General features: G+C 44.0%; 54 protein-coding genes (1 of these 54 only partly in view). 29 read left to right on the plus strand and 25 right to left on the minus strand.

All coding sequences use genetic code 11. From position 1 onward, the window contains the following. The first annotated feature begins 161 nt into the window (after positions 1–161). The 3 genes from BCT11_RS06065 to BCT11_RS06075 all read left to right on the plus strand — a co-directional run bounded on the left by BCT11_RS06065 (position 162) and on the right by BCT11_RS06075 (position 2,218). Entirely contained in the window at positions 162–983 is an 822-nt protein-coding gene (locus tag BCT11_RS06065; protein WP_102387624.1) for an alpha/beta fold hydrolase, read from the plus strand. A gap of 185 nt (positions 984–1,168) precedes the next feature. Further along, entirely contained in the window at positions 1,169–1,672 is a 504-nt protein-coding gene (locus tag BCT11_RS06070) for a YgjV family protein (RefSeq protein WP_045417948.1), read from the plus strand. A 63-nt stretch (positions 1,673–1,735) separates the two neighbouring features. Next, positions 1,736–2,218, plus strand: coding sequence for a tetratricopeptide repeat protein (locus BCT11_RS06075; protein ID WP_102387625.1), 483 nt, complete (start codon positions 1,736–1,738; stop codon positions 2,216–2,218). A 39-nt stretch (positions 2,219–2,257) separates the two neighbouring features. Here the strand turns inward: BCT11_RS06075 and BCT11_RS06080 are convergent, their stop codons facing one another. Both BCT11_RS06080 and BCT11_RS06085 read right to left on the minus strand, forming a co-directional pair. Continuing rightward, complete coding sequence (locus BCT11_RS06080) at positions 2,258–3,589, minus strand: MFS transporter (RefSeq protein WP_102387626.1); 1,332 nt, start codon at positions 3,587–3,589, stop codon at positions 2,258–2,260. A 114-nt stretch (positions 3,590–3,703) separates the two neighbouring features. Beyond that, positions 3,704–4,495, minus strand: coding sequence for a CLCA_X family protein (locus tag BCT11_RS06085; RefSeq protein ID WP_102387627.1), 792 nt, complete (start codon positions 4,493–4,495; stop codon positions 3,704–3,706). Between the two features lie 284 nt (positions 4,496–4,779). Here BCT11_RS06085 and BCT11_RS06090 point away from each other — a divergent pair, with 284 nt between their 5' ends. Next, positions 4,780–5,784, plus strand: a complete 1,005-nt coding sequence (locus BCT11_RS06090; RefSeq protein WP_102387628.1) for a metal-dependent hydrolase — start codon at positions 4,780–4,782, stop codon at positions 5,782–5,784. A gap of 17 nt (positions 5,785–5,801) precedes the next feature. On the opposite strand, the gene BCT11_RS06095 is transcribed toward BCT11_RS06090, so the two are convergent. Continuing rightward, positions 5,802–6,194: a hypothetical protein gene (locus BCT11_RS06095; protein ID WP_102387640.1), complete on the minus strand. Its 393-nt coding sequence runs from the start codon at positions 6,192–6,194 to the stop codon at positions 5,802–5,804. Between the two features lie 252 nt (positions 6,195–6,446). On the opposite strand from BCT11_RS06095, the gene BCT11_RS06100 reads away from it, so the two are divergent. The 5 genes from BCT11_RS06100 to BCT11_RS06120 all read left to right on the plus strand — a co-directional run bounded on the left by BCT11_RS06100 (position 6,447) and on the right by BCT11_RS06120 (position 10,788). Beyond that, positions 6,447–7,133 carry a glutathione S-transferase gene (locus BCT11_RS06100; RefSeq protein ID WP_102387641.1) on the plus strand — a complete coding sequence of 229 codons (687 nt, stop codon included), beginning with the start codon at positions 6,447–6,449 and terminating at the stop codon, positions 7,131–7,133. A gap of 198 nt (positions 7,134–7,331) precedes the next feature. Then, positions 7,332–7,523, plus strand: a complete 192-nt coding sequence (locus BCT11_RS06105) for a hypothetical protein (RefSeq protein WP_009704524.1) — start codon at positions 7,332–7,334, stop codon at positions 7,521–7,523. A 112-nt stretch (positions 7,524–7,635) separates the two neighbouring features. Continuing rightward, positions 7,636–8,094, plus strand: a complete 459-nt coding sequence (locus tag BCT11_RS06110) for a hypothetical protein (RefSeq protein ID WP_009704523.1) — start codon at positions 7,636–7,638, stop codon at positions 8,092–8,094. A gap of 975 nt (positions 8,095–9,069) precedes the next feature. Further along, entirely contained in the window at positions 9,070–9,621 is a 552-nt protein-coding gene (locus tag BCT11_RS06115) for a carboxypeptidase-like regulatory domain-containing protein (protein ID WP_042602833.1), read from the plus strand. A gap of 9 nt (positions 9,622–9,630) precedes the next feature. After that, on the plus strand, positions 9,631–10,788 hold the full coding sequence (locus BCT11_RS06120) for a lipase family protein (RefSeq protein ID WP_102387643.1): 1,158 nt from the start codon (positions 9,631–9,633) through the stop codon (positions 10,786–10,788). A gap of 284 nt (positions 10,789–11,072) precedes the next feature. On the opposite strand, the gene BCT11_RS06125 is transcribed toward BCT11_RS06120, so the two are convergent. Continuing rightward, positions 11,073–12,833: an ABC transporter ATP-binding protein/permease gene (locus BCT11_RS06125; RefSeq protein WP_102387644.1), complete on the minus strand. Its 1,761-nt coding sequence runs from the start codon at positions 12,831–12,833 to the stop codon at positions 11,073–11,075. Between the two features lie 295 nt (positions 12,834–13,128). Here BCT11_RS06125 and BCT11_RS06130 point away from each other — a divergent pair, with 295 nt between their 5' ends. Further along, on the plus strand, positions 13,129–13,542 hold the full coding sequence (locus BCT11_RS06130; RefSeq protein ID WP_038870903.1) for a PaaI family thioesterase: 414 nt from the start codon (positions 13,129–13,131) through the stop codon (positions 13,540–13,542). A 152-nt stretch (positions 13,543–13,694) separates the two neighbouring features. Here BCT11_RS06130 and BCT11_RS06135 read toward each other — a convergent pair whose 3' ends face one another. The 3 genes from BCT11_RS06135 to BCT11_RS06140 all read right to left on the minus strand — a co-directional run bounded on the left by BCT11_RS06135 (position 13,695) and on the right by BCT11_RS06140 (position 16,073). Continuing rightward, entirely contained in the window at positions 13,695–14,165 is a 471-nt protein-coding gene (locus BCT11_RS06135) for a hypothetical protein (protein WP_241908991.1), read from the minus strand. Between the two features lie 458 nt (positions 14,166–14,623). Beyond that, positions 14,624–14,800 carry a DUF6435 family protein gene (locus tag BCT11_RS27950; protein WP_009704518.1) on the minus strand — a complete coding sequence of 59 codons (177 nt, stop codon included), beginning with the start codon at positions 14,798–14,800 and terminating at the stop codon, positions 14,624–14,626. A 376-nt stretch (positions 14,801–15,176) separates the two neighbouring features. Next, complete coding sequence (locus BCT11_RS06140; protein ID WP_198593922.1) at positions 15,177–16,073, minus strand: LysR family transcriptional regulator; 897 nt, start codon at positions 16,071–16,073, stop codon at positions 15,177–15,179. 110 nt (positions 16,074–16,183) lie between these two features. Here BCT11_RS06140 and accD point away from each other — a divergent pair, with 110 nt between their 5' ends. From accD to BCT11_RS06155, 3 genes are all read left to right on the plus strand, one after another. Continuing rightward, on the plus strand, positions 16,184–17,053 hold the full coding sequence (gene accD, locus BCT11_RS06145; protein ID WP_061034647.1) for an acetyl-CoA carboxylase, carboxyltransferase subunit beta: 870 nt from the start codon (positions 16,184–16,186) through the stop codon (positions 17,051–17,053). Between the two features lie 246 nt (positions 17,054–17,299). Then, complete coding sequence (locus BCT11_RS06150; RefSeq protein WP_102387646.1) at positions 17,300–18,376, plus strand: beta-eliminating lyase-related protein; 1,077 nt, start codon at positions 17,300–17,302, stop codon at positions 18,374–18,376. An 83-nt stretch (positions 18,377–18,459) separates the two neighbouring features. Then, positions 18,460–18,720: a DUF5062 family protein gene (locus tag BCT11_RS06155; RefSeq protein WP_038870892.1), complete on the plus strand. Its 261-nt coding sequence runs from the start codon at positions 18,460–18,462 to the stop codon at positions 18,718–18,720. 74 nt (positions 18,721–18,794) lie between these two features. Here BCT11_RS06155 and BCT11_RS06160 read toward each other — a convergent pair whose 3' ends face one another. Next, on the minus strand, positions 18,795–19,220 hold the full coding sequence (locus BCT11_RS06160) for a nuclear transport factor 2 family protein (RefSeq protein ID WP_054755281.1): 426 nt from the start codon (positions 19,218–19,220) through the stop codon (positions 18,795–18,797). 189 nt (positions 19,221–19,409) lie between these two features. Here BCT11_RS06160 and BCT11_RS06165 point away from each other — a divergent pair, with 189 nt between their 5' ends. Together BCT11_RS06165 and BCT11_RS06170 are read left to right on the plus strand one after the other, a co-directional pair. Further along, positions 19,410–19,745, plus strand: a complete 336-nt coding sequence (locus BCT11_RS06165) for a helix-turn-helix domain-containing protein (protein ID WP_038878143.1) — start codon at positions 19,410–19,412, stop codon at positions 19,743–19,745. A 156-nt stretch (positions 19,746–19,901) separates the two neighbouring features. Further along, positions 19,902–20,396: a YcxB family protein gene (locus tag BCT11_RS06170; protein WP_102387647.1), complete on the plus strand. Its 495-nt coding sequence runs from the start codon at positions 19,902–19,904 to the stop codon at positions 20,394–20,396. Between the two features lie 267 nt (positions 20,397–20,663). Here BCT11_RS06170 and BCT11_RS06175 read toward each other — a convergent pair whose 3' ends face one another. Beyond that, positions 20,664–21,233 (minus strand): DUF6795 domain-containing protein, encoded by a 570-nt coding sequence (locus BCT11_RS06175; protein ID WP_061034651.1) that lies wholly within the window; start codon positions 21,231–21,233, stop codon positions 20,664–20,666. A gap of 385 nt (positions 21,234–21,618) precedes the next feature. Here BCT11_RS06175 and BCT11_RS06180 point away from each other — a divergent pair, with 385 nt between their 5' ends. From BCT11_RS06180 to BCT11_RS06195, 4 genes are all read left to right on the plus strand, one after another. Then, entirely contained in the window at positions 21,619–21,846 is a 228-nt protein-coding gene (locus BCT11_RS06180) for a hypothetical protein (RefSeq protein WP_241908992.1), read from the plus strand. 600 nt (positions 21,847–22,446) lie between these two features. Next, positions 22,447–23,484, plus strand: a complete 1,038-nt coding sequence (locus tag BCT11_RS06185) for an MBL fold metallo-hydrolase (RefSeq protein ID WP_102387648.1) — start codon at positions 22,447–22,449, stop codon at positions 23,482–23,484. Further along, positions 23,468–24,973, plus strand: coding sequence for a Hachiman antiphage defense system protein HamA (locus BCT11_RS06190; protein ID WP_102387649.1), 1,506 nt, complete (start codon positions 23,468–23,470; stop codon positions 24,971–24,973). Before BCT11_RS06185 ends, BCT11_RS06190 begins: the two co-directional genes overlap by 17 nt. 3 nt (positions 24,974–24,976) lie before the next feature. Then, complete coding sequence (locus BCT11_RS06195; RefSeq protein ID WP_102387650.1) at positions 24,977–27,469, plus strand: DEAD/DEAH box helicase; 2,493 nt, start codon at positions 24,977–24,979, stop codon at positions 27,467–27,469. A gap of 314 nt (positions 27,470–27,783) precedes the next feature. On the opposite strand, the gene gcvP is transcribed toward BCT11_RS06195, so the two are convergent. The 3 genes from gcvP to BCT11_RS06210 form a co-directional block, all read right to left on the minus strand. Continuing rightward, positions 27,784–30,648 (minus strand): aminomethyl-transferring glycine dehydrogenase, encoded by a 2,865-nt coding sequence (gcvP, locus tag BCT11_RS06200; RefSeq protein WP_045401953.1) that lies wholly within the window; start codon positions 30,646–30,648, stop codon positions 27,784–27,786. A 125-nt stretch (positions 30,649–30,773) separates the two neighbouring features. Next, entirely contained in the window at positions 30,774–31,154 is a 381-nt protein-coding gene (gcvH, locus tag BCT11_RS06205) for a glycine cleavage system protein GcvH (protein WP_038870875.1), read from the minus strand. A gap of 51 nt (positions 31,155–31,205) precedes the next feature. Next, positions 31,206–32,501 (minus strand): serine hydroxymethyltransferase, encoded by a 1,296-nt coding sequence (locus BCT11_RS06210; RefSeq protein ID WP_005451650.1) that lies wholly within the window; start codon positions 32,499–32,501, stop codon positions 31,206–31,208. Between the two features lie 379 nt (positions 32,502–32,880). On the opposite strand from BCT11_RS06210, the gene BCT11_RS06215 reads away from it, so the two are divergent. Together BCT11_RS06215 and gcvT are read left to right on the plus strand one after the other, a co-directional pair. Beyond that, entirely contained in the window at positions 32,881–33,504 is a 624-nt protein-coding gene (locus BCT11_RS06215) for an XRE family transcriptional regulator (protein ID WP_005431308.1), read from the plus strand. Positions 33,505–33,763: 259 nt separating this feature from the next. Beyond that, positions 33,764–34,882, plus strand: coding sequence for a glycine cleavage system aminomethyltransferase GcvT (gene gcvT / locus BCT11_RS06220; protein WP_038870869.1), 1,119 nt, complete (start codon positions 33,764–33,766; stop codon positions 34,880–34,882). Between the two features lie 195 nt (positions 34,883–35,077). Here the strand turns inward: gcvT and BCT11_RS06225 are convergent, their stop codons facing one another. Further along, positions 35,078–35,803 (minus strand): TetR/AcrR family transcriptional regulator, encoded by a 726-nt coding sequence (locus BCT11_RS06225; protein ID WP_102387651.1) that lies wholly within the window; start codon positions 35,801–35,803, stop codon positions 35,078–35,080. Between the two features lie 163 nt (positions 35,804–35,966). Here BCT11_RS06225 and BCT11_RS06230 point away from each other — a divergent pair, with 163 nt between their 5' ends. The 4 genes from BCT11_RS06230 to BCT11_RS06245 all read left to right on the plus strand — a co-directional run bounded on the left by BCT11_RS06230 (position 35,967) and on the right by BCT11_RS06245 (position 42,149). Beyond that, a complete protein-coding gene (locus tag BCT11_RS06230; protein ID WP_102387652.1) occupies positions 35,967–37,040 on the plus strand; it encodes an efflux RND transporter periplasmic adaptor subunit in 1,074 nt (357 codons plus the stop codon). Then, a complete protein-coding gene (locus BCT11_RS06235; protein ID WP_102387654.1) occupies positions 37,040–38,101 on the plus strand; it encodes an efflux RND transporter periplasmic adaptor subunit in 1,062 nt (353 codons plus the stop codon). The genes BCT11_RS06230 and BCT11_RS06235 overlap by 1 nt, the downstream gene beginning before the upstream one ends. Beyond that, the gene (locus BCT11_RS06240; protein WP_102387656.1) at positions 38,101–41,160 is read left to right on the plus strand and encodes an efflux RND transporter permease subunit; all 3,060 of its coding nucleotides are present in this window, start codon (positions 38,101–38,103) and stop codon (positions 41,158–41,160) included. Before BCT11_RS06235 ends, BCT11_RS06240 begins: the two co-directional genes overlap by 1 nt. Positions 41,161–41,435: 275 nt before the next feature. Continuing rightward, positions 41,436–42,149, plus strand: a complete 714-nt coding sequence (locus BCT11_RS06245) for a hypothetical protein (RefSeq protein WP_102387658.1) — start codon at positions 41,436–41,438, stop codon at positions 42,147–42,149. A gap of 85 nt (positions 42,150–42,234) precedes the next feature. Here the strand turns inward: BCT11_RS06245 and BCT11_RS06250 are convergent, their stop codons facing one another. Continuing rightward, a complete protein-coding gene (locus BCT11_RS06250; protein WP_039976789.1) occupies positions 42,235–42,798 on the minus strand; it encodes a porin family protein in 564 nt (187 codons plus the stop codon). 357 nt (positions 42,799–43,155) lie between these two features. Between BCT11_RS06250 and BCT11_RS06255 the strand changes: the two genes are divergently transcribed. Continuing rightward, the gene (locus tag BCT11_RS06255) at positions 43,156–43,938 is read left to right on the plus strand and encodes a helix-turn-helix domain-containing protein (RefSeq protein ID WP_241908993.1); all 783 of its coding nucleotides are present in this window, start codon (positions 43,156–43,158) and stop codon (positions 43,936–43,938) included. Next, the gene (locus tag BCT11_RS06260) at positions 43,929–44,423 is read left to right on the plus strand and encodes a hypothetical protein (protein WP_102387661.1); all 495 of its coding nucleotides are present in this window, start codon (positions 43,929–43,931) and stop codon (positions 44,421–44,423) included. The genes BCT11_RS06255 and BCT11_RS06260 overlap by 10 nt, the downstream gene beginning before the upstream one ends. 125 nt (positions 44,424–44,548) lie before the next feature. Here the strand turns inward: BCT11_RS06260 and fruA are convergent, their stop codons facing one another. From fruA to fruB, 3 genes are read right to left on the minus strand one after another with little or no spacing between them, the layout of a single operon-like run. Beyond that, positions 44,549–46,282 carry a PTS fructose transporter subunit IIBC gene (gene fruA, locus BCT11_RS06265; RefSeq protein ID WP_102387662.1) on the minus strand — a complete coding sequence of 578 codons (1,734 nt, stop codon included), beginning with the start codon at positions 46,280–46,282 and terminating at the stop codon, positions 44,549–44,551. Between the two features lie 19 nt (positions 46,283–46,301). Next, entirely contained in the window at positions 46,302–47,276 is a 975-nt protein-coding gene (gene pfkB, locus BCT11_RS06270; RefSeq protein ID WP_045461600.1) for a 1-phosphofructokinase, read from the minus strand. 11 nt (positions 47,277–47,287) lie between these two features. Continuing rightward, a complete protein-coding gene (gene fruB, locus BCT11_RS06275) occupies positions 47,288–48,421 on the minus strand; it encodes a fused PTS fructose transporter subunit IIA/HPr protein (protein WP_102387663.1) in 1,134 nt (377 codons plus the stop codon). Between the two features lie 364 nt (positions 48,422–48,785). Here fruB and cra point away from each other — a divergent pair, with 364 nt between their 5' ends. Continuing rightward, the gene (gene cra / locus BCT11_RS06280; RefSeq protein ID WP_102387664.1) at positions 48,786–49,781 is read left to right on the plus strand and encodes a catabolite repressor/activator; all 996 of its coding nucleotides are present in this window, start codon (positions 48,786–48,788) and stop codon (positions 49,779–49,781) included. Here cra and BCT11_RS06285 read toward each other — a convergent pair. Then, entirely contained in the window at positions 49,771–50,724 is a 954-nt protein-coding gene (locus BCT11_RS06285) for an endonuclease/exonuclease/phosphatase family protein (RefSeq protein WP_102387665.1), read from the minus strand. The two genes, cra and BCT11_RS06285, sit on opposite strands and share 11 nt — an antisense overlap. Positions 50,725–50,850: 126 nt before the next feature. On the opposite strand from BCT11_RS06285, the gene BCT11_RS06290 reads away from it, so the two are divergent. Further along, entirely contained in the window at positions 50,851–51,390 is a 540-nt protein-coding gene (locus BCT11_RS06290) for an RNA-binding S4 domain-containing protein (protein WP_102387666.1), read from the plus strand. 107 nt (positions 51,391–51,497) lie between these two features. Here BCT11_RS06290 and BCT11_RS06295 read toward each other — a convergent pair whose 3' ends face one another. From BCT11_RS06295 to BCT11_RS06325, 7 genes are all read right to left on the minus strand, one after another. Further along, positions 51,498–52,316, minus strand: coding sequence for an EAL domain-containing protein (locus tag BCT11_RS06295; RefSeq protein ID WP_038870838.1), 819 nt, complete (start codon positions 52,314–52,316; stop codon positions 51,498–51,500). A gap of 93 nt (positions 52,317–52,409) precedes the next feature. After that, positions 52,410–53,330, minus strand: a complete 921-nt coding sequence (locus BCT11_RS06300; RefSeq protein WP_102387667.1) for an amino acid ABC transporter permease — start codon at positions 53,328–53,330, stop codon at positions 52,410–52,412. 76 nt (positions 53,331–53,406) lie between these two features. Next, positions 53,407–54,225 (minus strand): transporter substrate-binding domain-containing protein, encoded by an 819-nt coding sequence (locus BCT11_RS06305; protein WP_042602789.1) that lies wholly within the window; start codon positions 54,223–54,225, stop codon positions 53,407–53,409. 9 nt (positions 54,226–54,234) lie between these two features. Further along, complete coding sequence (locus BCT11_RS06310; RefSeq protein WP_038877954.1) at positions 54,235–55,032, minus strand: amino acid ABC transporter permease; 798 nt, start codon at positions 55,030–55,032, stop codon at positions 54,235–54,237. A gap of 4 nt (positions 55,033–55,036) precedes the next feature. Further along, the gene (locus tag BCT11_RS06315) at positions 55,037–55,771 is read right to left on the minus strand and encodes an amino acid ABC transporter ATP-binding protein (RefSeq protein ID WP_061034759.1); all 735 of its coding nucleotides are present in this window, start codon (positions 55,769–55,771) and stop codon (positions 55,037–55,039) included. 135 nt (positions 55,772–55,906) lie between these two features. Further along, on the minus strand, positions 55,907–56,545 hold the full coding sequence (locus BCT11_RS06320; RefSeq protein ID WP_095760369.1) for a lysoplasmalogenase: 639 nt from the start codon (positions 56,543–56,545) through the stop codon (positions 55,907–55,909). A 264-nt stretch (positions 56,546–56,809) separates the two neighbouring features. Beyond that, positions 56,810–57,671, minus strand: partial view of an iron-containing alcohol dehydrogenase gene (locus BCT11_RS06325; RefSeq protein ID WP_038870824.1) — the 3' portion only. 287 nt of this gene lie beyond the right edge of the window; 862 of the gene's 1,149 nt are visible here — the last part of the coding sequence; the start codon falls outside the window, past its right edge; the stop codon is at positions 56,810–56,812.

A 57,671-nucleotide genomic window follows, 5' to 3' on the forward strand; every position in this document is an offset into this window, starting at 1 on the left:
CGACAAATCGACAAATCGACATCACCGAGAACGCGTTCATGGGATAGATCGCCAGATAACTCTGCTTTGCAAATTTGCAGGTTTTTATAAAACACACCTTTCGTTGCTAGGTCAATTCGTTATGATGAATCCTAGTTCAGTAGTCGAAACGCGAGGGTTGTGTGTTAGTAGAACAGTGGATAGACATCGAAGGTGACGAGCTGTATTGCTTGTCTACTCCAATTATAGAATCTCAAGAAACATTAGTGCTTATCCATGGTTTGGGGGAATCACATTTGTGCTTCGCCGATGCTCTGGATTGGCTACCTAATTACAACCTAGTCATGTTTGATTTATGTGGTTATGGTTATTCTCCAGCTTCCAATATATCTCATGCAACGGATGTTCAAGCCAAACGAATTTTAAAGGCTTTAGAGGAGTTAGATATAAAACAATGCTTCCTTCTGGGGCATTCTTGGGGTGGTGATACATCTACTTTAGTGTGTCACTACGACAGTAAAGGCGTCATACGCGGCTTCATTAATGCTGAAGGTGGATTGCATGAGGAGAGTATTATCTTATCCCAAATCATCGCTGAGCATTACGTGAAACTAAATAAGCCTGAATTCCAAGAGTGGGTCAAAGGAGAAGGTTTTGCAAAGCGTTTTGCGATGTCTTGGAAGCATGGAGCAGGTATAAAATACCTTTCCTCATTGAGGCGGTGTGAACCAATAGTATTGGGTGAAACGGCCAGTGAGATTTATGCGCAACACAATACAAAGGATGGAAGAGGTGTTGTGGAGTGGGGGCAAATCTATGAGAACTTATCGATTCCAAAAGTTTATTTTTGGGGAACACAGAGTTTAGCGGGATGCCATCGTGCAATCGATTTTATCTCTTCGATTAACAATGTTGCATTCGAAGGTGCTAACCATTGGGTTCAGAACGACCCTAAGACTTTTTATGCCGAGATCGATAAGTTTATTACTGCGACTGTGAGCTAGTATTATTTACAAGGTCGTGAAGCCTTGAAAGAGGCTTCTCTTCGTCCGCTCTTTTCGAATTTAGCACGCCATACTTGTGAACGACATTCACATTTAATGATCTTGTAGCACGAAGATAGTGGTATCAGTTTTAAGTCGATCATACGCTGCGCCAGTTGTAACAATTTGTAACTGTAGGTGTATGTATGGATGCGTTTTTCTTGTCACAGGTACTCGTAGCAATTGCTATTTGTTTCGATTTGTTGTCGTTTCAATTTAAAGAGAGAAAGAAGATTGTTGCCAGCTTATTCTGTGCAGGCGTTTTAATATCAAGTCACTTTGCATTATTAGAACAATGGACAGGGGCTTCTTTAATGGGTATCGCTACTTTGCGTTATCTGACCAGCATCTTCTCAACATCCTCAAAGTTAAAGTACTTCTTCTGCGGAGCGTCTGTTATTGCGACGGGAATGACATTTACGGGTGTGACAAGCATCGTGAGTTGTTTTGGTTCTGTCTTTCAAACAGTGGCGGCATTTCAAGAGGATGATCGTCGCTTGCGTCAGCTGATGATTGTCGGCACATCCTTCTGGTTGCTTCACAACTACCTTATTGGCTCACCAACAGCCGTACTAATGGAAGTTCTGTTTATCTCCAGTAATCTTGTGGGTTATTACCGCTACTATGTTAAGAAACCTCAACTGGCATGATGATGTGATTTAATGTTATCTATGTCATAAACACGAGATATATAAACGCCAAGGGAGAAGGTGATGGAATCGGTCATCAAGCAGGCAATCGAGTTACGTAAAGCATCAAAGTTTCAGGAATCTAGATCGTTACTCACTCCGTTATTTAGTGATGAAAACTACGCTGCAAAAGCACACCTGCATATTGCTTGGTCATACGACAATGAAGGCAAAGAGCAAGAGGCTATTGAGCACTATACGGCGTCTGTTGCGGGGATACTTACTGTCGATGAAAGGTTTGATGCCTTATTTGGTTTAGCGAGTACCTACCGTAGTCTTGGAAAATACCAAGAAGCACTGAGTTACTTTGAGCAAACCATAAATGAGTACCCAAATGCGCTCGAAGTTCAACCGTTTTACGCGATGTGCTTATACAACCTCGGTCGCCATAAAGAAGCGACTTCGTTGTTATTAGAGTTGCTGCTTTCAACCACGAACAGTGAGGCGATTAAAGAGTATCAGCGTGCGATATCTCTTTATGCAAAAGACTTAGACAGAACATGGTAAAAGTAGATAGTTAGTGAAACAGACAATGGCACAGGCGATCTAAAAGATCTCCTGCTTTTTATCTTTGATATAGAAATAGACGCTGATAGCGATGAACAAGAACGTGAAATAGTAGAAGAACGAAGACAGCGATGCGATAAAGTCGATGTGTTGTTCTATCTGTGCTTCGGTGTAGTTTTGCGAGAGCAGTTTGTAGTAGTAGGCATAGAGCATACCTATCAAGCCGTAACCCAAGTTAAACATCAAACCTTTGAAGCTTAATACTGTTGCTCGGTTGTGAGATTCTGTTTTCTTGTTCAAGTGATAGCTGATGAAAATGTTCATCGTCATGATAATAAAGATCAGAATCAGCGCAGGAATCACCCCGTATATAGACCAGCCTAAGCTTATCCAGTAATAGGTGGCCATCGTTGCGATGCCCATGACTAAAATGAACGTCTTCGGTGCCATGCTCTCTGCCAAACGGCGGCTTTGGCCAGCTAAGATAATCTGCAAGAGGCTAATGCCAGCGCCGATTAAACCAAAGTAAATAATTGGAATATCAATCGCACGGTAGTACTGACTGTTCATGGTCAAAAACATTCGTGAAGTGTGCTCGAACAAACTGTAGTAGAGCAGAATGAACAGTACGTAAGGCGTAGACAATACCCACTTGGCGGTGTTGAGTGTGAGCTTCATGCTGGCCATGGTTGAAGCTAACTTGCTTTCACTGCTTGGTATTACCTTTTTCTCTTCTCTCATGCTGAATGCGGCGTAGATAGCGATCAACGCAACAAACAAAGTCGCGTAAACAGGGATGCGCATGATGTCTTGTGTGGTTTCTGGCCTGTCGAATCCAAGGAACTGATACACGTTGGCCATAAAGTTCACGTCGTACATGGCAGCACCCACAAGTGTGACCACAATACCAACGCTCGAAGCAATACGAAGTTGAATCTGCAACACTCTCGGCCACAGCTCTTCCTTGCCTTGCTCTTTCAATGTGTCGTAAGCCAGCGCTTCATCCGCACCACTTGCTAACGCCATCGCTAAGCCGCTCAGCACTCGGTTAATCAAAAACACAACGAAAACAAAAGTGGGATTCCCTGTAGGGACAAAGGCGATCATTGCGATTTCGATGAACATGACGATGGAGGACAACACCACCAGTCGTTTTCGCCCCAAGGTATCGGCAAAAGCGCCGGAAGGGACTTCCGCAAGTACAATCGTAGCTGCCCAAACAACATTGAGCATGGCGAATTGAGACAGCGTCAATCCGTAATCCAAATAGAGCAAGGTGAATACGGGGTAATAGAAGCGCGCAAAGTAACTGCTTCGGAACATGAGGAAGCAGCGAACGTTACGGATTTTAAGGATTTCTTTCAGCGTCATGAAACATTCAGCAATATGAATAACATAACGTTATGTATAAACCTTTTTTAGATTGATGGGAAAGGTTTGTGCTTTGAAATCGCGAGATTTTTCTGAATAGTCGCTATTCCTTAGTTAACGACTCAACGCGTCACCCAGTGGACGAAAATACGCTTGAAGCGCTTCATATATCGCGTCTCTGTGTGCGATATCTGGGTAAAGAGGCAGGTTGTCCGTCTTTGTTGTGCCAGAAACTAGGTATGCGTTTTCTATACCGGAACAAGACTCCACAACGGCTTCAAATGCTCGTGCCATCATCTCGGTGGGTTGCGAAAAGTAGCTCGACCCCATCGCTTGGTCTGCTTTTACACTTCGGGATACATAGTCATGTCTATCTTGTCCGTCTGGCGTGAGCAATGTGGCGTCAAAAATCTTCAGTAATCGCTCGTTGAGTGGGTGCGGGAAATGATCCGCATTTTTCAACCAGCAATCACTCGCAAATAAGACTTGGCGCTGCGGCCCTGAACGATCGCCAATGTCGAAAGCTTTCTCGGCAATGTAATGATCGAACGCGTGCCAAAACTCATGAGCAAGCGCACCAGCACCTGCATTCTTTGCTAAGGCTAATTCACGTTGATTTGGTGCGTAATGTGCTTGAACCCCTTTGCGGCCACCAGTACCAAAAGCAAGGCTCAAATTACCACGAAGTCCAATCGCCGAAGGCGGTAGCGCAAGGATGTACGCTAAGTCTGCGAGAGAATCGAATATTAAGTTTGCCGCGAGATCTTTTTCTTCTTTGTTCACCCACTTACCAATACGAATTCCGCCGATGCCAAATGTCTCTTTGATGTCGACAAACGACACTTGGTCGCCATGGCGATAATCAGGGCCTTTACGCGTTTTGTATTTAAAACTGGTTAACTGCAAGACATGCCTCGAAGTGGTGCTGAAGGAGTGGAAACTTATACTCAAAACATAAGACGACAGATTATACCGCAATAGAAGGCAGAGTCAGAGATTTCGTCATATCTCGTTTTACGCAGGCTCGCGAACTTGTCCAATCCATCTACACTAAAATTAACACTCGTTTTATTCGCTTTGATTTTCAATAGCTTTGATGTGATTCCACCCAATGGAGTCGAGTCATCGAAATACGGATATTTTATGTGGCAAACATTTCTGGTTTTTAAGCATGATTGGGAGATTTCGCTGTGGACCCGTTAACGCAAGGGTTGGTTGGGGCGTCATTGTCTCTATCAGTAAGCAAAAAACAACACTTGGTGGCGGCAGGGGGCCTTGGAATGCTTGCTGGTATGGCCCCAGATTTGGACATATTGATTCGCTCTTCCAATGATCCGCTGCTGTTTTTGCAATATCACCGACAGTTCACCCACTCGTTGCTGTTTATTCCTATTGGCAGCTTGCTCTGTGCTTTAGTTCTCTATCCACTTTTTGCTAAAAGGCTTGGTTTATCGTTCACACAAAGCTGGTGGTATTGTGCACTTGGCTACGCCACACACGGTTTATTGGATGCGTGCACTAGTTACGGAACTCAACTTTTGTGGCTGTTTACCAACGAGCGGTATGCGTGGAATACAGTTTCTGTTATTGACCCTGCATTCACGCTTCCTGTTTTAATCGGCGTCGTGTTTGTTTTGCTGAAAATTAACCCTTGGTATGCACGAATCTCGATAGTTTGGGCGTTTGCTTACCTTACGTTCGGCATGATTCAAAGAGACAGGGCAGAAGAAGCTGGATGGGAGCTTGCACAAGCAAGGCAACATGCTCCAGTGCGCTTAGAGGCCAAACCTACGTTCGCGAATAGTTTGGTTTGGAAAGTCATCTACGAAGCCGAGGGCCAGTATTACGTGGATGCCATAAGAGTAGGGACGACTACCAAAATCTATTCTGGAGAGTCGGTTGCCAAACTGGACGTCGGTAAAGACTTCCCTTGGTTAAGCTCAACATCGCAGCAGGCCTTAGATATTGAGCGATTTCGTTGGTTCTCTGATGGCTTTGTCGCGCGTGATCCAGACGATGAAAGGCGCATTATAGACGTGCGTTACTCAATGGTTCCAAACCAGATAAAAGCCTTGTGGGGCATTGAGCTTTCTCAATCCGCCGATGAAAACACCCATGTGGCCTACACGACACATCGAGACACTTCGCAAGAATCAAGACAAGCATTTATCGATATGCTGAAAGGCAACGACTAAGTGTGACTCAAGAGTAATTAAGCGCACTGAAAGTCTTTAATCAATGTTGGCTTTTTGGAGAAGAAAAGTTTGCTAAACAAGGATTTGTATTCCCAGCCAAGAGACAGCAGTCTTTTTGCTAGGTTCTTGTTTTCAATGATGGCAACTTCAACACCTTGATAGTGATACGGGTTGTTTCTTACGTAGTTGATAAACGCCGTTAAAACCCCTTGGCCACGTACCGAAGGATCAAAGTTGATCGACACAATGGAAAAGCGCTGACTCCCCACAGGACAACGGACAAAGCAGTAACCCAACGGGTGAGTAATGGTTTCTGAAAACTCAGGGAAAGGACGAGATTCGAAGTCCTTAGATAACTCATCGTATTGCTTACAGAGGTGATGAAAAAGTTGTTTTGCTTCGTTGTTCATAATGGCGTTACTTTGTATTACTGGATTTCACGGTAATTTTAACCACAGCCCGCACCACAAAATGCGGTGAACTTTTTCCAGATTGATTTCCTATTTTTGAAAGTAATGTAATTTCAAATGAAGATTCATAATTTCTATATGGAATAGAAAAAGCAGAACTTGCTACTCTGAAATTGAAAGAGCTAGACAGGAAAATAGTTAGATGAGACGGTAATAGTTAGAAGTAAAGGCAATGGCTTGATGGAATTAAATATGACGAACGGTACGGCACTCATTCTTTATTCTTTGCACAATTGCCCCTACGCGATTCGTGCAAGATTTGCGTTGCTCAAAGCCCAGCAATGCGTGCTTATTCGTTCTATCAAACTCGATAACAAGCCATCAGAAATGCTAGAGGTTTCGCCGAAAGGCAGTGTGCCTGTACTAGTCATTCCCAACCGTTCTCAAATGGACACTACACCTCAAAAACAGATACTTGAAGAAAGCTTAGACATTATGGTTTGGGCGCTTTCTGAATGTGATCCGCATGATCTTTTGAATAGCAGCCATCCAGAAGCATTGCCTAAAATGCTCGAAGTGATTGGAGAGTTTGAATCGCACTTTGTACCCGCGATGAACGCTTTTGGATGTGCGAAGCGTTACCATGAAGATAATGCAGATGAACTGCGTAAAGAGTGTGAAAGGGGACTCATCAAGCTTGAGTCTCTTTTGACGCAGCACTCCTTTTTGTTTTCAGAGCGAGAAAGCTTGGTCGATATCGCAATTCTGCCTTTCATCCGTAAGTACGCCCGCATCGATAAACAGTGGTTTAGACAAAGCCCTTACCCAAACTTAAAAGCGTGGCTGAATGGTTATATTCAAAGTCCTCAGTTCTCCAAAGTGATGAAAAACTATGACTTGTGGTTAGACACTCGGGAGGAGCAATACTTTGGCAATTAAGCGCTGTTCTTAAGGCTATTTGGGCGGAATCGTCGAGCGCATCTTCACTTTTGCAATATTAGCTTACTGCCTCATCCATTGACGATCACACCTACGACGCGCATCCTTTTACGTTCACTCAGGGCCAAGGCTCTTAATTAGCAAACAACTCGATAGCTGCGTTTAGTACGCAGTGCTTGAATTTAAAAGGTAGCGCGTATGAACAAGATTGTTATGTTGGTGATGGGGCTGCTTTTTACCAGTCGTTTGTTTGCAAGTATTGTCCCTCACGCAAGCCAACTTGAACACGATGCGCCCATTCTTCTTCGTTCTGTGTTGCTAGTCGGTGTCGCAGGCTTCCTGATCTGGAAAGTGGTTCAGTACTTTCAAAAAAGCAAATCCTCAGAGTAACGCGCTGCTACTAGGTTTTATCTGCACATCCAAACAAATAAAAAGTGGTAATTGAAATCACAGCCCTTAGAATGCGCAAACTAAAAGTTAATAACTGATGTAGAGTGATTTTATGCTTCGTGATTACACATTCGATTGTCTTGTGACTATGCCGCGCCATGAACTGGAAGAGTTTAGTGCTCGCATGATCAGTAAAATGGTGCCAGAAGATGTGATGAACGAGCTGTTTACCTTCGACCAAGAAGAAGTAGACAGTGAAGACCGCATGTTGTCAGCGCGCCTAGATGCGATGTTACGCATGACCGCAATCGCACTAAGTGAAATTCAGCAAGCGTTTGATGATTCGGACAACGCGAAGCAAAACAGCGAGCGTATGACGCGTCTTGTGCTTTGGCACTTCTACGCAATTTCATTCCGTCTAGAAGAAGCCATCACACTTGAAACGCACTGTGAGCAAGTAGAAAAGCTGCTACAAAACACACCGACAGACGTATTCGCATGGGTGAAGACGCTAACAGAGCTTCTACACACGTACGCGGAAATCAACGCGAAGGAAAACCCAGAAGGCTAAGTCTTACTGAGGATAAAAGATATAGCATGAAAGGCGAGCCAACTGGTTCGCCTTTTTCGTGGGAAAACCACATTGTTGTATCGTCAAGCATTTGAAGGAATACACTTTACTATAGAGACCTTCCGTCCGTTGGAGTGTTGCTTAGTTTGTAAAATAAATGGAACCCAATCTTTAAAGCATTCTATGGAATCTAGATCGACAGGCTGCCCCCAGGAAGTAACAAATATATTTTGTTCGATAATGGAGGATGGTTTAGATATGTTCGCTGATAATTCAGTTGTTGAGCAGCCCGATACTAGCGCAGTGCCGAAGATTACTATGTTGAGTCTTGTCATTTCTTTCTATGCTTTTGGAGCGGACGGGCATAGTACAATTTGTGTCGCTTTCTCAAGTTAGCATTTCATATTTAATACAGGTGTTAATGCTGATTCGGATCAGTAAGTTGAACTCTGAACGAAGGCTCAAAGGCTGGTGGAGTTGATAATGACAAGCCAGAATCAACGCTCTATCCATTGGTAAAACTAGGACGGCGGTTCTTGTTGTTGATGTGTTGGCGAAAAGGGATTGAAAACAAAGCCCGCTGAAATTTGCGGGCTTTATTGAAGGTTACTCTAAGTGCTTAAACTGCAACGCAACAAGGCGCTGATAGAGTTCACAGCTTTGCATTAGCGACTGGTGGTTGCAAAGGTCAATCAACTCGCCGCCGTCTAACACCGCAATTTTATCGGCGTGCTGGATTTTCGACAGACAACACTATTCCAAAGATCTATGTAGTCCAAAAATTAAGAATTATTCAAATGAAGATGCCTCTAAAGTACATCTGCATTGATAGTACAGAATGTAGTATATAGTATCATCTCAAATGCAACTGATTGGTTATGTGGTGTGATGCGTATAATTGAGAGTCCCTCATCGCAAGTGCTTGTTATTTTCCTCTTATCTTTTGCATTTGAAGCCTATGGATTGGAGAGAGAAATGTTTAAAAAGGAAACCGTCGAGCTATTTCCAGCAGTAAGTGGACGGATCACTGACAATGGCAAACCGTTGGTTGGTATTAAGCTGAAGCGAAGTTATGAGTTTATCGATATAACGGATGGTGAGATTCACGACTATACAACAACCGATAGTGAGGGGCACTTTAGCTTTCCAGAGCTAACTATGCAATCACTTCATGCTAACAACCCATTGAGAACCAATGTTATTTGGCAAGGTATTCGTATTGACGCTAATCGAAACAATACGAATAAGGATGAAACTTACCTTTGGGATGCAAACTCTCGTGGTGTAACACATAACTCTTATTTTTCTGAAATGCTCTCGGAATTAAACTGTGACTTAGCTAACGAGGAAGAAATTGTTGATATTTACAACTCTGATTTTCCAAGTGGGGTAGTTAATTACACGATCGTAAGCATCTGCAGGTGGCCTGTTCGCTCAGAAATAGAGAAAAAGAAAGCTGCTGATATTGAAGCGTTTGGTGAACTTCAAGATCTAGAAAAATACGGCAACATTAATGGACTAATTTAAGGGATTAAAATGGGAACTCTTTCTCCAAAGCTAGCCTCGGAACTTGCTTTTTTCGCATATTCTATACGAGAGCAACAGCGTAGTGTCACCCCTCCACCTTCTGTTCGTAGGTATTTTAAAAGTAAAGATAATCTGACTAGTAAAACGGGAGGCTATCTTTTCAATAAAGAGACGGGGTTTGCAGCGTTAGGTTACGGTGATGGTCCATATAGTAGAGACGCTATTATCGCTATTCGCGGAACTAAAATGACATCAGGTCATGATTGGGGAACTAACTTACAAATTGGTTTGAAAGGGAGTGCCAATGGACAAGCAGTTCATGCTGGCTTTCAGCGTACATTTTCATTGTTACGCCCACAATTACAAAAGTTTTTAGATGAATGGCGAAAAAATTCAAAGATAGGAACTGTGCATTGCATTGGACATAGTTTAGGCGGGGCTTTGGCTACGTTGACTGCCGACTGGGTCGCAACTAGCTCTTATAGCAATAACGTGAAACTGTACACGTTTGGTGCACCTAGGGTGGGCTTGTCAGGTTTTGCTAGTGCAAATACAAACAGAATCAATGATATTTATCGCTGTACGCATGGCGCGGATGTGGTGCCCAAAGTACCACTCTGGCCCTTTTTTCATTCGCCGTATAAAGGCTTTGAGTTTCGTCTCGACAGTGGGCAAGGCATTTGCACTAGCGCCCATGGCATGGATCCTGATCAAGGAGCTGTTCCAGGATATCTAGCGACAGCAAAGGGCGAAGATTGGCAGGAGTTACAAAGGGCGGCTAGTGATTTTCTTCTCCCAGTACGGCTGGATTATAATAAACGTAATCAGGCTAACTATAGTAATTTTTGGACTGACCGTTTAAGCGCTGCTTTAATCACCTTACTTAAGGATACTGGGTACTATTCGCTAGTTGCTGCTCAAGGAGCGATTAGCTCAGGTGCGACGCTGTACGACTTTATTGCACAAACGTTGGTAAAAATAGCTGAAGCAGGAAAAACAGCAGCATCCCAAGTAAAAGGATTACTTGGTCATATGTTGGTATTTTCAGGTGCGGCTAGCTCAATTGTTATAGATTTGACTTATAAAACAATTAGGCAGATTTTCAATAAGATGCTTAGACGTCTATATCGAGGTGTAAATGAGGCGATTAAGCGTTTTAATGGTTGAGCGGATTAATTTGAGATAGGGCAAACGCCTTAACAGTAACTTTTAGGACGTGCTCTTGCGATAGCGTACTTACTTTGTTTTCTAAATTAGAAGGTGCATAGATCGAGGAAGTTACGGGAGGCGATCCTCACAATAATGTTCGAAGTACTTAATTCCTTCAGCTTCCTGATTGCCGCAGGACTATACGTATTAACTTCGCACATTTGGTATTGTGAGGATTCGCTCTGTTGTTGTGGAGTGGCTTAGCAGTATTGTTTTACTTCTTAACTAATAAAAAGCCGCTGTTACTCCAAATGCTTAAACTGCAACGCGACAAGGCGCTGATAGAGTTCGCAGCTTTGCATTAACGACTGGTGGTTGCCAAGGTCAATCAACTCGCCGCCGTCTAACACCGCAATTTTATCGGCGTGTTGGATGGTTGAAAGTCGGTGAGCAATGATCAGTGTGGTACGGTCTTTCATCAATGCTTCAAGTGCTTGTTGAACATGATGTTCACTTTCACTGTCCAGCGCGCTGGTGGCCTCATCAAGCAAAAGGATTTTTGGATCTTTCAGAATCGCACGAGCAATCGCGATACGCTGTTTTTGACCGCCAGACAATCTCACGCCACGCTCACCCAAAAAGCTATGGTAACCGTCCGGTAGCTTCTCAATAAACTCATGCGCGTGTGCTTTCTTCGCCGCTTCAATCACTTGCTCGTCAGTAGCGTCTGGATTGCCGTAACGAATGTTGTGGAATACATCGTGACTAAACAAAGCGGGTTGCTGTGGAACCAATGCCATTTGACGGCGAAGATCATTCGGATCGAACTGTCGAATGTCTTCTCCACCAAACAATACTTGGCCTTGTTGTGGGTCGTAGAAGCGTTGCAGTAATTCGAATAAGGTCGTTTTACCAGCGCCAGAAGGGCCAACTAAAGCCAACACCTTACCTTTCTCGGCGGTCAGGTTTAACCCTTTGACAGCGGGTTGGTCGGGGCGAGAAGGGTAGTTGAAGTTCACTGAATCAAACGTCACTTCCGCTGGCATGTCATCGGTAATAGGAAGGTGATTGCTTGGTGCGCTGATGTTGCTTTCCACTTGAAGGATCTCAACCAGCCTTTCTGTTGCACCAGCGGCTCTTTGCAGTTCCCCCATGACTTCGGAAATCGTTGCCATGGAAGACGCAACCATGATGGCGTAGAACACAAATGCCGCTAGATCGCCGGCAGACATCTTGCCGTGAATCACATCACTTCCGCCGACCCAAAGCATGCCAGCAATGGCGCTGAACACGATAACGATAACACCAGAAATCAGAATCGCGCGCTGTTTTACTCGCTGTCTCCCAACTTCGTAAGCTTTTTCTACCTCGACAGCAAACGCCGCGCGTTCATGTTGCTCTGAGCTAAAGCTTTGAACCGTTTTGATGTGCTCAATCGCTTCGCCTGCATAGCTGCCGACGTCGGCCATGGTGTCTTGGCTTTGGCGTGATAGGGCACGTACTCGTCTTCCATAAACTAAAATCGGAACCAGTACGAATGGCACAGAAGCCAGCACAATCAAAGTGAGCTTAAAGTTGGTTGCGAACAACATGATGATCGCACCAACACACATAAGCGCGCTGCGCATCGCCATAGAAAACGACGAACCAATAATGCTTTGCAGCAACGTCGTATCTGTGGTGAGACGAGACATAATATCGCCGCTACTATTGGTCTCAAAATAACTAGGATGCAGCGTAATCACATGGTTAAACACCGCAAGACGAATGTCCGCGCTGACGCGTTCGCCCACAGAAGAAACCAGATAGAAACGGAAGAAAGTCCCCACTGCGATGCACAGTGTCACACCGACGATAAATTGAATCGCATTGGTGAGTTCTTGCAGTGATTGTTGAGCAAAGCCTTGGTCTATAAGAATGCGTACGCCGTAACCGACGGATAGCGTCAGGCTAGCTGTTGCGATGAGGGCAACTAAAGCCGCAGCAACGCGCCATTTATAAGGTGAAACGAAGGTGTTGAGTTTAAGAAGAATGCTGAGATTTTTATTATTTTTACTGCTCATGAGTGGCTCACAAAGCGTTATAGGTACTTGGCATAGTAAGCGACTTTGGTACGTGAAACCAGTGGTGAGTCAGATTCGATAAGAGAGAAATTCTTTGGCGGAGGCATTCAACCGATGAAACCTAATTTCTCACTTTTTATTATTGGCATATGCTAATTACAGGGCATAAAGTGACAGCCTAAGTAGATAAAGGAATTCACCATGTCAGTTGCTCGTCAAGTCTAACGCTTCTTTTCTTTGTTCTCTTTATTCATTCTGTTTTGTTCCACAGACAATCTCAATCGCAGAGGTACTTATGTCTATTCACGCTCCTAAAAACCACCAACATTGCGCAGTCTGCTGCCAGCCGTTTTTCAACGCACACGATACGATTCAATTTACGGCAATGCCGAGTGGTGGCGTGCAAGGGCAAATCGTGCCGACAGAAAAGGTTCAAGGTTATGAAGGCGTGATGCAAGGCGGTGCCATCAGTGCGCTGCACGATACTGCTATGACACACTGCCTTTTCGCACAAGATATCTGCGCTATGACGGCTAAGTTGGAGGTGCGCTTTATCAAACCTATCCCTCTCAATAGTTCTATCCGAGTGGAAGCACATTGCATCAAGAGTAAGCGAGGCATGTATTTGCTAGAAAGCGAAATCTATGTTGGTGAGCAGTGCTACTCAAAGGCAGAAGCCAAGTTTATGCGGCAGGCTGTTGATGTCTAATATTGCTAACTTTTTGAGTACAGCAGTAAGTCATGAGAAGAGTTTAAAAGGTGCGGTCGTAACGAAGGGATAGGGAGGTGAGTCAACCTATTTGGTCAACTCACACTCTTTACTTGTGTGGCAGTGAGTGAAGAACCTAAACAGCGATGAAGTTAATCCACATACGCCACAGAGCTTGGTTCTTTATAAATGCAGTCTACTTTTGTCACACTGCCACTCGAGTCTTGATATTGAGCATAGACGACCCATAGGCCGTTGGTTCGCGCGCCCATAACCGTAACCCGAGTATTTTCACCATAAGTTGAATTGTCCGTGCCAGACCCTCTACCAAAAGAGACTTGGAACTCCTTCTGGACAGCACGTTGTACTTCCATGCCGTTAAAGTCCCCCTTTGGTTGAACATGCAAAAACTCAAGCCCGCCTCCTTTTCCTTTACGGATTGCAAAGGTACAGCCGGTCAATTGAGTGGTTACCAAGTAGTCAGCAGCATCATAGTGGGTGACTTTAGAAATGGAGTCGGGTTTAAGTTGTTCAAACGGAGAAACGGGGATATGAATACATTGAAGTGCTTTCGCGTTTTTAACTAACGATTTTGGGCCAAGGCGGAAACGCATCTCCTTCATCTTAACCCCCTGATTTATCCCGAAAGCGGTATCGCCATGGCTATACAAGTAAAACCTCATAGCACCTTTCGTTTGGCCCGCGCTGGTAATGGATAGTGGGAAACGAAGTAAAAACTCCTCTAAATCTCGGTCTAAAACCTGAACAGCCTGATCTAACGTTTGTGGCATAACACAGTCCTTTGTTGTTATTTATAGATTGCGTGAAATCTTATTGATTATAGTTCACAGACATAAGCATATATGAACATATCGAATCCAATGAAATTTCTTCTTCTTTCATCGGTAGAACATGATATTGCTCGTAAGCAGGCACTGGTTATGTTGATGAAGTCGTCCGCTAGCAAAAAGATAATGTCGTTTCGCCATTTAAAAACATAAAGGTGAACCAAACCGTTCACCTTCATACTTTTATTGGTTGCTGATCCAACCTTAATCGATCATCGAGCTTAACGTAGGACTCAACTCTGGGGCTTGTGAGCGGTTTTTATTTGCTCGAAAAGCTCTTCGGCCTCCGCCGTCAACAATGAGTAGGTACGTATATCACCACGTCTTTGCGCTTGCATCGCTTGTTCAAGTAGCATTGAGTGGCGCTTTTTGAGTTTCTTGACAGAATTGTTTTTGAAGAAAGAAAACATAAATAAATCCTTTACTTAGAACCTTCCTTTAATACGCGTTTTGTCTGCGTTTGGTTCAAACCATAAACACCGTACTATTGTTTTGTTACGTCTTTCTTTTGTTCAATCTGCCGCCAAAGATGACAGTTTTTGACTGTTCTATGAGAGGGCTCTTGGGAAAATTTAGACTTACTTTGCCGATATGATTGCACCGTGGATCTCGACTAACGTCCCTGAACTGGCGAAATACAGCCTGACTTCGGGCTTGTTCTGGCTAATCGTATTGCTGGATGCAGTTGGCTGCAGGTCAATAATTCAACCTCGCAATTCAATCTAACGATGCCTACAGAAAAGTCCGGTATAGAAGCAACCATGCCGGACTTTTTGTATTCACCTTTTAAGCTTCATGTGCTTGGCGTTGCAGGTGTTCGATAAATACTGGTATCTTTTTCGCTAAATGCTTCCTCGACGCATAAAACGCATACAACACCAAATCTTCCGGTGTGTATTCCAATTCAATCACTTCCAAGCAGCCTGAATTTAAATCCTCTCGGCAAAACTCAGCAGGCAGAATCGCAAAGCCCAACCCAGCCAATGCACCGGACTTGGCAAGTTGTCCGCTGTTTACCTTAAATGAAGACTTCACTCTTTGAGTTATCATCTCTCCCTCTGGACTTTTGAAAACCCAGGGTGTTCCTTTTAAGGCAGTAAAGCTACTCACGCACGGAACGTGCCTCAAATCTGTGATTTGGTAAGGTTTTTGGCACGCTTTCAACAGGTTAGGTGAGGCGACGACAACACTCGGCCAGCGCTTAATCTCTTTGGCAATCCAATTGCTGTCTTCCAACTTCCCACGATGAAAGCTTAAGATGACGTCAAACCCATCTAGTAAGTCTTCTTTTGGGCTCAAGTTTGTTTCGCAGTTCAATGAAATTGAAGGGTGTTGAACACAAAAAGAGACGACTGCCTTTGCTAGCTCTGGAGAATCTGGCATCAGAACGTTGAGCTGGCCTATGACCGTTCTGGAATGTTGAGTTATGTCTTGAAGCGCATCATTCAGTGTGTCCAGTAGCGGCTGTGTACGTAAATAAAGGTGTTCACCGGCGTCTGTCGCGCAAATTCTTCGGGTTGTTCTATCAAACAATCGCACATCAAGTTGTTCTTCCAGTAAAGCAATATGCCGACTGACATTTGATGTGGGTAGGGACAAAAACTCAGCAGCTCTCTTAAAGCTATTGTTCTCATAGACGCAGTGGAAACTCTTTAGCCATTGTGGATCAATTTTATCGAGCATCCTAGTTAATCCCATTTTGTTGGATTATAAAGCCTATAAATCACACTTTATTACTGAAAATAGGTTTATACAATGCTTGCTAACGTGATTTTTGGATAAAGGTTCCCCCTATGAGTTGGTTAGAAAAGCTATTAGATAACAAGAGCATCATCAGTACGCGGAAAGTGTCAATTCCAGAAGGGGTATGGACCAAGTGTCCGTCTTGCGATCAAGTATTATATCGGCTTGCCCTCAAGGAGAACTTAGAAGTTTGCCCGAAATGCCAACATCATATGCGGATGTCTGCTCGACATCGTTTGGATAGCTTCTTGGATAAGGGAGAGTGGATAGAAATCGGCAGTGAATATGAGCCAAAAGATCTGCTCAATTTTAAGGATAAAAAGCGCTACAAAGAACGTATTGTCCTCGCTCAAAAGAATACCGGAGAGAAAGATGCGTTGATCACGATGAAAGGTGAGCTACTCGGTTTACCCATTGTCGCCTGTGCATTCGAGTTTTCTTTTATGGCGGGGTCGATGGGGTCAGTCGTAGGTGCTCGTTTTGTTGATGCCGTCGATACGGCAGTAAGAGATAATTGTGCACTAGTTTGTTTTTCAGCTTGTGGTGGTGCTCGTATGCAAGAGTCTTTAATGGCGTTAATGCAGATGGCAAAAACCAGCGCAGCATTGGCGCGGCTATCTCACGCACGCTTACCTTATATTTCGGTATTGACCGATCAAACGTTCGGCGGCGTCTCTGCAAGTTTAGCTATGCTGGGGGACATCAATATCGGTGAGCCAGAAGCAAGGATCGGGTTTGCTGGACGCCGTGTGATTGAACAAACCGTACGAGAAAAGCTACCGGATGGCTTTCAACAAAGTGAGTTCCTTCTGGAGCATGGCGCTTTAGACATGATTGTCGAGAGAAGTGATATGCGAAGGAGGATAGGTGGGTTAATCGCAAAACTGACCAATAAAAATATTCAACCTGAAGCGGAGTAAGTTTCTGTAGCGTATTTCGTCAGCGAAAGGCCAAGACAAAGAATTTTCGCCAATTTATAACTGGGTTTCTTTTCGTGTTTACGGTGAGCATGATCTTTGTTCTGCATAAATCATTCTTGAGCTGAATCTATGTCCAGTCGGAGGTTCCGCACGGAGGCATACGCAGAAAAGACATCGCGAAAATGCAGTTTACGCCTCCGTATTAACAAGTTACATTGTTGAAACTTTGATTCAAAGGACAGAACAATGAGTGCCCACCTAAAACAGCTTTGTCATACCCATCTCCCTGGTAATAAAGAAGATTCTCCAGCCGAACACTTTGCGAAAATGGCAAAGTGGTGCGAAGAAAACAACGTGAATCACGATGTCTACGGCGAGGGAGAAACGATTCAAGCGTTCGAGCAAAAGGTTGCTGATCTGTTGGGTTACGAGGCAGGGCTTTTTGTTGTAACAGGGACGATGACACAGCCAACGGTGCTTGAAATTGTCACAAGACAAAAGCGTAATCCTATTGTCGCCATGCACGCATCTAGCCATATTCCAGTGCATGAAAAACAAGGTTATCAGCTTCAACATCGCTTTAATATTCTGCCAGTAGGGAACCCTTACCAAACATGGAAGCTTGAAGATCTCACTGCGTGGCCGGATGAAATCGCAGCCGTTCTTTATGAACTCCCGATGCGTGAAATTGGTGGTCAGCTACCTTCATGGCAAGAACTGGAAGAAATCAAAGCGTACTGCGCCGAAAATGACATTCATCTCCACATGGATGGAGCAAGACTATGGGAAACCGCAGCGTACTATCAGAAAGAATACAGTGAGATCGCCGCTGGTTTTGATACGACCTATGTTTCACTCTACAAAGGCATCAACGGCATGGGCGGATCTATGTTGCTTGGCTCAAAGTCGTTCATTGAACTGGCTTCAATGTGGATGAAGCGACAAGGTGGCAACCTGTATCACAGAACACCTTATGTGGTGTCTGCGGCAATGCAGTTTGATGAAAGGTTGTCCCAAATGCCGGCTCTGTTTGAGCGAACAAAACAGCTCTACAAAATCATTGAAGAGTTCCCGTCTTTGGCGGTAAGACCGACTCAGCCTCAAGCAAACATGTTGCACCTTATCCTGCCATTTAGCTGCGAAGAGTTGAAAGAACTCCAGCACACGTTTGCCACGGAAAAGGGCATTTGGTTTGGTAACCCGCAAGTCACGGCACATCCAAATCAATCCATTGTTGAATGGTATGTTGGCGACTACCTGCTCAACCTTGATGATGACGAATTAAGGTCATTTTTCAATCAGTTACTCGGTAATAAGGCATAAACTTATCAATATGCGAGCTTATTAACACGTCACTGGCGTTACTTCATGTATTCTGAGGTCAAGCGAACAAGAGGATTTTATCAATGTCAAAAAGCTCCAAGCTTCACAATGAAGATAAACTGGTTAAAAAGGCACTAGAGATTGCCGGAAAGATGGCAAAGATGCAGGGCTTTGACCTTCCTCAGTCACCACAACCAGTAAGAGTAAAAGCGATTTACCTGTTCTTGGTTGATGCTAAACAGATCACGCCACTACCGGATAGCAAATTAGATGGCGCAAACATTAAACACAGACTGGCACTTTGGATTCACAGTGCGTTGCCAGACAACGACCCTCTAAAATAGAAAACCTGAAGAAATAACAACGATTATTAATTAAACAAGGCGAGTCAAATGGTTCGCCTTGTTTGATCTAGGCGTCAATAGCCGTTGGGATTGTCAATCACATAGACCCAACCACCATCCACATAGTGCATCACCTCTAATGCTGTTCCTTGAATGTTGTTACCTTGCGAAGCGTTCAATATTTCCCAATCAGATCGCACCATGGCAATGTCGTCATTAATGTGGATAGAAACGTTTTTGGTAAGCATGTCTACATCGCCATTCATGTAGCCTTTCAATACCTGCTTAATTTCTTCTCTACCTATGGCTTGATTACCTTCTTTATCTAAAACAAATACTGCGTCTGGGTGAAAAAGCGTACCTAATCCATCCAAATCTTTCTTTGCAAAATACTGCCCAAATAACGCATGTAACTCTGAGGGTGTTTGTGGTTTTGAATAAAGATCTTCAGCGTGTAAGCCAAGGGAGAGAAAAGAGATAAACAGTAAAACGTAACGCATAACTTCATCCTTTTGATATTGGCTTAGGCCGCAGTTGTGCCTCCGCCTTGTTGTGTTTTCACAATAGATAAGTCGGTTACAATTTAAAATTAGCTTCCTAAAGGTAACTAGTTACGCCTAGGTAACTATTGGTCTGCTAGGTCGCGTTTGATTACACTTACTTAGCAAAGAATGAATTGGGAAAAGACGATGCCGACGAAAGTAAACCATCGAGTACAGCCAGATGGCTATTGCAGTGTCGATAAATATTTAACGTTGATATCGACAAAGTGGACAGCGCACATCGTATGGTTGCTCGGGCAACAAGAAGAGATGCGATTCGGTCAAATTCGCAAACAGTTAGCACTGGTCTCAAGCAAAGTGCTTACTGAGCGTTTGAAGCTGTTGTCTGAGCATGGATTTGTGTGGCGAAAACAACAAGACACCATTCCTGTTACCGTGAATTATGGGCTAACCCAAAAAGGTAAAGAGCTTGCTGGCGTCGTTGAACTCATTGTCCAAAAAGCCGATGACTGGGACGCCTAGTAGGCGGTTTATCGTACCGTCGTCGTCTTTCGGTATCATTGATTTACAAAACAGAATCAAAAGGACTAAAGATAAGTCCCGAGAAGCGCTACAATGCACGCGTTGCGAGAGTGCAACCAAGATTACTCATTTACAGAAGCCTTGAAGTAACCATACATGTCTAAAGATTTCGAATTCACTACAGAATACACACTCGACAAACCTTTCTTTGCCGAGTGTTATGATCAAACTAGCCAGCCAACGAAGTTCCCACAAGCGTACCTAAAAGGGATATTGTTTCTTGTCTTTGGTGTGGTCTTATTGGAGTTTGAACTGCTACCTAACGGTTATGTGGGTTGGTTCTTTATCGTATTGAGTGTGATTGAAGCGTTCAGCGTGTACTGCAAGCGAACGTGGTGGCTGTGGCGTCAAACCATCAGCTCAAGCCGTGGCAGTAAAGTGGTGTTTGAAGTGAATGCAGACGGAGTACGCTACAAAAGCGGTAAAATCGATCGCAGCCTCGCTTGGAATGAAATCGACCAACTCGAACAAACCGATTTGGGCTTTATCCTTCACCTTGGTAAACAACGCCAATACATCAGCAAATCTTGCTTAAATGTAGAAGTCATCGCGTTTATGGTAGAGCAGCACGCGGCATCAAAAGCGAGCTAACAAATCCTTACTGACAAAAGAGGCGAGCCGTGCGGTTCGCCTTTTTTACTCTTAGGATTTGGTGTTCAGGGGGTAGCTCTGATTCAGACTCAAGGGCTGAATTACTACACTCGGCGTTTCCAATGGGGTCACTCCAGCGGTCCTGTTTGAGACTAGGAATCCCCCTAAGCGTGCTGTGGGAATCAAACCCGCATCGTCAGCTTGGAAGGAGGCGTAGTACGGTGTTTGTAAGAGCAATTGGTCATTAAATCTATTTAATATCAACTATTACGTGTCCTTGTTTAGTAGTACTCTTTCAGAAAATCCTTTCAAATCGCACCTACTAAAAACTTCAAGATCGAGACCATGCTCAACAAATTTATTTTTAAAAAAGTAATGATATTCGTCCGAATTAATCTCACAACTTAAACCAAGAAGATTATCTGAAATAAATTCATAGGGTTTCACATCAGAAAATCGAGCTTCTAGTAAGTAGTATTTTTTGCCATCTACAAAAATGTAAATGCCAATGTAGCTAGAGGATTCATGAAGGGCAGGTTCTTTAAACGTCTGATAGTGGTATGTGGGTTCGAAATCAAAATACCCCTTTTCTGACGTTATAGTTTCGGTGATATAACGGTTGTTAGAAAAAGCCGTGTGTAGATAAACTACCTCGCTAGTAAACGCTTTCCCGTTTAAGTGTAAGCTACCAGTGATCTCTGAGCTAAGTGTGTATTGAAACTTTTTTGATTTGAAGAAATTAAACATATCTGCGTTGCAACCTGTAGAGAGCAATAATATTGTGGCACTCATAAGGAAAACCAGTATTTTAGTCATTCGCTTGCCAATATCGTACATAGGTCAACCCATCCCCATGCGTGAGAAGATACTATGTTCTAATGATCTCAAGTGCTAGCCTATAACCGTCCCAGCTTTTAAATCAAGTCATGCTAAATCTTATATCTAGGCACACTTTAAAAAATAATGTAAATAATATTTCCATTACTTTCATGGTTGGCTTTGTTGTGCAATTCGTTTTCGAAGCGAGCAGCCTTATTTAGGTTGATACTAACCCAATACGGCAAGTTTTAGGCATACCAAGCCCATTTTCGCTTAAAAACTCACATCAACGTCCTTGGCTCGATGGCTGATACAACTGCAATGTGAGCAGCGAAGTTCGTCTTCAAACTAAAGCATCCTTTAAAATGAACTTATGGAATGACACCATTAGATACATGACTTATTGCTGTCTGACGACCACGATATCGAGAGTATTGAAGTCTCTTACCTTGGCGAAGGTAAATATGTCGCTGAGTTTGATGTCCGTTGGCGCGGTGATTTTAAGGATGGATCGTTTACTGATCTCACCGTAGCCCAACGTTGGGTGATGTACGAATCAGAACAGTTTGATCACCCAGTGATTGAAAACTACGTTGCGGTGGTAGAGAGCAATAACCTGACTGGTAATTAGGGGAGGTCGGAACAAGTTGCCCTTGATTGGCATGGTTTTAACACTCTAAAAGTCACAGCCGCAAGTCACTCATCTAATCCAATACTAAAAAGACGAACCACACGGTTCGCCTTTTTCGAGCTTGAAGCTTGGTGGTAGTGGATTACTCAAATTTAGACACACAAGCTGAACCACTACACTCGGTTCTTCAGGTGGGTCATTCCAGCGAGCCTAGGCGAGACTAGGAATCTTACAAAGCGCTCTGTGGAATTAGTGTTTAAAATGAACCAAAAAAAGTGACACGGAAGTATGACGAATACATCTATTCGATGTTGATGCTGTCTTACTGCCTCTCTAGCTCAGTTCTGCCCCAAAGAGTGTTCCACTTAGGCACTCCATTTTGCGCTATTTGATAGCATTTGAAATACAAAAAAACTAATAGGTAGTAAAAAGCAAGATGTAACGTGGTGGTGGTTTGTCAATTATAAATTGACAGGTCTTATGTTGAAACAGACTAAATGTGATTAGCCAAAAGTTTCGAATTGAATCAATTAGTTTAAGTGCATCCTAAGGCATATCATGTTAAAATGCGCAGCTGTGTTTATAGTTTCAGTTTAATAAATGTCCCAGCTAATAGTCCAATTTATAAATGCAGGTGTCGGTGATTGTATACTCATTACCGATCTGGCAACCGGCAAGAAAATCTTAGTAGACTCAGGTCCAAGTAAAGGGGTTGGTAGAGCAACTGTTACCAGAGTGTTAATGCAAACTTTGGGTGATAGCAACGAGATTGATTTAGCCATTCTTACGCACAACGATGATGATCATATTGGTGGGTTTGAGGGGTTAATTAAAAGCGACATCGTTTCAATCAATAAAATAATTTTTAATAGTATCGCTGAATTAGAAGATGAGCCAATAGAGAGTTCTAGTAAAGCATCGTATCGACAAGATTTAAACTTATATAAGATTATCAAAGATACCAATATTCCTATAGAGGGTGTTGTAGTTGACGAAGATGGTTCAAATGTTATCGAGTTGGGGGATGTCACCCTACGATTTATTTCTCCAAACGATATGAAAATGAATATGTTGAAAAAGTGGGCTGTTAGAGAAAAGAAACTAGCAGAAAAAAAAGAAAAAGAACGCCTTGCTAAAAGTAAAAAATCATCCAAAAATACTGCTTATGCTTCCCTCGAACAAGCACTAACTGCTATAGAGATAGAGGACAAATTTGAACCTGACAAGAGAGAACCAAACGGATCTTCTTTGGCATTTATATTAGAGTATGGCGAACATCGTTTATTGTTTCTTGGTGATTGTCATATGGATATAGTAGAGGGTTATCTAGCCTCTAAAGATCAACCACAATGTTTTGATCTTGTAAAACTTTCTCACCACGCTAGTGAGCATAACAATAGCCAAGAATTTTTCAACCAGATTGATTGTAAAAACTTTATAATTTGTAGCGATGGTGATAATAATCATGGTCATCCTTCAATGAAAACTATTGCTAGGTTGACGAAAAGATTTCCAGACTCATTTATACACTTCACATCGGATAGTGAAATAATCAATAATTTCACAAAATCATTTGCTAGTAGATGTCATTATCCAGACGATGACATAGTAGAGTTTAAATATGAATTATCAAGATAATATTGTTACTGTAAAAGTTGGGACGCTAGAGAGTAGTGGTTATGCATTTAAGAGCGTTTGTGGGAAGGGTAAATATGTTATAACTTCAAAGCATAGCGTTTGTGTAAATAAAGTTAGTTGTACTCTTATTTCTTCGGGACTTAATGCTTGTAGGAGTTGTCAATTAGATGTAGATAACTCTCACATTAAAATCAATTTCGAAAGTGATAATTCAATAGATATTTGTAATTCGTATTTATCAGATAAGTCAGATGTTGCCATCTTAGAACTGGAATCTGAAAGAAATGGTTTAGAGTTATTAAAATGTTCATTTTACGATGCTGATAAATATTATGTTTGGAAATATAATAAAGACAGTTTAATATTAGACAGTAAGAGAATGAAAGAAGAGTCATATGCGCTTTACAATTTGAAAAGCTCTACATTCTCAGAGTTTTTGCCTAAGAGTAAAGTCATACCTGGATACTCTGGAACTCCAGTTTTTTCAACGAATGAAAAGGGTGAACCATTTATTCATGCAATACTTACAGACAATGAATCAAATAATGATATCGGCGCTGAGGTAATAACTCGTGAATTGCTTCATGAATTATCTCTTAAATCATCAGTGATAATAAATAATGAATTCAGTTTATTGTCTCATAATATTAATGGTTCCTTTATTGAAGACTGCTTTGAGTTTTATTATGAGCAGGAGCTTGATAATGAGAATAAATTGAAAGTATATTCTTTGCCTTTTACAGACTCAAACAAGTTTGATTTATCTAAGGTAGTAGATTTTCTCACCAGCAACATGACTAGTAGTGTGTTCTCTCCTAGGGAGGTAGAGCTAGCGGAAGGCAATGAAATTAAAGTGTTTCAAGCTTTCAGTAAATTTCTATCAGAACCAACCGATAAGTATAGTAAACCAGCGTTATTACAAAATTTAGTTGAATCAGACTTGTCTGCTCCAACTTTGTATAAATCAACTAAAAAAGATGATTTCAGTTCAATACATGTGAGAGAGTTTTTTCCAGAACATTTTGAATTTATCATGACTAAATTTTTTAGTGATACTGATCTTGTTGAAGCAATTAGTAACTGTGTTAATTCTATAACAGAAGCTAATAACAATATAAGTGGAAGCTCTTTATTACTTGATCAACATTTTGTTAGTCAATCTGTATCAATGAAGTATGCAGACCTGATTTCAAAATTAGTCCTTCCTGATAGTAATACTCATGTTGAATATAACTTTGGTTTATTGAGTACCTATATACAGGATATTGATCCTAGTATACCTCTTGAGAGAAACTTGAATAATAAAAGAAAAGCTGTTAAGGATAAGATTATAAGACATTTAACTGATAAGTATGAAGATATTTCATCTATCTTCAATAAGAATCTTTTCATGGGAAAAACCTGTTATCTTTACTTAATTCCGATCAATGAGGTTGGAGAGTTGAAGAAATTGATGCATGCCAAAATAAATCAAGGTAATAATGGTTAATATATGAGTTGTAATATAAGTTTAATTGATAAATTAACGACAGACTCAATAGAGAGCCCTCATTTTATTCAATTATACGAAAAGCTATCTATTGCTTATTCAAACAGCAAAATTAATATCAAATCATCAATTGTATCAAAAGATACAGACTATTTGTGTCGATATGCAGATATTTTTAGTCTATCAGATAAAGCTGAATATAGAGTTTTAGCATATCGTATTATTGTTAAACTCTTAGGTGTGTCTGAAAAAAATACTGACTTAGGTAGTATCGCTCGCTCTATTTTTTCTAAGCTTGGTTTGTTTGTTTCAGAATCTCGATTTAATGAACAGGAGTTCCCTTTACCCTATGAGATGGAAGTCGGTAATATACTAAAAAAAGATCGTCAGAAACTACCTTATGGCCATGAAATATTAACAGACTCACAATACAAAGTTTTCAAGAGTCTAAATAACTTAGATAGCTTTAGTTTTTCAGGTCCAACGTCATTTGGTAAGTCATTTATAATTAGAAACTACATATTTAGTTGTATAAATGATGGTAAGAGTGTTGTTATATTAGTTCCTACTAAAGTTCTTATTGAAGAATATATGAGGGAAATTAGGAAAACAATTAAAGGCGAAGGTTGGAGTAGCGTAAATCTATCGAAAAATGCACAGTCTTATCAAGAAGGGAAAGTAAATATATTAGTATTAACTCCCGAAAGATTTAATAACTTGGTTTACAGTGAACTAGAAATAAATATAGATGTACTAATTGTAGATGAGGCCCATAAACTTGGTGATGATGATGAGCGATCAATAACATCTTTTAAGGTTATTCAAGAAGCAACGAAGAGATTTAACAACTGTAAGCTTGTCTTTAGTTCTCCTGTCATAAGTAACCCTTCTGTCTTCCTTGAGTCTTTTGGTTTTAATGGGGAAAATTCAATTGAGGCGGTTGAAGGTCCAGTAACTCAAAATTTATTTTTCGTAGATTTAATCAACAAAACCAGTCAGTTTTATAATGAAGTAAGTAAAGAGTTCTGTACACATACTAGAGAGTTGGACTCTCAAGATATGTTTAGCTTTATAAGAAGTATCACATCATCTTCTAGTTCGTCACTTATATATTGCACTTCAAAGTCAGGTTCGGTAAACGATGCTGTATCATTTTCTGAGCGCTTACCCACTTTGAGTAATGAAAAACTAGTTGTAGCTTCAAAAAATATAAAGGAGCTAATTCATGAAGAATATTTCCTTTCAGAACTATTGCTAAAGGGCGTGGCATTCCACAATGCAGATCTTCCTAAGAGTGTAAGAAGTATTATTGAATCATTATATCAATCTAGAGATATATCTTACTTGTTTTGTACATCGACTTTGCTTGAGGGCGTTAACTTACCAACGGGTAATTTGTTTTTGAGATCTTTTAAAACTAAAGGAAAAATAACTAACAAAAACAAGTTGGATTTTTGGAATCTTGCTGGACGTGCTGGAAGATATACGAAAGAATTAGATGGTAATATTTTTTGTATTCAAGATATCGAAGGTAGCTGGGGAAACATCGTAGATCTTGTGGAGAAAAAGAGTGAGGTAAAAGCTGACACATCGGCTCTAAAACGTCTCGAGCGTGGTCAGAAGATTATTAATGTACTTAAAAATGGTGCATTAAATGAGCTCAAGCAAGAGCGTATAATGGATCAGATCGCAAACATGGTTCTTTCAGACTATATGGAGCATAAAGGCAAACCTCATTCATCTAGCCTGATCAACTTAGTTCCAAAAAAGTTTCATCGTAGGTTAATGAAGGCTCTAGAAGAAAAGTTTAATAATAGTGGTATTAATGAAGTTCCACGCAATCTTTTCTCTATCGGGCATAATATATCTGTCGAGCGCCATATCAATGTATTATCTGATATCAAAGATAACCCACTAATCCTTGGTTCTTTAAATGGTAATGATACATACCCATTACTTGAGAGAATATGTAATGTCTATAAGTTGAAATTTTCAAAAGCTCAGATTGATCGACTTTATCGTATCATCCAGCAATGGATCCATGGTTTTACTTTGAAGGAAATTATTAATAATTCTTTAGAGAATAGCTCAACAGTAAAAGTTGATCACAATAACCCTGTAGAAGAATTTGATAGATCTAATAAAGCTCATGTAAACGCTATAATCAATGGTGTAATAGCCTCCATTGAGTATGATATTGGCTATACATTAGAGCTATATGTTAATCACTACTATCAGCATCTTGTTAATGCTCTAGGGGCTGAGGGCGCGGGAATTAACCTTTCGACTTATTTAGAACTTGGAACAAACGACAAGTCTGAGATCGCTTTACAAAATCATGGTTTTAGCCGCTCAGTGGCAGCCGATTTGTGTAAATTCTATAAAGATTTCATTAAGTTTGATGATAAAAATACTGTTGTGTCAATTGATACTATGGGGCTGTTATCTAAATTAGATAGAAGCAGTATTGCTTTTGCAGAAGTGAGTAATATTTAGTTTAAATAGCAAGAGAATGAACGTAGTCAGGTCTTACGTTTTGCTTTGAGTAGTCTACTTGCTATCTAGAGCAATGTTTTATGGAAATCGCTACGACTAGACTATTCGGGTTTGTGAACTTTGGTACGAGATGGGATTAATAGGTTCAGCCTTTACTTGTGTAGCTGCTTTTGCTTTAAATCAACTAATTCTTAAATTGCTATTTTAGCAAATGCTGTAACTCATTTATGTCCAAACTAAGTTTTAAAAGTCTTGTCCTAAAACAAAAAGGCGAACCAATCGGTTCGCCTTTTCCTATTTAGATTCTAAAAAAATTAATCTTCGTAGTTATCGATGCTTGGGCACGAGCAGATTAGGTTACGGTCGCCGTATACGTTATCTACGCGGTTTACTGTTGGCCAGTACTTCCAAGATTTGGTTGCTTTAGAAGGGAAGCAGCCAAGTTCACGAGAGTAAGGGCGGTCCCATTCTTCTTTCGCTAGGTCAACTTGAGTGTGTGGCGCGTTAACAAGCGGGTTGTTATCTAGCGGCCATTCACCGTTCTTAACCTTCGTCATCTCTTCACGGATTGCGATCATCGCATCACAGAAGCGGTCTAGCTCTTCTAGATCTTCCGATTCCGTTGGCTCAACCATTAGCGTGCCCGCTACAGGGAACGACATAGTTGGTGCGTGGAAACCGTAGTCCATTAGACGCTTCGCGATATCTTCTTCGCTGATGCCTGTTTCTTCTTTCAGTGGACGAATGTCGATAATACATTCGTGCGCTACGCGACCGTTTGAGCCACGGTAAAGAACAGGGTAGTGAGGGCGTAGTTGCTCCATCACGTAGTTCGCGTTCAGAATCGCTACTTTTGTTGCGTCTGTTAGGCCAGCTTCGCCCATCATCGCGATGTAAGCCCAAGAGATAGGCAGGATAGACGCGCTACCCATATCTGCTGCGGATACAGCGAAGTTTTCGCCGTCTGCACCGTTTTCAATGTGACCCGGTAGGAAAGGTGCTAGGTGCGATTTCACACCGATAGGACCCATACCCGGACCGCCACCACCGTGTGGGATACAGAAGGTTTTGTGTAGGTTCAGGTGAGAAACGTCAGAGCCAATAAAGCCCGGCGTTGTTAGACCAACCTGTGCGTTCATGTTTGCGCCGTCTAGGTAAACCTGACCGCCCGCTGCATGAACCATTTCACACACTTCTTTCACTTGCTCTTCGTATACGCCGTGCGTAGAAGGGTAAGTGATCATGATGCTTGATAGGTTGTCTTTGTGCTTCTCGATTTTCGCTGCTAGGTCGTCGATGTCGATGTTGCCTTCTTCATCACACTTAACCACAACCACTTTCATTGACACCATAGACGCTGTCGCAGGGTTAGTACCGTGCGCAGAGCTTGGGATCAAACATACGTTGCGGTGACCTTCGCCACGGCTTTCGTGGTAGCGTTGAATTGCGATAAGACCTGCGTACTCACCCGATGCACCAGAGTTTGGTTGCAGTGAGAATGCGTCGTAGCCTGTGATTTCACATAGCTTCTCTTTCAGGTCTTTTGCTAGTGCTGCATAACCGGCTGCTTGTTCTGCTGGTGCGAACGGGTGGATCGAACCAAACTCAGGCCACGTTACTGGGATCATCTCTGCTGCTGCGTTCAGCTTCATCGTACAGCTGCCCAGAGGGATCATGCCGTGCGTTAGTGAGAAGTCTTTGTTCTCTAGCTGTTTTAGGTAACGCATCATCTGTGTTTCGCTGTGGTGCGTGTTAAACACAGGGTGCGTTAGATATTCTGTTGTGCGGCGCAGTGCTTCTGGAATCGCTGCAAACTCGTTGCCTGCAATTTCCGTTGATAGTGCTGCCACTTCTTCTTTCACACCGAATACAGCGAATAGGGTTTCTACGTCTGCCACGGTTGTGGTTTCGTCGAAGCTTACACCTAGCTGAGTACCCAACTTACGTAGGTTGATGTCTGCGGCTAGTGCTTTCGCGTATAGGTCTTCAGTTTGTGCACCAGTATTGATGGTAATGGTGTCGAAGAAGCTGTTGTGAGCAAGCTCGAAGCCGCCTTTCGTTAGGCCAGCAGCTAGGATGGCTGTCATGTGGTGCGTACGACGAGCAATCGTGCGTAGGCCTTCTGCGCCGTGGTAAACCGCGTAGAAAGACGCCATGTTCGCTAGTAGTGCTTGAGCGGTACAGATGTTTGATGTCGCTTTTTCGCGACGGATGTGCTGCTCACGCGTTTGCATTGCCATGCGCAGTGCTTGGTTGCCGTTGGTATCGATAGAAACACCGATAACACGACCTGGCATTGTACGCTTGTGCTTGTCACGTGTCGCCATGAAGGCAGCGTGTGGACCGCCGTAACCCATAGGAACGCCGAAACGTTGCGCCGAGCCGATTGCTACGTCTGCGCCCATTTCACCCGCAGGTTTCAGTAGGGCAGAAGCCAATAGGTCAGTCGCTACGGTTACTAGCGTTTTGTTTGCTTGTGCTTTTGCGATGATGTCCGTTAGGTCACGAACTTCACCCGTTGTACTTGGGTATTGAACTAGCGCGCCGAATACATCTTGCTCTGGTAGTGATTCTAGAGAACCAACTAGTACTTCAAAGCCGATGAATTTCGCACGAGTTTTTACCACTTCTAGCGTTTGTGGGTGAACGTCGTCAGCAACGAAGAATACGTTGCTCTTGCTCTTACCCGCACGCTTACAAAGTGTCATCGCTTCACCGGCCGCCGTTGCTTCATCAAGCAATGACGCGTTTGCGATTTCCATACCAGTAAGATCCATCACCATTTGTTGGTAGTTTAGAAGCGCTTCTAGACGACCTTGTGAGATCTCTGGTTGGTAAGGGGTGTAAGCGGTGTACCAGCCCGGGTTTTCCATCACGTTACGTAGAATTACGTTTGGCGTGAAGGTGTTGTAGTAACCCTGACCAATGAATGTACGTTTAACTTGGTTCTGATCGGCGAACTCACGCATTGCTGCCAGCATGTCTGCTTCGCTTTTCGCTTCTGCCAAGCTCATTGGCTGCTCTAGGCGAATTTGTGCTGGTACGGTTTCGTCGATAAGCGAATCTAGGCTAACTGCGTTGATCGCTTCCAACATTTTCTGTTGGTCAGATTTGTTTGGTCCGTTGTGGCGAGCAACGAACTCGTTTTGTGTGCTGAGGCTTTGAAGTAATTCAGTCATTGTCCTTTACCTACTCCTTGGTTCGGGTAACGGATGAACGCTACTGATAATCTAAATTATACGTCCGAACCTAGAAAAAAAGCTGCCCACTTGGTGTTAAGGGGACAGCTTTCGTCTCATCCTAATTACTCTTCTTCGATAGAGCTTAGGTATTCTTCCGCATCTTTTAAGTCTTCCAACTCAGATGGGTTTGAAAGCTTCACTTTCACAATCCAACCACCTTCGTATGGTTCTTCGTTGATTAGCTCTGGGCTGTCTTCTAGCTCTTCGTTGATTTCAACTACTTCGCCCGTGATTGGTGAGTAGATGTCTGAAGCCGCTTTTACAGATTCCACCAAAGAAAAGCTTTCGCCTGCTTCGACTTCATCTTCCACGTCTGGTAGGTCAACGAATACCACGTCACCCAGCATTTCTTGAGCGTGCTCTGAAATACCGATAGTTACTGTGCCGTCACCGTTGTCACGTACCCACTCGTGGCTATCTGTAAACTTCAGTGTTTTGTCCATTGCTTAATCTCCAAATAACTTGTCAGGATAGTTTCTGATTTAATAAATCTTTTATTGGTAAAGAGGGTAACGACTGCAAAGCTCTTTCACTTGCTTGCGTACGCGTTTTTCTACTTCTGCGTCACCTTCAGGGTTGTTCACCAAACCGTCCAGTACGTCACCAATCCAATTACCGATGAGTTTGAATTCTTCAGCGCCAAAGCCGCGGCTTGTACCCGCAGGCGTTCCTAAACGGATGCCCGATGTAATCATAGGCTTCTCTGTGTCGAATGGGATGCCATTTTTGTTACACGTGATACCTGCACGCTCTAGTGCTTCTTCTGCTTTGTTACCTTTCAAGCCTTTAGGGCGAAGGTCAACAAGCATTAAGTGCGTGTCTGTACCACCGGTTACGATGTCGCAACCGCGAGTTTGCAATACTTCCGCCAGAACTTTTGCGTTGTTGATCACTGAATCAATATAAGTTTTGAATTCAGGACCAAGCGCCTCACCGAACGCTACTGCCTTAGAAGCAATAACGTGCATCAGTGGGCCGCCTTGTAGACCTGGGAATACCGCTGAGTTGATTTTCTTAATGATGTCTTCGTGGTTGGTCAGAATCATACCGCCACGTGGGCCACGCAATGTTTTGTGCGTTGTAGTTGTAACCACGTGTGCGTGAGGAAGCGGGCTAGGGTGCGCGCCTGTTGCGATAAGACCGGCGATGTGTGCCATGTCGACCATAAGAATCGCGTTTACTTCATCTGCGATTTCACGGAATTTTGCAAAGTCGATAGTACGTGGAATAGCACTACCACCTGCGATGATCATTTTAGGTTGGTGCTCAAGAGCCAGTTGGCGAACGTCTTCGTAGTTGATTTCTAGTGTTTCGCGGTCAACGCCATATTGAACTGCATTAAACCACTTACCAGAAAGTGCAGGGCGCGCACCGTGTGTTAGGTGGCCACCTGCGTCTAGAGACATACCAAGAATGGTGTCACCAGGTTGAAGTAGTGCCAATTTTACTGCGCCGTTTGCTTGGGCGCCTGAGTGTGGTTGAACGTTTGCGTATTCACAATTGAAAAGTTTTTTCGCGCGTTCGATAGCAATGGCTTCCACTGTATCTACGTGCTCACAACCACCATAGTAACGGCGACCTGGGTAACCTTCAGCGTATTTGTTTGTTAGGCAGGTGCCTTGAGCTTGCATTACCGCTTTAGACACGATGTTCTCAGAAGCGATAAGTTCGATTTGTTCGTTTTGGCGAGCGAATTCTGCCTGAATTCCAGCAAAGACAGCGTCATCTGTCGCAGAGAGGTTGGTAGAGAAAAAGTTTTCCAAGCTGTGGTTAGGGTAACTCTTGTTCATGGTAGTTGACCTTCCAAATCTTAAAATGAACCCGCACTAGAAATAGTTGTTTGATTGCGATGGTGGCTCATTTGTTCTCAAAACAGCTGAACTGCATAGCAGAACAGAGTGAACTTTCGGCCCGAATAAGTGGGCAAAACTCCGTTGGATTGTGGTTTCTCTTGTTCAATCTCTTACGGAAATGTGCATCTCTACATCTAACAAGTTGGTAACATAGCGCCTGCGGCACGAACAATCAACCAAAAATTTCCTATAGGAAACGAGATTTCTGGTTTTGTTAACAAGAGCACGCTTTAATTAACTCGGTGGACTTTTATCCACTATAGGCTTCATGCACAATGCTAATAGGAAGGAATAAAGGATATTTACAGAGGGATTTATGGCAGAAAGTATTTACGATGAATACCCGTCAATGACGTTGGCGAAAGAGCAGCAAGACCAAAATATTGAACCACTTAAGCTCGGTCAGCGCATTAAAGATATCCGCTCTAAACTTGGTATTACGCTAGAAGAGGCGAGCCAACGAACTGGCCTTGCGCGTTCTACGCTAAGTAAGATCGAGAATGAACAGATTTCTCCAACGTTTCAAGCGATGCAAAAATTAGCGCATGGCTTACAAATTGATATGCCGCAACTGTTTGAACCGCCAAGAAAAAAGGTGGCAACAGGGCGCAGGGATGTAACCAAGAAAAAAGAGGGTAAACCACACCCAACCCAAACCTACGAACACGAGCTGTTGGCGACTCAACTTTCCAATAAGAAAATGATGCCTTTTAAGAGCCAAATCCGCGCTCGTAGTTTTGACGAATACAAAGACTGGGTTCGTCATGATGGGGAAGAGTTTTTACTCATCTTATCAGGTGAGGTGATGTTTTATTCTGAGTTCTATGAGCCTGTTGTATTAAGCGAAGGCGACAGTGTGTATTACGATGCGAACATGGGTCATATGTTGACCAGTGTGAGTGAGGAAGATGCACACATTTTGTGGGTGACTGCCAAATAGTGATAAATAGTTGTAAATTTCCTATAGTGAAAGCAAACGTTTGCTATCAGTTTTGAATGCGTTATGATGGCGCTCTGTTGATGATATCTCACTCAACAGAGCGCTTTTTTGTGCGTTCTGTTGTGATTAAAATGTTAAAAGTCACACTTTTGAAAGTCGAGTGATGTCTTGTTCGTGCAAAATTGAATCAAGCGTGTTTATTATTGGAAACACAACGAATGCCGACAGCATCATCGGGTCTATCTAAATGGAGACGAAAATGACTCAAGAACTTCTGAAAACACCACTGCATGCACTTCACGTAGAAGTAGGCGCAAAGATGGTCCCGTTCGCGGGTTACGACATGCCAGTTCAATACCCACTAGGCGTAAAGAAAGAACACTTACACACTCGTGATGCAGCAGGTCTGTTCGATGTTTCTCACATGGGTCAACTCCGTTTGATTGGTGATGGCGCTGCAGCGTTCTTAGAGACACTGGTTCCGGTTGATATTGTTGACCTAGGTGCGGGTAAGCAGCGTTATGCTTTCTTTACTAATGAGCAGGGCGGCATCATGGACGACTTGATGGTGGCTAACCTTGGCGATCATCTGTTTGTTGTCGTGAACGCAGCATGTAAAGAACAAGACATTGCACACCTTCAGGCGCATCTTCCTTCTGGCATCGAGCTAGAGATCATTGATGACCGCGCACTGCTTGCGATTCAAGGCCCTAAAGCGGCAGAAGTACTAGCGCGTTTCGCACCAGAAGTAGCAGAGATGCTGTTTATGGATGTTCGCAAAGTTGAACTACTGGGCGTTGAGTGCATTGTTTCTCGTAGTGGTTACACAGGTGAAGACGGTTACGAAATCTCTGTTCCTGCGGACAAAGCAGAAGAGCTTGCTCGTAAACTCACAGGTGAAGAAGAAGTAGAGTGGATTGGCCTTGGTGCTCGTGACTCACTTCGTCTTGAATGTGGTCTGTGTCTGTACGGTCATGACTTAGACACAACAACAACGCCTGTTGAAGCAAGCCTATTATGGGGCATCCAAAAAGTACGTCGCGCTGATGGCGAACGTGCAGGTGGCTTTCCTGGTGCTGACATCATTCTTAAGCAGATCGAAACGAAAGACGTTGCACGTAAGCGTATTGGCTTGGTTGGTCAAACCAAGGCGCCAGTTCGTGAAGGCGCTGAGCTGTACGATGCAGATGGCAACAAGATTGGCGTAGTAACCAGTGGTACAGCAGGCCCTAATGCAGGTAAGCCAGTATCAATGGGTTACGTACGTGCCGATCTAGCGGCTATCGGTACAGAGCTGTTTGCAGAAGTACGTGGCAAGATGCTACCAATGACGGTAGAAAAAATGCCGTTCGTACCACAACGCTACTACCGTGGTTAATTAAAGCTCGTCATTCCAGCGAGCCAAAGCGAGACTAGGAATCTACCTCCCACGCGCTGTATAGCTACAGTGACGCGGTTAGGAATCAGCAACTATGAAGTAGGTTCCATTTCGTTTCCTCGCTGAATCGATAAACACAAACAAAAATGCCGAGCACATTGCTCGGCATTTTTTATGTTCTTTTGAAAGCTCAACTTATGCGGTGAGCTCTTCGATAGGGCAACACATTTCAATCACAACTTCACTCAGTTTGCTTGGATGAATCATGTCTTCTTTCTTAACGCTGAACTGGTTTGCCATGATGGTGTTGAACAATTCCCAATGGTTAATCAGCATCTTATCGCGGTTGCCTGCATCTTCTGGCCACGTTTCTTGCATCATAGGCGCTAAGCTAATTGCACCATGTGCAAACACCAGCATCTGCCATTTTGATTCCCATTGATCAATACGATGCTCTGGGTATTCAACGTTGTAGTCAGCAAACAAGTCGGTAAAGATCGCCGCGAACTCATCTTTGGATCTTAAGAAGTATTGCAGCAATGCATCGTCGCCTTGGCGTATCGCATCGGCAATCATTTGGACTGGGTGCGGGTTAACGAGTGCAAACGCCAGCATTCTTACCATGAACAGGTAGATTTTTTGATTAGATGGGGTGTTTGCTGGCATTTCGCTTACCAGCTGTGCCATGTAGCCTTGCATGAATTCATCCATGGTATCACTGACGGCTTGCCAGATTTTCTCTTTGCTGCCGAAGTGGTGGCGAATCAAACTATGAGACACACCAGCTTTCTCACTGATGTTTCGAAGCGAGACACGTTCGTACCCTAACTCACAGAACATATCTGCCGCGACTCTTAGAATCAGACACTTAGTTTGCTCAGCGGCTTCAGCACTTCTACGGCCTTGCTTTCTTTCTGTCATAGTTCGAATTTTCCCGAATATTAATCAACGCGCCTATTTTTACCAGAAACCGGACAGTTTGCCTAATTATTTTATTATCCACGTGGAAAATATGTTGATCATTTTTTCGTTATACATATACTGCACATCTGTGTAGTAAATGTAAAGTCGATGGAGAAAGCCAGTGCGAAAACAATACTTAAAGCGCACATTTGTGGGAGCAGCGGTGGCATTGAGCCTCGCCACGATGCTGACAGGGTGTAACAAAGCCGTATCAGAACCGTCTGAGCCATTAATCAAACCTGTAAAATTACTTGCTGTTAATGATCTGACTGTTGCCGATTCCGATGCATTCCTTGCACGAATAGATGCAACGTACAGAGCCCAACTTTCATTTCAGGTAGGTGGCGAAATTGAGAAGTTGATCGTGAGAATGGGTGAAGAAGTGAAGCAGGGCGATGTACTTGCAACGCTAGACCCAAAAGACTTGCAGTTAGCTCTTGATGCATCACAAGCGCAGTACGCATTAGCGAAAACCCAATGGGAACGCTCGAAAAGCTTGTACAACCAGAAGCTGATCAGTACAGACAGTTACGACCAACAAGAAACGCAATACAAAGCGGCACTGGCAAATCTAGAGCAAGCGAAAACCGATTTGAGCTATACAGAGATTCATGCGCCGTTTGATGGTGTGGTGTCTTATACCTATGTGAAGCCATACCAAGTGGTTGCTGCTAAGCAAGAAATCCTAAACCTAATCGACAACACCACTTTGGATGTGTCGTTTACTTTGCCTGTGACTTACGCCGAAGCGGTGTCATTGAACTCACTTAAAGACGCAGAGATGTGGGTGACGATGGACAGCGAGCCAAACAACCGTATCCAAGGCAAATTCAAAGAAATCTCTACTCAACCCAATGCTGATACCAACAGCTACGAAGCGATCGTGACGATTACTCGTCCTTCTGATCGTAACTTGCTAACGGGCATGACAGGCCAAGTACACATTGCGAAGCAAAACGTATCGAACGCGATGATGCTGCCAAATGCGGCTTGGGTGTCGAAAGACGCCGCTCATGGTGAAGTTTGGGTAATGGACAGCGATACACAGCAAGTGAATAAAGTGACCTTGTCACTAAATGCGAACGGTGCTGTTGAGTCGGGTCTAGACAAGAATGATTACGTTGTTATTGCAGGTGTTGAACGCCTAGTGGAAGGCCAAGTAGTGAAAGCTTGGGTTCGTGAGGAAGGTATCTAATGAAACGTTCATTATTAACAGTATCGGTTATCGCATTGGCCGTACTGACCGGTTGTAACAGCACAGACGAAGTGACCGCAGAGCAACCTTTGTATGTGTCTACGGTTGCTGTTGATGTTCCAGTAAAAAGCCAATACCGCACATTTAAAGGCCAAGTCGTGCCTGCGGAACAAACGCCAATTGCATTCCGTCGTGCAGGCGAAGTTCAGCATGTGCTCGTTAAAGCGGGTGACACGGTTAAAGAAGGCCAGATGATCGCCAAGCTAGACGACAGCAAAGAAAAGCAAGCGGTAAACGATGCAGAAGCACAATACACGCTTGCGATTCGTCAGCTTAAACGTGGTGAAGAACTGCATCACCGCCAAATGATTTCTAAAGCGGAGTTGGATGAGCTAACGGCAAATAAAGAGCTGGCGGAAGCAAACTTCTACAACGCGACAAATCAACTGAACTACACACGTTTATTTGCCCCGTTTGCGGGCAAGGTTTCTGATGTATTCAAAGAGCGATTTGAGCGTGTTGCGATTGGTGAGCCGGTTCTTAACCTGTACCAAAGCGACAAGGTGTACGTTCGTATCGAGCTGTCAGACAACGTGCTTGCGATGGTAAACCCAAATACACAAAGCATGAGCTACCAACCTCAAGCAACGTTCTCGGGTGATGCGAAATCCTATGCGTTGGATTACTTGGAGCACACCAGTGAGCCAAATGCTCAAACGCAAACCTACCAAATGTATTTAACCATGCCACAACCTGAGGAAGAGATTCTGCCGGGTACGAGTGTAAGCGTTGCAGTAGACATGGTGGCAGCGGGTATTACTTCCATTGATGGTTACAACATTCCAATGACTGCATTACAAGCGGGCAATCAAGATGGTGAGTTTTTCGTTTGGAAATTGAATGGTGACGCGGTCACTAAAGTGGAAGTAACCATCGACCAAGTTAATGGCGAAGGTGCGATTGTGTCATCAGGTGTTGCTCAAGGCGATGTATTAGTGAATTCCAGCTTACGCAAACTGCGAGAAGGTAAGCATGTGGATGTGGTGGAGAAACAACAATAATGAGCATTGCTGAATACTCAATTAAGAACAAAGTCATCAGCTGGCTGTTCATCGTTATTCTAGCGATCGGCGGTGTGACGTCGTTCCTAGAACTGGGTCGATTGGAAGACCCGGCATTTACCATCAAAGATGCGATGGTGATTGCGACTTATCCTGGTGCGACTTCTAAAGAAGTAGAAGAAGAGCTGACGTATCCGCTTGAGAAAGAGATTCGTAAGCTGCCTTATATCGATAAGATCACGTCGACGTCCTCAAGTGGTATGTCACAGATTATGGTGAGTATGAAGATGGACTACGGTCCGGATGAATTGCCGCAAATCTGGGATGAAATGCGCCGTAAAATCAACGATCTGCAACCAACTTTGCCGCAAGGCGTTCAATCTCTGCAAATCATTGATGACTTTGGTGACGTGTACGGCGTAATGCTGATGTTAACGGGTGACGACTACGATTACGTAGAACTTAAACGTTACGCAGACCAGCTCACGCGTGAACTCGAACTGATCGATGGCGTGGGTAAAGTTGACATCGCTGGTGACCAACAAGAGATGTTGTTTGTTGAGATTTCATTGGATCGCTTAGCGGCTTTGAACCTCGACATGAACGTGATTTCTGGCTTACTGAACCAACAGAACAATGTGGTTTCTGCGGGCGAGGTGATGGTAAACGGCGAGAGCCTTATTATTCGCCCAAGCGGTACATTAAACACCGTAGAAGCACTAGAAAACCTGATCATTCACGGTCGTGACACCGGTAATCTGATTCGCTTGAAAGACGTTGCAACCATCAGCCGTGGCATTCAAGAAAAGCCGGGCAATGTGCTGCTGTATAACGGTAAGAAAGCAATCAACATTGGTATTTCGTTTGCGTCTGGCGTAAACGTAGTAGAAGTCGGTCAACGTATTGAAGCTGAACTGGCGAATCTTGAGACCATCAAGCCGGCTGGTTTGGATATGAACTACTTCTACAACCAATCGCAAGAAGTAGACGATTCAGTAAAAGCGTTTGTTATTAGTTTGGCAGAAGCGGTTGCTATCGTAATCATCGTACTGCTGTTCACTATGGGTTTACGCAGTGGCGTGATCATCGGTTTGGTGCTGTTGTTGACGGTATTCGGTACCTTCATTTTGATGAACTACAACAATATCGAACTGCACCGCATCTCGCTTGGTGCGTTGATCATTGCGCTCGGTATGCTGGTGGATAACGCCATCGTGGTGGTCGAGGGGATATTGGTTGGCCTTAAGAAGGGGCGAACCAAAGTTCAAGCTGCAACAGATATCGTGAAACAAACTCAGTGGCCGCTGCTTGGTGCGACAGTCATTGCTATTACCGCGTTTGCGCCTATCGGTCTGTCTCAAGATGCGACTGGTGAGTTCATGGGCTCTCTGTTCTGGGTATTGTGTTTCTCACTATTTCTAAGCTGGGTAACTGCGATTACTTTGACGCCATTCCTTGCAGACCTTCTGCTAAAAGAAGAAGACAAAAATACACAAGCAGAAGACGAAGATCCGTACAAAGGTTGGTTGTTGGTCGTGTTTGGTGCGTCTCTTAAATTTGCGTTGTGTTTCCGTTGGTTAACGGTAGCAGGCATGGTCGCATTGCTCGTCGGAGCTGTGGTTGCGTTTGGTAGTGTGAAGCAACAGTTCTTCCCGCCATCAAACACGCCGATGTTCTACGTTGATATGTGGATGCCAGAAGGCACAGACATTCGCGAGACCATCAAGAAAGCGGAAGAAGTAGAAAGCTACATTCGTACACAAGATGATGTCGATTTTGTTTCAGCTTCGATTGGTCAAGGCTTGCAGCGTTTCGCTCTGACTTACCAACCAGAGAAAAGTTACGAAGCTTACGCGCAGTTCCAAGTTCGTACGACAGATCGTGAGAACATGTTTGAACTGCTGCATAAGTTGGATGACAACCTAGCGAAGACGTTCGATAAACCAACGTTCCAGTTCAAGTTGATGGAATTCGGCCCGTCGCCAGCGTCTAAGATTGAAGCGCGTATTACTGGCCCAGATCCACAAGTGCTTCGTGATCTCGCGGTGCAAGTAGAAGACATTCTTCATACTGACCCGGGTGCTCGTAACATTCGTCACGACTGGCGTGAGCGCACTAAAGAGCTCGTACCGGTATTCAACGAATCTAAAGCACGTCGCTTGGGCATCTCGAAAGAAGATCTTTCAAGCACGTTACAAATGGCGTTTGGGGGTAGCACGCTTGGTTTCCTTCGTGATGGTACAGATACACTACCTATCATGACGCGTTTACCAGAAGAAGAGCGTGTAGATTTCGAATCACTGCAAAACGTGAATATTTGGAGTCCATCGTTACAATCTTATATCCCAGTTGATCAAGTGATCGATGGTGTGAAGCTGGCTTGGGATGAGCCGTTAATTCAGCGTCGTGACCGTAAGCGTACTCTAACGGTATTGGCTGACCATGATGTGCTTAGTGACGATACACCCGCAAGTTTATTCTCTCGCATTGAGCCTAAAGTGATGGCTTTGCACCTTCCTGAAGGCTATGAAATCACTTGGGGCGGCGAATACGAATCATCGAAAGATGCACAAGAAGGTCTGTTTGGCTCATTGCCAATGGGTTATTTGTTGATGTTCATCATTACGATGCTTCTGTTTAACTCACTGAAGAAGCCATTGGTTATTTGGTTCACTGTACCGCTGTCTATCATTGGTGTGGCATTTGGTCTTCTGACGACAAACATGCCATTTAGCTTTACCGCGTTCCTTGGTCTATTGAGCTTGAGCGGTATGATTCTGAAAAACGGTATCGTACTTCTTGACCAGATTAACCTAGAGCTAGCATCAGGTAAGGATCCTTACTTAGCGATTGTCGACAGTGCGATCAGCCGTGTTCGTCCAGTGAGTATGGCGGCATTGACGACGATTCTGGGAATGATTCCTCTGGTATCAGATGCGTTCTTCGGCTCAATGGCGATTACGATTATGGCAGGCCTTGGTTTTGCTACAGTTTTGACTCTGATTGTTGTACCAGTCATGTTTGCAATTCTGTTTAAGATCAAACCAACCACTGCATAAGGGACTTCCTGGCTTTATTTATTGTCAGATTCCTGCCTAGCCCTGGGGACTTTCCCCAGGGCTTTTTTGATCGGGGAGAGTCAAGATACGAGAGGGAAAAGAGAATAGAAGTGAGAAGCAAAAGAGAGAAGAAGAGAGGCTGGAGAAAAAGATAAGGGCGAAAAGGAAGGCTGGTGGTTTGGTGTACACCTTACTGATTTTTATGATTTTCTTACAAGCGATTGATAAATCTTGCGTATACTAAGGAAACATCATCAATAAAAGAGCGAACGCAAATGAACAATCGCGGATTACATGGACTCTTCCTTTTAGGTTCACTAACGCTAATTGGCTGTTCTTCCACAGACGGCATTTCTACTGATAATACAGATTCTCAAGTCCCTGTTGAGCTAAAAAGTGCAGATGCAGCGACCATCGCAACGTGGATTGACCAAAGCATTCTGAACCCAGAAGGGCTTTCTTTAGAAACGGACAAAATTCGTTATGTTACGGGATCTGCTGATTTGAACAGTGATGGTACAGCAGAACATTTGGTGTTGTTCCAAGACCGTTTCTTCTGCGGAAGTGGTGGCTGCACGGCATATATGTTCGATAATAACGGTAAAGTGCTGAACCGCATGTCGGTAACAAGAACACCGATTGCACTAATAGACAGCTACAGCAACGGTTGGCAAGACTTTGTTGTGTGGAGTAATGGTGCTTATCGTCAGATGAGTTACAACGGTGAATCTTATCCAAGTAACCCTTCAGTAGAACCTAAAATCGACCACAACACTCAAGTTCAGACTGCGACAGCGTATGTGATGGCGACAGAGTTATACCAGCAAGATGGTTACGATATTATGCCCGTCGATGACAAAGAGATTTGGACGCCGGCCAACGTGTATCACTTCACCTTTAAACACCATGGTGATCCGCAAAATGTTTACAACGCGATGGTGAACTTGAACAGCGGTGACGTGGATATCGAATCTGAACCGATGCAATAAATCGGCACGTTATACAAGAAAGGGCGAACGCTTATCGTAAGCGTTCGCCCTTTGTACTTTCTATGTGTCCGCGTTTGTTTTTTTATTAAAACTTATAAGTTGCACCCGCATAGAAAGAGCCGACCTGAATGTTGGTGTCCCAGTTCGAGCCTTTCGAGCCGACATTGAAGTGGTCCATCTCATACGCTGCTCGGAAAGTGATGTTGTTAAACTGATGCGGCGTGTATTCAAGACCGGCCCCTACGCGAAGTAGCAGCTCGTTTTCGTCTTCACCGAGAAATTCAGGAACATCCACCGAAATGTAGCCCAAACCTAGCGTCGCGAATGGTCGTAACCCATTGTCGAATGTGTAGCCAATGTTTGCAGCAACAGACGCACTATTTACGTTGAGATCAAAAGGCGTGTTCTTTACTTTGATATCACCGTAGTCAGTGTATTGAGCTTCTATACCGACGATACGATTGAATTGATAACCGCCAATAATTTTAAAAGTTGTGCCATCAGCATCCAAATGTGTAAACGGACTATCATCACTGTATGTGGTGTTACCCATACCCCCGCCCAGATAAAACCCTGATACATCCTGTGAGCTATTTGCATGAGCCTGAATGCTAACAAGTACGGCGATAAGGGTGGCTGCTTTTTTCATTGTTATTTACCTCTGTATTACTGTCTGTATTGTTGTGTTTAAAACAGTGTTCATTATCTAAATGAGGCGCTGAAAAACTAAACAAAAAGTAAACAAAAACCAAATAATTCCTATTGATTTAGTGACTTAGGCAATTGTGTGTTTTTTGTGTGCTCGGAAGGTATGCAGAGTTAAAAATTGATGTTTGAATCCTTCATTACTAAAAACTGAGTGCTGCATTGTGGTGTGATGAAGATGACTTGGTTTTTAGAATGGTTCGGCAAACCTGACCTATAATTCAAGGAGTTGAGAAAGCAGTGAGCCTGTATGCATAGAATCTATTTCGCCAATTTGGTCCTCGATCCGACGACAAGGACATTGTCCAATTCACACGGTAATGATGTTCCTCTAAGGCCACTTCCATACCAAGTGCTGAACTTGATGCTTGAAAAGCAGGGCGTACATGTAACTCGCGAAGAGTTGTTCGAAATCTGTTGGGATGGTTCAGTCGTTACCGATCAAGCATTGACCAATGTGATTTCCGGTTTAAGAAAGAAACTGGCTCAGTTGAACGCACAAGGCGTACAGATTAAAACGGTGAGTAAAATTGGTTATTTACTGGAAGTTGATGCGGATGTGAAACCCATAAAACAGAAAGTTGAGATACCAGAACTCCAAACGCTCGAAATTGATGATGTTGAACCTCAAGTCAAAACAGCGCCCGAGCAAGAGGCTGAATCGCGAGATAAGGCATTTAGCTTAACTCCGATACTGATGACGGCTTTCCTGCTTATCGCTATTGTTTCTGTGCTTTATTTTCGTCCGTTTGCGCCGCATCCTGATTTTCTTGATGATTCGGATTACCAGCACTTTTCAGTGTCAGAAACGGACTTCTACTTTTACGATCAAAATCATGACGAATTAGATCTTTCGGCTTTGGCAAAGAGCCTCAATGATGAGGTATTTCCAGTATGTCCGGCCATCGTGTATTTGCGTGTGTCTGAATCGGCTTATCAAGAAGGGGCGCATATTCTGCGTGCGTTCGCTTTCGCCAAAAACAGCAATAAGAACGTCAACTACATTAAGTTTTCTCTCGATATCGACACCTTGAAAGAAACGGTCTTAGAGAGCATGAGTAGGGCGGATGCAATATGCAGATAAACAAACTCCTCGTACTCAATATTGCATTGGCAATTGGCCTAGTAGGTGTGGTTGTTCACCAAAAGTATTTCCAATCCGATGAAATTACTGGCTCGCGCTGGGCGTGTGCAACGTTTGAAGAAGACTTTATTACCAGAGGTTACCGACGTTATGAAAACATCAGTGACCGTTCTGTCGTGGTGTTTAGCTCGGATAGGGACATGTACATTTTCCAGAAAGGAACGTTGCTGACGAAAAAGGGCGAAAGAAAAGAATATGAACTGGTTTACAACGGTAAGTATCAAGTGGAGGGACATGCGCTGACGGTGGATTATCAGAAAGTCAGTTGGAATGAACAGCCAACGGAGAGTGAGGTTTTCGTCAGAGACATGAACTCTTACGTGGGCACAAAAACAGACTTCATCTACAAAGTGGAAGACGAACAACTGTTCTTTTTCAATCAGAGCGAAACAGAAGAGAGTAACTTTATCTGCTATCGGATTTAGCGCCCGTTAGACTCCGCTTCTTGCTCAATAAAAAACACCTCCCAATGCCGAAGCGAGAAGGAGGTGTCGAATGCCAAATCGAGGGAGGCATTGTAATTAGATACGCATACGCGTTTCAGCCATGATTAAGCGGCTGCTTGTTGTTTCGTTTCTGCTTTGTTCTTTAGGAACGCGTAAGTAAAACCTGTTACCGCTGTACCTGCTGCGATTGCTACCAAGTACATTAGCACTGGTGAGATTGCGTTAGGGATAAGCAGTACGAACAAACCACCGTGTGGTGCCATCAGTTTTGCACCGAACAGCATCGATAGAGCACCAGTTAGTGCGCCACCCGCCATACATGATGGGATAACACGCATTGGATCTTTCGCTGCGAATGGGATTGCACCTTCAGAGATAAAGCACAGACCAAGCACGAATGAGGCTTTACCTGCTTCACGCTCGCTTTGCTCGAACTTGTTCTTAGCAATGAACGTCGCAAGACCCATACCTAGTGCAGGAACCATACCCGCGGCCATGATTGCAGCCATTGGTGCGTAAGTTTGCGAAGCCAATAGACCTACACCGAATGCGTAAGCAGCTTTGTTTACTGGACCACCTAAGTCGAAACACATCATCGCGCCAAGGATAATACCCAGTAGAACTGCACTGTCTGAACCCATGTTGTTTAGGAAATCAGTTAGGCCGTTCATGATGCCAGATACTGGACCACCCACGATGTAAATCATCACAAGACCCGTGAACAATGTCGCCACGAACGGGATGATAAGGATAGGTTTAAGTGCTTCCATTGATTGTGGAAGTTTTACTTTGTCGGCAAGGAACTTAGCAGCGTAACCTGCGATGAAACCTGCTGCGATACCACCAAGGAAACCTGCACCTGTTGAACTAGCAAGCATACCGCCAACTAGACCTGGAGCCAGACCCGGACGGTCAGCAATAGAGAAAGCGATGTAACCAGCAAGAACTGGGATCATCAATGCGAATGCAGAGCCACCACCGATGTTCATTAGCGCTGCTGCTAGCGTGCCTTCTTCTTTAAACGCTTCGATACCAAATACGAAGGATAGGGCGATAATCAAACCACCGGCAACCACAACTGGAAGCATGTGAGATACACCGGTCATTAGGTGTTTGTACGCGCCTTTCTTCTCTTCTGTCGCTGATGATGCGCTAGAAGAACCAGAGTGTTGGTATACGCTTGCTTGTTCAAACGCTTTGTCCATTTCTTCCGCTGTTTTCTTCAGCGCTGGACCGGTTTTAGTGCGGTACATCTTCTTGCCGTTGAAGCGGTCAAGAGGTACTTCGATGTCTGCTGCGATGATGACCAAATCTGCGTCTGCGATTTCTTGGTCAGTCAGTTGGTTTTTCGCACCTACTGAGCCACGCGTTTCCACTTTAATTTGGTGACCGCGACGTTTGCCTTCTTCCTCTAGTGCTTCTGCTGCCATGAAGGTGTGTGCAACGCCGGTTGGACATGCAGTGATAGCAACAATCTTCTTAGTTGCAGATGCGCTTTCTGCTGGTGCCGCAACTGTGGTTGCTTGCTCTAGCGTTGCTGCACTTTCAACCGCAGTTTGTAAGAAAGCGGATGCGTCTTTCGCTACGGTGCTGATATCTGCTTGGTAGACTTTTTTACCTACGAAACGAGAAGTATCAACTGGAGTGTTAGCCGCAATTACGATCGCTTCTGCTTGTTCAATGTCAGTGTCTGTCAGCAGTGTTGGTTCAACCACGCTTGATTGGCATTCAATCTTTGCGTTCCAACCCAGCTTCGACGCTGCTTGTTCTAGTAGACCTGCCGCAATGATGCTGTTCGCAACACCACTTGGACAAGCTGTAATAATGGCAATATTCATACTGATAACCTTCTGTTCCTTAGTTTTTGTCTAAGTTCGTATTAGGGTAAAGCTCGGTTACTTGTGTTTGGAGCTTGATGTTCTCCAGTTCTTCCTGACTGGTTAGGCCAACGCCAACTTGGCTCACTGCTAGGGCAGAAAGCGCAGTAGCGAAGCGCAGTAAATCGTTTTTCGGCATCACTTGCATGTGACCCCAGCACAGGCCAGCAACAAGCGTATCGCCAGCGCCAACAGTGCTTACTACATTCATTCGTGGTGGTTGAGCACGTAGCCATTCACCTTGGTTAAGCCACATCACGCCGTCTGCTCCCATAGAAACAACGATGTTCTCAATACCTTTATCGCTTAGCGTTTGCGCTGCTTCTTGGCATTGTTCTGGCGTTGAAAGGTGCTCGCCGACAAAGTCACTTAGCTCTTCGTCGTTTGGTTTGATCAACCAAGGATGAGCGTCGATGCCTGCACGTAGTGCCGCTTTGCTGCTATCGAACAAGACTTTTTTGCCTTGCTGATGCAGTTTTTCAATCCATGCCGCGCATTGCTCTGCAGTAACACCACCCGGTAGGCTGCCTGCCAATACAAAGTAATCGTGCGTTTCTGCAAGGCGGAATAGGGTTTCTTCAAAGCGCGCGATTTCTTCTGCCGTAACTTGAACGCCAGGGAAGTTGATGTCGCTCACTTGGCCATCTGCTTCAACCAATTTCACGTTGATGCGAGTTGCGCCTTCGACTTCGACGAACTCGTTTTTAACCTTGATATCGCTAAATAGCTGGTGGAACAGCTCAGGGTTGTCTTTGCCAAGAAAGCCCGTCACTGTTACGTCTGCACCTAGGTCACTAAGCACTTTCGCTACGTTTACGCCTTTGCCGGCCGCGTGTAGGTTGCTCTTTTCAACTAGACTGACAGAACCCACTTTAATTGAGTCCAGCGAACCTGTTAGGTCAAGGGCAGGGTTAAGCGTGATGGTAACGACTTTGTTTGTTTTCAATGCTGTCATTCTCTCGCCCCTTAACCTTCGCCAAGACCAGATGCGATTGCTTTGCCGATTGACTCAAGTGCTTGTGCAGCATCTGGACCTTCAGCAGAGAATTGAAGCTGGTGGCCGTGTTTCACGCCTAGTGCGATAACTTTCATTAGGCTCTTCGCGTTCACTGCTTTGCCGTCGCCATCTAGGTTTGCCACACGAATGGTAGATTCGAACTTCTTCGCTTCAGCAACTAGCATTGCGCCAGGACGAGCGTGTAGGCCGTGGGCGTTTTTGATCTTAAAGATTGCCGTGTTGCCATCTTCAGCCGCTTCTGTTGCCATTTCTTCGCCTTTGAACAGTGCAAGGATCTGTTCAGCAGAAGCATCAAGTAATTTGCTGTGTTCGTTGTTAAACACAAGCTTTGAAATCGTGCTTAGGATAGATTGGTGAGCATTGTTGCAAGCTGCAAATGCAACTAGAGCACGCACTTTCTCGCCTTCGAATTCACAATCATTTGCTGTTGATACAAAAGAAACACCAGTGCGAGTTACTTGTTTATCACTACCAACAAGCCATAGACCTTGGCCTAGGTGCGTTGGCGTTTTCGTTACTAGATCTGCAACGAATTCTGTACCTGCACAACCTGTGTTTTTAAGTAGGCCGCCAGCAACCGCGCTCATTTGAATCATGTCGCTTGCTGGGAATAGCAATTGAATGAGAGAAGCATCGAAATCCGCTTCTAGCTGAATGTCGCCATGAAGTAGGGCAATAATGTCGTCTTCGTTTTTCGCATCACGCAGACGCTCTTCAACGCCATCCGAACCCAGTACTTTTGTTAGCTGCTTAAGAATGCCCAAGTGCTCGTCTGATTTCGCTGCAATACCGATCGCAACGTAAACTGTGTTGCCGTCGCCCCATTCAACGCCTTCTGGGAAGTGGTGAACAGCAACACCCGTGGTTTTCACCATTGAGCGCGTGTCAGTCGTGCCGTGTGGAATCGCGATACCGTTACCTAGAAACGTAGAGTTCTGGTTTTCACGGTTTAGCATGCCTTCTACATAGCCTTGTTCAACCAGACCTTTGTCTGTCAGGCTTTTCGCGATGCTTTTGATCGCTTCAAACTTATCTGTAGCGGATTGAGATAGGGTAATGTCGTTCTTACTTAGCTTAAGCATGGTGCTTCTCCAGCCTTAAGGTATCTATTTCTAATTCATCTTGGCTACGCAGAGATTGGTTTGCGTAACATCGTTTATCTGTTTTGCTTAACAAAAGAAACTGAATCGATTCAGCTTTTGGTCAAATTTTTTAAAACACTCAGCGAAACTGTTTCTAAAATCGAAACTTAACCACTCATGGCTTTATGCTTTTAAAGCCTAGCAAAGGGAGCCTGTATTGCGTGATTTTGGTGACTCTCGTCAATTTTTGAGTTTTGCTGAATCCTTTCAGCTTTTATACTGAATCGGTTCAGCATATAATTCAACTTATCGAAGGATCGTTGATGTATTAATATGATCCCGCGCACAGAACAGGGCTTAGAATATGACACTGGATGAAATAGCAAAATTAGCTGGGGTTTCGAAGACCACGGCAAGCTATGTGATTAACGGAAAAGCGCAGAAATACCGCATCAGCGAAAAGACTCAAAAGAAAGTCATGGCGGTGGTTGAGCAGTACAATTACAAACCGGATCACGCCGCATCTTCTTTAAGAGCGGGCAACTCCCGTTCGTTCGGTTTGATCATTCCAGATTTAGAGAACACCAGTTACGCGCGTTTAGCAAAACTGATTGAACAGAACTCGCGTAAAGCGGGCTACCAAATTTTGATCGGCTGTTCTGATGATGATCCGCAAACGGAGCAAAAGGTTGCGGAGGCGCTCGTGAGTCGTCGTATTGATGCGCTATTCGTGGCGAGCAGTATGCCAGCAGCTAGCGAATATTATCTTAAGCTGCAAAACTCGGGTACGCCCGTTATCGCACTTGACCGTCCTATGGATGATGAACACTTTTGTTGTGTGATCAGTGAAGATTTTGATGCGGCGTTTGAGCTTACAGAATCAGTATTGTCGCCTGAGATTGAGTCCATCGGCCTGATTGGCGCATTAGAAGAACTGCAAGTCTCTAAAGAGCGTGAACTGGGTTTCCGTTCTGCATGCCAGCAAAAAGGTAACGAGGCATTAGTAGGTTATGGTCAGCACTTCTCTCGTGAAGAAGGCAAGAAGGTGTTAGAAGGGTGGATCGAAAAGGGCAAGCTGCCAGATGCTATGGTGACCATGTCTTACACCTTATTAGAAGGCGTGTTGGATGTGATGTTGGAAAAGCCAGAGTTGATGGGCAAAGTACGTTTGGCCACCTTTGGTGATAACCGCTTGCTCGATTTTCTTCCAATCAAAATCAACTCGCTCCCACAGCAGTTTGAGCTGATCGCCGACAGCGCAATGGAGTTGGCGCTTAATGCTTCAGCTAAGCGCTATAAAGCAGGAGTGGAGTTGATTCCGCGTAAGATTGTAAAGCGCCACACCGAAACTAAAGCTTAATTTCTACCGTCAGCGCCACAAATGCGTGGTCGCTGGCGTTTTTATCCCTCTCAAAAGACGGATTGATTAGGTGCGCATCCAGCACTTGGTAATTCGTGACTTCTGCTATTGATACATCTTCATGAGAATCGAACTCTTGCGACAACAGTATGTAATCCAAAACATTACCTTTTGCGAAGTGATAATGGGTTGCAGGCCTTGAGTCCAGCAGTGGTGTTACTTGTAAATCCCAACCATCATTAAGTCGCAAATCAGTGACGCTGTCACCATGCTTTTCAACCAACGCCTTGTTCACACTGGCATCAGTGATGGGTTGGTTCATGTCACCCATTAATACCGTTGGCATCGGGCTACTCGCATAGTGCTTTTGCATGGCATCACGCAACATTGCCGCTTCCCAGCCACGTTGTTGAGTTGAGAGCCATCGGGCAATCGGTCTGCTTGCCTGTTCGGGGGCATCTGTGTCCGCAGGGCGTTGAGATTTTAAATGCGTCACATAAACCGTAATATGGCCGATAACGGGATGCACAATGCTCGCTCTAACCGGTTTTCGACTGAAAGGGGGCGCGGTGAGGTCGCCAAAGGCAGCGAGTGTTTCTTTGTCGAATGTAACTGCTTCATAATGTTCAATCGGAAAACGCGAAGCGACGGCGACAACAGGACGCGAGTAGATATAATCGCCTTCGACATGTGGCGTATCGACACAGGCAAAGTGTTCGTAACCGATCTCAGCAAAGAAGTTTTTGGTTTCTTCAATGCTGAACACTTCTTGCAAGCCGATGATGTCAGGATTGAGCTGTTCGATTTGTGATTTTGTCCAAGCGAGTTTGTCTTGCCATTGTTCTGTCGAGTAGATGTTCTCGAAATCATAATAGGCATTGGGTGGGGCGATAAAGTTAAATAGATTCGCCGTGGCGAAGGTGATTTGGCTCGTTTTAGACAAAATGACGCTCGTTCAAGGAGTTATTGGGTGAGTATATACCCAAATAGAAGAGATGAGTGAAGATCACGTTTCTATTTGTACGCATTCCGTTTAAACTCCGTGCATCAAGATTAATGAGTACCGAACATGACCCAAGATTACGAAAACGAAGAGTATTTAGAAGGCGAAGAAATTGAAATCGAAGCGATTGGCATCGACGTCGACGCGCACCCAATTGAACTGTATAAGCTTTTTAAAATCGCAAACTTGGTGAGTGGCGGTGGTGAAGCAAAACACATCATCGAAGAAGGTTACGTTGCGGTAAATGGTGAACTAGAAACGCGCAAGCGTCGCAAAATGTACGATGGTGATTTTTTCGAGTTCAACCAAGAATATTATGTTGTTGTCTGTGACGCGCCAGTAACTGAACCTGAATCTGCTGAAGAAAAAGCAGAGAAAAAGGCGAAGAAAGAAGCACAAGCGGCTCGCAAAGAAAAGTCTCGTTTGAAAAAGAACGACAAAGCGAACGTTAAAGGGCCGAAATCAACAGGCCGTAAAGCCGCGCACAAAGAGCGTAAAGCACAGAAAGAAGCCTTATCTCAATCGGCTAAGAAAGGCAAAAAAGAAGATAAGCCTAAAGCGACTCGCGATCCGAACAGCGGCCGTAACTCAATCGACTTCTTTTAATTGATGTTGGTTTGATTCGATAGATTCGAATAACTAAAAAGCGCCGACTTAGTGTGACTAAGTCGGCGCTTTTTATTTGTAGAGTGGGCGAGGATGCTCGTATGAGCTCAATGCAGAAGCTTATTACTATTAACCTGATTCGTCCAATGGTGGATTGCGTTAGGCTTGCCGAGGTAAAAACCTTGGTAATAATCTAAGTCTAATCGTTGCATGGCGGAAAGCTGAATGTTTTCCTCTACACCTTCTATTACGACTTTCGCATTCATCTCTTCAGCCAGTTCTACTGCGTTTGCAATCGCCAGCGTATCACCTGAACAATAATCGAGAAGGTAAGAACGGTCTATCTTGATGATGTCGGGGCAAAGATGTTTAACGCGAGACATGTTTGAATGGTGAGAGCCAAAGTCGTCAATAGCGAACAAGAAGCCATTCGCCCTCATCAATTGGACGGCTTCTATCAAAAGCTCAGTGTCACCACAAGATTCTTCAACTACTTCAAATACGACGTCAGAGGGGTGCATTCCAAGCTCTTCTAAGCGTTTGTACAGAAGGCCGTTATCTTTGAAACCCATATCTTTAGTTAGGGTAAGCAGCGTTTGAGGCATGACATTAAGAAATAACTTAATTGTTGAACCTGCGAAGTGCTTGGCAAAGTTACGAATATGAATAGCACGAGATAAAAACTCGATACATAGACGAAAGTAGGTATCAATACTTGCATCAGCAAAGAACAGGTCTGGCCGAATGTTAGCGCCGTCTACACCACGAATGCGGAGTAGGGCTTCCATACCTATTATGTTTCTATGCTTATCGAAGATAGGTTGATAAACACTGTAAAACGTATATTGGTTGAGCACGACATAGTATTCACCAAGACTGTCCTGTCTTATGTACTGCTCGTAGTCGGACTGCTGCTTTAACTCCATGAAAAACGCCAAAAAACTAGCATGGCAATGACTGTAACAGGATGGAGTTCCGATTTGAAGGCTTACAAAGTCTTAAATATGAGGGCTTTTAAGTTAATTTGAAATAGATTCCGATTTTTTCTCTATGTATCTAAAAATCATTGATAGACCGAAACAAATCAGAAAGTAAACGAAGCCGACGATTAACCAAATTTCGAAAATGTAGCCTGATGAATTGGCCATCTCTGTGCCGACAAAGGTCATTTCTTGAATCGAGATCAGCGAAACGATAGAAGTGTCTTTAACCAGTGAAATGGTTTGTCCTGCCAGTGCCGGTGTAATTGCTTTGAGTACTTGTGGGGCAATTACAAAACGGTATTTGACCCAGCGAGATAAGCCGAGTGAATCTGCAGCTTCCCACTGGCCTTTATCCACGCTTTGCAAACCAGCGCGAACCACTTCAGCAATATAAGCCGAAGACAGTAAGCCGACACAAAGCACACCAGAGGCCACGTTTTCCCATAGGTTTGGTGGACCAAATAAGAAGTTCTGTAGTGCATTTGTATCTCCGCGATAGTTGCGCAGAAGATCTTCTAACCCAAGTAATGGGATTAACTGGTTCGAGATGAAAAAATAGAAGATGAATACGAATACCAAAGGTGGAATGTTTCGTACCAATTGAATAAAAGCGTTGGCAGGTGTGCGTAGCCAAGCTGAGGCTGAGAATCGAGCTAAACCAAGTAGAGTGCCCAATACGAGAGCAAAGGTTATGCCCCAAAGGCTTAAGCGCAGCGTTGAGATTAGGCCTTGGAAGAAATACGGCAAGCCGCCGTCAGCTCTTGGGGTGAATAAGAGGTCAATGGCTTCTTTCCAATGCCAGATGTAGTTTACGCCAACGGTAGAACGATGATAGAGCCAAACCCCAGCCAACGCGCAGATGGCAAGCAGTACCCAATCGAGTAGGTTAAAACGACTTAAGAAAAAGCCTGATTTTGCTTTGGTTGGTGCAACGCGAGTGGTGGTTTGTCCGCTCAAAGTTTGACTCCGATAGTAGAGAAGAAAACCGACCCGAAGTACGAGTCGGTGTTGTTAATTCGTGCGATGATTAAGGTTATTGACCTTGTGCCACCTGGTCTTGCCAATCTAGCGTTGAGAACCAGTATTCGTAGCGCTCATCTAACCAACCATCTTGTGTGCGAGCTTCAATCCACTCGTTGAAGAAGGCTTTCTTATCTTCTTCGCCTAGGCGGACTGCAAATGCCTCATTACCTTTGGATAGACGCTCAGTAAATGGAATGAACAGTTTGTCAGCATGCTTGATCGCTTCATGTTCCGGTTTCGGGCTCGATGCAATAACCGCGTGTGCGTTGCCGTTCAATACCTCTTGGAATGCTTGTGCATCGTCATCAAACTGAAGGATCTTCGCTTTAGGGAAGGTTTCACGTGCCACTTGCACTGTGAATGCTCCTCGGCGAGCGGCAATTTTTATGCGGCGAGAGTCAAAGTCTGAAAACTCACTAAAGCCAGCCGCTAGCTCTTTGTTTGCTGCTACTTGAACACCTGAGTGCGAGTAAGGTTCAGTAAACAATACGCTCTTTGAACGTTCTGGCGTAATCGACATGCCACCAATGATTACATCAAACTTCTTAGCAAGAAGAGCTGGGATGATGCCGTCCCACGCTGTCGGTACGAATTCAACTTGTAAGCCTGAATCTGCGGCTAGGCGTTTCGCTACATCGATTTCAAAACCAATTAACTCACCTTGTTTGTTACGCATTGCCCAAGGCACAAATGTCGACATACCAACGCGAAGCGTGCCGCGGTCTTTGATTTGATCAACATTTGGGGTCGCGGCTTCTTCTTTTGCAAGCGAAGGCAAAGCAATCGCAAGCCCCAATAATGCAGTAATGGTCGCTTTGAATAACTTCATGTTATCTCCTTATAATTTGCGCCAACTGGCTCCTAGTTTGTGTTCTAGCCAAGCGGATAGGCCAGAAAGTGATAGTGTAAGAGCAAGGTAGATTGCTGCTACGCTAAACCAGATTTCAAACGGCATGGCCGTTTCCGATACGATGTTTCTCGCTTCGGTCGTTAAGTCAAAGATTGCCATGACGCTGACAATTGAAGAGTTTTTAATAAGAGAAACCACTTCATTCGTCAAAGGTGGCAAGGTGCGTTGCAACACTTGCGGAAGTATGACGTCTTTGTAGGCGAAGAAAGGCGATAACCCTAATGTCTTCGCCGCTTCAAACTGACCTTTTGGAATGCTGTTTAAGCCAGCACGGAAGATCTCGGCGGTATAGGCTCCTTGGAATAAGGATAACGCGAGGACTGCGGTGCTGAATCTATCCAAACCAATGACAGGACCAAAGACGAAGTAGAGTAGGTAAATCTGTACCAGTAGCGGCGTATTACGAATAAGTTCGACATACGTCGTTCCAATCGCATTACCAACTTTGGAATCGCTAAGCCTTAAAAGCGCGGTCACCAATCCAATCACTAAAGTGAAGAATAGACTAATCGCAGAAATCTTTAGCGTGACGATAAGTCCTTCGATTAATTCTGCCGGCCACCACTCACCATCTTCGTAGAAGGCAATATAGTCAGGTACACGTTCCCACTGCCATTGATATCCCATTGCTTGAGCACCAGAATCCAATACCCATGCGATAGCGATGAGAAGGACAGTGATTTGTAGTAACGCTTGAAGGACAGGTTTGAAGATTCTATAGACCATGTATTTAGTAACTCAGAATCTGATTTAAGAATGCCTGCGTCCGAGGGTGCTGCGGTGTCTCAAAAAGTGCCACAGGGGAGTTCATCTCGATGATTTCACCTTCATCCATAAAGACCACTCGATTGGCGACCTTTTTGGCGAATCCCATTTCGTGCGTTACACAAATCATGGTCATGCCACTTTGTGCTAACTCCACCATCACGTCCAACACTTCGTTGATCATTTCAGGATCGAGCGCCGAAGTCGGCTCGTCAAATAGCAGTAAATCTGGTTCCATACAGAGCGAGCGTGCGATAGCCACACGCTGCTGCTGACCACCAGACAGTTGAATTGGGTATTTGTTGGCTTGTTCTTCGATGTTAACGCGCTTGAGATAATGAATTGCACGTTTTTCCGCTTCTTGCTTAGAAAGCTTTAGCGTGCGGATAGGGGCAAGAGTGAGGTTTTCTAACACCGTGAGATGTGGAAACAGGTGAAAGTGCTGAAATACCATGCCGACTTTACCCGGTTTTTGTGCTTTAGAATTGGCAGGTTGTTCGAAGACGCTGAGCTCACCTTCTTGGATGGATTCTAAGTGGTTGATGCAACGGATTAGCGTGGATTTTCCTGAGCCAGAAGGGCCGCAAACAACAACGATTTCACCGGTATGTACTGAAAAATTAATGTCTTTGAGGGCGTGATATTCACCATACCACTTGTTTACGCCGCTGAACTCAACAACGATATTTTTCTCTTTCAAGGCTGCCAACTTTTAGAATAAATTTCTTTCTACAATAACAAGTTATTAACCGTATTGCACCTGTTAATCAAGCATAAACTGTCCAACTGGTGAGCAAATAACTCGTGATAAAACTAATCAATAATATAGTCAGTTTTAGAGAAAACGGATCACAATTGCGAAGACAGACATAGTGATAAGAAACTGTGCAGAGTAGTAGGTTGTCATCACCACTTGGCGCGAAAATACCGATGTACTGCCAAATCGTTCGAAGGCAAGGACAACTCCGGACATAGTGAAGATGAAACTGCCGAGAACCGCGAAGGCCGATGATTGGGTCTTTCCACTGGCGTAGTACTCCATCGCCATCCATAGCATTGTCATCAAAACAAAGATATAGCTAGCTACCGACCACTTTTCTTTCCCCAAATCGGGTTTAAAGAAGAAATAGGCACAGACGCCTACGCCAAATACGGCAAATGGCAACCAAGGTGTGAAGTGCCATGCTGCCATATTGATGAAGCCCAAAGCGTAACTAATTTGGGCAAGACAAAACAGTTTAATGCCCGCAACAAATTTGTCTTTTGGGTGCATCAAGATAAGGTCACCCATGAGTGACAATGAGAGACCGCCAATGATCCACTGGGTGTAGGGGAGGTGGTTTGCCGGAGACAGCATTAGCATCCCAATCATTGCTGTGATAGGTAGCGGTTTGGTCAAAAAGAATAACCACTTAGGGCCAGTCTTGATACTGATGATATGTATGAGCGCGCAAGCTACGACAATCAGCCACATACGATTAACTCTTGAATAGACGACTAAACGCTCATTTTTATGAGCAAGCAAAAAATGGACACATCGACTAGTAAGCACTTGGTTTGTTTTTGGTCATCGGCTTACATAACAACATCGAACTATCGCCTTTTGTTATTTTTTTAGCAGAAAAGTTCAATTTATATCGATTTGTCAGTGTGCGGCTAAATTACCATAAAAAAACGGTATTGTGTCTGCGGGGACACAATACCGTTAAAAAAGGCAGAAATTTGATAGATCAGGTCGTTATGCTACGGCGAGATCTAGGATCTTACGGCTGTTTTCTAGGTCAATCGCTTGGTTCTCGCCAAGAACCGTCATGCCGTGCTTTGATAGCTGTGCAATTACTGAGTCAATAGCGGCTTCACGATCATCACCGTAACCTTCAAGTTGAGTTGCTACGTCTAGCTGATGATAGAAAGCTTCGATGGCTTGAATCGTGCGTTCTGCCAAATCTTCACTTTCTGATAAGCCAAATACGTTACGACCCATTTGCTCAAGCTTAGGGCGTTTGAACTGCATTTGGTTACGAAGTAGCGATGGTTGGATGATCGCTAGTGAGCGTGCGTGGTCTACGTGCCAAAGCGCAGTTAGTTCGTGACCAATCATGTGAGTCGCCCAGTCTTGTGGAACGCCACTACCAATAAGGCCGTTCAATGCTTGGTTTGCTGTCCACATTAGGTTCGCACGCCATTGGTCGTTATCACGTTCTGCGAACTGATCGCCGAGTACTTTTAGGTTTTTAAGTAGCGCTTCTGCATAGCCGTCTTGAACCATTGCGCCTGTTGGTAATGTTAGGTATTGCTCACAAACGTGAACCCATGCATCCACAAGACCGTTGATAAGCTGACGCTCTGGCAGGGTCTTCATTACGTCTGGGTCAAGAACTGCAAACTTCGGTTGAACTGCAGGTGCTAAGAACGCCAATTTATCTTGCGTTTCTTTCTTCGTGATTACCGCGCCCATGTTTGACTCGGAACCTGTTGCAGGCAGTGTCAAAATAGCTGCGAGTGGTGTTGCTTCTGTTACTTGGTGTTTACCTACCATGATGTCCCAGCCATCACCATCGTACTTAGCCGCAGCTGCAACGTATTTAGAACCATCAATT

The sequence above is a fragment of the Vibrio sp. 10N.222.52.B12 genome (assembly GCF_002875385.1).
GTDB classification, from domain to species: domain Bacteria; phylum Pseudomonadota; class Gammaproteobacteria; order Enterobacterales; family Vibrionaceae; genus Vibrio; species Vibrio jasicida.

Excerpts from the sequence above, each read along its gene's own strand:
- BCT11_RS06070 (WP_045417948.1), top strand. The coding sequence starts at position 1,169 with ATGGATGCGTTTTTCTTGTCACAGGTACTCGTAGCAATTGCTATTTGT.
- BCT11_RS06075 (WP_102387625.1), top strand. The coding sequence starts at position 1,736 with ATGGAATCGGTCATCAAGCAGGCAATCGAGTTACGTAAAGCATCAAAG.
- BCT11_RS06080 (WP_102387626.1), bottom strand. The coding sequence starts at position 3,589 with ATGACGCTGAAAGAAATCCTTAAAATCCGTAACGTTCGCTGCTTCCTC.
- BCT11_RS06095 (WP_102387640.1), bottom strand. The coding sequence starts at position 6,194 with ATGAACAACGAAGCAAAACAACTTTTTCATCACCTCTGTAAGCAATAC.
- BCT11_RS06100 (WP_102387641.1), top strand. The coding sequence starts at position 6,447 with ATGACGAACGGTACGGCACTCATTCTTTATTCTTTGCACAATTGCCCC.
- BCT11_RS06105 (WP_009704524.1), top strand. The coding sequence starts at position 7,332 with ATGAACAAGATTGTTATGTTGGTGATGGGGCTGCTTTTTACCAGTCGT.
- BCT11_RS06110 (WP_009704523.1), top strand. The coding sequence starts at position 7,636 with ATGCTTCGTGATTACACATTCGATTGTCTTGTGACTATGCCGCGCCAT.
- BCT11_RS06115 (WP_042602833.1), top strand. The coding sequence starts at position 9,070 with ATGTTTAAAAAGGAAACCGTCGAGCTATTTCCAGCAGTAAGTGGACGG.
- BCT11_RS06120 (WP_102387643.1), top strand. The coding sequence starts at position 9,631 with ATGGGAACTCTTTCTCCAAAGCTAGCCTCGGAACTTGCTTTTTTCGCA.
- BCT11_RS06125 (WP_102387644.1), bottom strand. The coding sequence starts at position 12,833 with ATGAGCAGTAAAAATAATAAAAATCTCAGCATTCTTCTTAAACTCAAC.
- BCT11_RS06130 (WP_038870903.1), top strand. The coding sequence starts at position 13,129 with ATGTCTATTCACGCTCCTAAAAACCACCAACATTGCGCAGTCTGCTGC.
- BCT11_RS06135 (WP_241908991.1), bottom strand. The coding sequence starts at position 14,165 with ATGAAGGAGATGCGTTTCCGCCTTGGCCCAAAATCGTTAGTTAAAAAC.
- BCT11_RS27950 (WP_009704518.1), bottom strand. The coding sequence starts at position 14,800 with ATGTTTTCTTTCTTCAAAAACAATTCTGTCAAGAAACTCAAAAAGCGC.
- BCT11_RS06140 (WP_198593922.1), bottom strand. The coding sequence starts at position 16,073 with ATGCTCGATAAAATTGATCCACAATGGCTAAAGAGTTTCCACTGCGTC.
- accD (WP_061034647.1), top strand. The coding sequence starts at position 16,184 with ATGAGTTGGTTAGAAAAGCTATTAGATAACAAGAGCATCATCAGTACG.
- BCT11_RS06150 (WP_102387646.1), top strand. The coding sequence starts at position 17,300 with ATGAGTGCCCACCTAAAACAGCTTTGTCATACCCATCTCCCTGGTAAT.
- BCT11_RS06155 (WP_038870892.1), top strand. The coding sequence starts at position 18,460 with ATGTCAAAAAGCTCCAAGCTTCACAATGAAGATAAACTGGTTAAAAAG.
- BCT11_RS06160 (WP_054755281.1), bottom strand. The coding sequence starts at position 19,220 with ATGCGTTACGTTTTACTGTTTATCTCTTTTCTCTCCCTTGGCTTACAC.
- BCT11_RS06165 (WP_038878143.1), top strand. The coding sequence starts at position 19,410 with ATGCCGACGAAAGTAAACCATCGAGTACAGCCAGATGGCTATTGCAGT.
- BCT11_RS06170 (WP_102387647.1), top strand. The coding sequence starts at position 19,902 with ATGTCTAAAGATTTCGAATTCACTACAGAATACACACTCGACAAACCT.
- BCT11_RS06175 (WP_061034651.1), bottom strand. The coding sequence starts at position 21,233 with ATGTACGATATTGGCAAGCGAATGACTAAAATACTGGTTTTCCTTATG.
- BCT11_RS06185 (WP_102387648.1), top strand. The coding sequence starts at position 22,447 with ATGTCCCAGCTAATAGTCCAATTTATAAATGCAGGTGTCGGTGATTGT.
- BCT11_RS06190 (WP_102387649.1), top strand. The coding sequence starts at position 23,468 with ATGAATTATCAAGATAATATTGTTACTGTAAAAGTTGGGACGCTAGAG.
- BCT11_RS06195 (WP_102387650.1), top strand. The coding sequence starts at position 24,977 with ATGAGTTGTAATATAAGTTTAATTGATAAATTAACGACAGACTCAATA.
- gcvP (WP_045401953.1), bottom strand. The coding sequence starts at position 30,648 with ATGACTGAATTACTTCAAAGCCTCAGCACACAAAACGAGTTCGTTGCT.
- gcvH (WP_038870875.1), bottom strand. The coding sequence starts at position 31,154 with ATGGACAAAACACTGAAGTTTACAGATAGCCACGAGTGGGTACGTGAC.
- BCT11_RS06210 (WP_005451650.1), bottom strand. The coding sequence starts at position 32,501 with ATGAACAAGAGTTACCCTAACCACAGCTTGGAAAACTTTTTCTCTACC.
- BCT11_RS06215 (WP_005431308.1), top strand. The coding sequence starts at position 32,881 with ATGGCAGAAAGTATTTACGATGAATACCCGTCAATGACGTTGGCGAAA.
- gcvT (WP_038870869.1), top strand. The coding sequence starts at position 33,764 with ATGACTCAAGAACTTCTGAAAACACCACTGCATGCACTTCACGTAGAA.
- BCT11_RS06225 (WP_102387651.1), bottom strand. The coding sequence starts at position 35,803 with ATGACAGAAAGAAAGCAAGGCCGTAGAAGTGCTGAAGCCGCTGAGCAA.
- BCT11_RS06235 (WP_102387654.1), top strand. The coding sequence starts at position 37,040 with ATGAAACGTTCATTATTAACAGTATCGGTTATCGCATTGGCCGTACTG.
- BCT11_RS06240 (WP_102387656.1), top strand. The coding sequence starts at position 38,101 with ATGAGCATTGCTGAATACTCAATTAAGAACAAAGTCATCAGCTGGCTG.
- BCT11_RS06245 (WP_102387658.1), top strand. The coding sequence starts at position 41,436 with ATGAACAATCGCGGATTACATGGACTCTTCCTTTTAGGTTCACTAACG.
- BCT11_RS06250 (WP_039976789.1), bottom strand. The coding sequence starts at position 42,798 with ATGAAAAAAGCAGCCACCCTTATCGCCGTACTTGTTAGCATTCAGGCT.
- BCT11_RS06260 (WP_102387661.1), top strand. The coding sequence starts at position 43,929 with ATGCAGATAAACAAACTCCTCGTACTCAATATTGCATTGGCAATTGGC.
- fruA (WP_102387662.1), bottom strand. The coding sequence starts at position 46,282 with ATGAATATTGCCATTATTACAGCTTGTCCAAGTGGTGTTGCGAACAGC.
- pfkB (WP_045461600.1), bottom strand. The coding sequence starts at position 47,276 with ATGACAGCATTGAAAACAAACAAAGTCGTTACCATCACGCTTAACCCT.
- fruB (WP_102387663.1), bottom strand. The coding sequence starts at position 48,421 with ATGCTTAAGCTAAGTAAGAACGACATTACCCTATCTCAATCCGCTACA.
- cra (WP_102387664.1), top strand. The coding sequence starts at position 48,786 with ATGACACTGGATGAAATAGCAAAATTAGCTGGGGTTTCGAAGACCACG.
- BCT11_RS06290 (WP_102387666.1), top strand. The coding sequence starts at position 50,851 with ATGACCCAAGATTACGAAAACGAAGAGTATTTAGAAGGCGAAGAAATT.
- BCT11_RS06295 (WP_038870838.1), bottom strand. The coding sequence starts at position 52,316 with ATGGAGTTAAAGCAGCAGTCCGACTACGAGCAGTACATAAGACAGGAC.
- BCT11_RS06305 (WP_042602789.1), bottom strand. The coding sequence starts at position 54,225 with ATGAAGTTATTCAAAGCGACCATTACTGCATTATTGGGGCTTGCGATT.
- BCT11_RS06310 (WP_038877954.1), bottom strand. The coding sequence starts at position 55,032 with ATGGTCTATAGAATCTTCAAACCTGTCCTTCAAGCGTTACTACAAATC.
- BCT11_RS06320 (WP_095760369.1), bottom strand. The coding sequence starts at position 56,545 with ATGTGGCTGATTGTCGTAGCTTGCGCGCTCATACATATCATCAGTATC.